The 57,671-nt window shown below is 71.0% G+C and carries 48 protein-coding genes (2 of these 48 running past the window's edge); 22 read left to right on the top strand and 26 right to left on the bottom strand.

Features of this window, described 5'->3' with window-relative positions; translation table 11 throughout:
- The 3 genes in view from OIE67_RS35390 to OIE67_RS35380 are tightly spaced (at most 2 nt apart) and all read right to left on the bottom strand, a layout consistent with a single transcriptional unit that may run on beyond the window.
- A protein-coding gene (locus OIE67_RS35390) for a carbohydrate ABC transporter permease (protein ID WP_326628687.1) crosses the window boundary here: on the bottom strand, positions 1–514 show its 5' portion. 338 nt of this gene lie to the left of the window's left edge; the window shows 514 of its 852 coding nt (coding positions 1–514); it begins with the start codon at positions 512–514; the stop codon falls past the left edge of the window.
- Entirely contained in the window at positions 511–1,518 is a 1,008-nt protein-coding gene (locus tag OIE67_RS35385) for a carbohydrate ABC transporter permease (protein WP_326628685.1), read from the bottom strand. Before OIE67_RS35385 ends, OIE67_RS35390 begins: the two co-directional genes overlap by 4 nt.
- Positions 1,519–1,520: 2 nt before the next feature.
- Positions 1,521–2,837: an extracellular solute-binding protein gene (locus OIE67_RS35380; RefSeq protein WP_106235278.1), complete on the bottom strand. Its 1,317-nt coding sequence runs from the start codon at positions 2,835–2,837 to the stop codon at positions 1,521–1,523.
- A 137-nt stretch (positions 2,838–2,974) separates the two neighbouring features.
- Here OIE67_RS35380 and OIE67_RS35375 point away from each other — a divergent pair, with 137 nt between their 5' ends.
- The 3 genes from OIE67_RS35375 (at position 2,975) to OIE67_RS35365 (ending at position 5,959) form a co-directional block, all read left to right on the top strand.
- A complete protein-coding gene (locus OIE67_RS35375; protein ID WP_326628682.1) occupies positions 2,975–4,123 on the top strand; it encodes an ROK family transcriptional regulator in 1,149 nt (382 codons plus the stop codon).
- A gap of 12 nt (positions 4,124–4,135) precedes the next feature.
- Complete coding sequence (locus OIE67_RS35370; protein WP_326628680.1) at positions 4,136–4,786, top strand: M15 family metallopeptidase; 651 nt, start codon at positions 4,136–4,138, stop codon at positions 4,784–4,786.
- Between the two features lie 87 nt (positions 4,787–4,873).
- A complete protein-coding gene (locus OIE67_RS35365) occupies positions 4,874–5,959 on the top strand; it encodes a carboxylate-amine ligase (RefSeq protein WP_326628678.1) in 1,086 nt (361 codons plus the stop codon).
- A 27-nt stretch (positions 5,960–5,986) separates the two neighbouring features.
- Here the strand turns inward: OIE67_RS35365 and OIE67_RS35360 are convergent, their stop codons facing one another.
- From OIE67_RS35360 to OIE67_RS35305, 12 genes are all read right to left on the bottom strand, one after another.
- On the bottom strand, positions 5,987–6,733 hold the full coding sequence (locus OIE67_RS35360) for a sulfite exporter TauE/SafE family protein (protein ID WP_326628676.1): 747 nt from the start codon (positions 6,731–6,733) through the stop codon (positions 5,987–5,989).
- The gene (locus tag OIE67_RS35355; RefSeq protein ID WP_326645552.1) at positions 6,730–8,484 is read right to left on the bottom strand and encodes a gamma-glutamyltransferase family protein; all 1,755 of its coding nucleotides are present in this window, start codon (positions 8,482–8,484) and stop codon (positions 6,730–6,732) included. Before OIE67_RS35355 ends, OIE67_RS35360 begins: the two co-directional genes overlap by 4 nt.
- Before the next feature lie 50 nt (positions 8,485–8,534).
- Entirely contained in the window at positions 8,535–9,503 is a 969-nt protein-coding gene (locus OIE67_RS35350) for an ABC transporter ATP-binding protein (protein WP_326628674.1), read from the bottom strand.
- On the bottom strand, positions 9,500–10,465 hold the full coding sequence (locus OIE67_RS35345; RefSeq protein WP_326628673.1) for an ABC transporter ATP-binding protein: 966 nt from the start codon (positions 10,463–10,465) through the stop codon (positions 9,500–9,502). Before OIE67_RS35345 ends, OIE67_RS35350 begins: the two co-directional genes overlap by 4 nt.
- On the bottom strand, positions 10,462–11,307 hold the full coding sequence (locus OIE67_RS35340; RefSeq protein ID WP_219911655.1) for an ABC transporter permease: 846 nt from the start codon (positions 11,305–11,307) through the stop codon (positions 10,462–10,464). The genes OIE67_RS35345 and OIE67_RS35340 overlap by 4 nt, the downstream gene beginning before the upstream one ends.
- On the bottom strand, positions 11,300–12,259 hold the full coding sequence (locus tag OIE67_RS35335) for an ABC transporter permease (protein ID WP_326628669.1): 960 nt from the start codon (positions 12,257–12,259) through the stop codon (positions 11,300–11,302). The genes OIE67_RS35340 and OIE67_RS35335 overlap by 8 nt, the downstream gene beginning before the upstream one ends.
- Positions 12,259–13,875 (bottom strand): ABC transporter substrate-binding protein, encoded by a 1,617-nt coding sequence (locus tag OIE67_RS35330; protein WP_106235296.1) that lies wholly within the window; start codon positions 13,873–13,875, stop codon positions 12,259–12,261. The genes OIE67_RS35335 and OIE67_RS35330 overlap by 1 nt, the downstream gene beginning before the upstream one ends.
- Before the next feature lie 92 nt (positions 13,876–13,967).
- Entirely contained in the window at positions 13,968–14,642 is a 675-nt protein-coding gene (locus tag OIE67_RS35325) for a GntR family transcriptional regulator (protein WP_326628666.1), read from the bottom strand.
- A 127-nt stretch (positions 14,643–14,769) separates the two neighbouring features.
- Positions 14,770–16,512 carry a hypothetical protein gene (locus OIE67_RS35320; protein ID WP_326628664.1) on the bottom strand — a complete coding sequence of 581 codons (1,743 nt, stop codon included), beginning with the start codon at positions 16,510–16,512 and terminating at the stop codon, positions 14,770–14,772.
- On the bottom strand, positions 16,503–17,252 hold the full coding sequence (locus OIE67_RS35315; protein WP_326628662.1) for an ABC transporter ATP-binding protein: 750 nt from the start codon (positions 17,250–17,252) through the stop codon (positions 16,503–16,505). The genes OIE67_RS35320 and OIE67_RS35315 overlap by 10 nt, the downstream gene beginning before the upstream one ends.
- Positions 17,249–17,854 carry a TetR/AcrR family transcriptional regulator gene (locus OIE67_RS35310; RefSeq protein ID WP_326628660.1) on the bottom strand — a complete coding sequence of 202 codons (606 nt, stop codon included), beginning with the start codon at positions 17,852–17,854 and terminating at the stop codon, positions 17,249–17,251. The genes OIE67_RS35315 and OIE67_RS35310 overlap by 4 nt, the downstream gene beginning before the upstream one ends.
- Before the next feature lie 277 nt (positions 17,855–18,131).
- Positions 18,132–23,069, bottom strand: coding sequence for an Lhr family helicase (locus OIE67_RS35305; RefSeq protein ID WP_407674920.1), 4,938 nt, complete (start codon positions 23,067–23,069; stop codon positions 18,132–18,134).
- Between the two features lie 87 nt (positions 23,070–23,156).
- Between OIE67_RS35305 and OIE67_RS35300 the strand changes: the two genes are divergently transcribed.
- A complete protein-coding gene (locus OIE67_RS35300) occupies positions 23,157–23,645 on the top strand; it encodes a VOC family protein (protein WP_106235308.1) in 489 nt (162 codons plus the stop codon).
- 240 nt (positions 23,646–23,885) lie between these two features.
- The gene (locus OIE67_RS35295; protein ID WP_106235310.1) at positions 23,886–24,080 is read left to right on the top strand and encodes a DUF3046 domain-containing protein; all 195 of its coding nucleotides are present in this window, start codon (positions 23,886–23,888) and stop codon (positions 24,078–24,080) included.
- 144 nt (positions 24,081–24,224) lie between these two features.
- On the opposite strand, the gene OIE67_RS35290 is transcribed toward OIE67_RS35295, so the two are convergent.
- Complete coding sequence (locus OIE67_RS35290; protein ID WP_326628652.1) at positions 24,225–24,581, bottom strand: hypothetical protein; 357 nt, start codon at positions 24,579–24,581, stop codon at positions 24,225–24,227.
- 741 nt (positions 24,582–25,322) lie between these two features.
- Here OIE67_RS35290 and recA point away from each other — a divergent pair.
- The 3 genes from recA (at position 25,323) to rny (ending at position 31,454) form a co-directional block, all read left to right on the top strand.
- On the top strand, positions 25,323–26,417 hold the full coding sequence (recA, locus tag OIE67_RS35285; protein WP_326628650.1) for a recombinase RecA: 1,095 nt from the start codon (positions 25,323–25,325) through the stop codon (positions 26,415–26,417).
- A 1,261-nt stretch (positions 26,418–27,678) separates the two neighbouring features.
- Positions 27,679–28,398, top strand: a complete 720-nt coding sequence (gene recX, locus OIE67_RS35280; RefSeq protein WP_326645550.1) for a recombination regulator RecX — start codon at positions 27,679–27,681, stop codon at positions 28,396–28,398.
- A 1,439-nt stretch (positions 28,399–29,837) separates the two neighbouring features.
- Positions 29,838–31,454 (top strand): ribonuclease Y, encoded by a 1,617-nt coding sequence (gene rny / locus OIE67_RS35275; protein WP_106235316.1) that lies wholly within the window; start codon positions 29,838–29,840, stop codon positions 31,452–31,454.
- 175 nt (positions 31,455–31,629) lie between these two features.
- Here the strand turns inward: rny and OIE67_RS35270 are convergent, their stop codons facing one another.
- Both OIE67_RS35270 and OIE67_RS35265 read right to left on the bottom strand, forming a co-directional pair.
- Complete coding sequence (locus OIE67_RS35270) at positions 31,630–32,970, bottom strand: PP2C family protein-serine/threonine phosphatase (RefSeq protein WP_326628648.1); 1,341 nt, start codon at positions 32,968–32,970, stop codon at positions 31,630–31,632.
- Between the two features lie 118 nt (positions 32,971–33,088).
- On the bottom strand, positions 33,089–34,093 hold the full coding sequence (locus OIE67_RS35265; protein WP_326628646.1) for a tyrosine-type recombinase/integrase: 1,005 nt from the start codon (positions 34,091–34,093) through the stop codon (positions 33,089–33,091).
- A gap of 155 nt (positions 34,094–34,248) precedes the next feature.
- On the opposite strand from OIE67_RS35265, the gene OIE67_RS35260 reads away from it, so the two are divergent.
- Both OIE67_RS35260 and OIE67_RS35255 read left to right on the top strand, forming a co-directional pair.
- On the top strand, positions 34,249–34,833 hold the full coding sequence (locus OIE67_RS35260) for a DUF5994 family protein (protein WP_326628644.1): 585 nt from the start codon (positions 34,249–34,251) through the stop codon (positions 34,831–34,833).
- A gap of 124 nt (positions 34,834–34,957) precedes the next feature.
- The gene (locus OIE67_RS35255; RefSeq protein ID WP_326628642.1) at positions 34,958–35,281 is read left to right on the top strand and encodes an STAS domain-containing protein; all 324 of its coding nucleotides are present in this window, start codon (positions 34,958–34,960) and stop codon (positions 35,279–35,281) included.
- 45 nt (positions 35,282–35,326) lie between these two features.
- Here OIE67_RS35255 and OIE67_RS35250 read toward each other — a convergent pair whose 3' ends face one another.
- The 6 genes from OIE67_RS35250 to OIE67_RS35225 form a co-directional block, all read right to left on the bottom strand.
- Positions 35,327–37,159 (bottom strand): S9 family peptidase, encoded by a 1,833-nt coding sequence (locus OIE67_RS35250; protein ID WP_326628640.1) that lies wholly within the window; start codon positions 37,157–37,159, stop codon positions 35,327–35,329.
- A gap of 137 nt (positions 37,160–37,296) precedes the next feature.
- Positions 37,297–38,145 carry a glutamate ABC transporter substrate-binding protein gene (locus OIE67_RS35245; protein ID WP_326628638.1) on the bottom strand — a complete coding sequence of 283 codons (849 nt, stop codon included), beginning with the start codon at positions 38,143–38,145 and terminating at the stop codon, positions 37,297–37,299.
- A gap of 278 nt (positions 38,146–38,423) precedes the next feature.
- Positions 38,424–39,341, bottom strand: a complete 918-nt coding sequence (locus OIE67_RS35240; RefSeq protein WP_106235326.1) for an amino acid ABC transporter permease — start codon at positions 39,339–39,341, stop codon at positions 38,424–38,426.
- Positions 39,338–40,006, bottom strand: a complete 669-nt coding sequence (locus OIE67_RS35235; RefSeq protein WP_326628636.1) for an amino acid ABC transporter permease — start codon at positions 40,004–40,006, stop codon at positions 39,338–39,340. The genes OIE67_RS35240 and OIE67_RS35235 overlap by 4 nt, the downstream gene beginning before the upstream one ends.
- Before the next feature lie 58 nt (positions 40,007–40,064).
- Entirely contained in the window at positions 40,065–40,928 is an 864-nt protein-coding gene (locus tag OIE67_RS35230; RefSeq protein WP_106235330.1) for a glutamate ABC transporter substrate-binding protein, read from the bottom strand.
- 18 nt (positions 40,929–40,946) lie between these two features.
- Positions 40,947–41,702 carry an amino acid ABC transporter ATP-binding protein gene (locus OIE67_RS35225; RefSeq protein ID WP_106235332.1) on the bottom strand — a complete coding sequence of 252 codons (756 nt, stop codon included), beginning with the start codon at positions 41,700–41,702 and terminating at the stop codon, positions 40,947–40,949.
- Positions 41,703–41,839: 137 nt separating this feature from the next.
- On the opposite strand from OIE67_RS35225, the gene miaB reads away from it, so the two are divergent.
- From miaB to OIE67_RS35205, 4 genes are all read left to right on the top strand, one after another.
- Complete coding sequence (gene miaB / locus OIE67_RS35220) at positions 41,840–43,339, top strand: tRNA (N6-isopentenyl adenosine(37)-C2)-methylthiotransferase MiaB (RefSeq protein ID WP_106235334.1); 1,500 nt, start codon at positions 41,840–41,842, stop codon at positions 43,337–43,339.
- 993 nt (positions 43,340–44,332) lie between these two features.
- The gene (locus OIE67_RS35215) at positions 44,333–44,914 is read left to right on the top strand and encodes a hypothetical protein (RefSeq protein ID WP_326628632.1); all 582 of its coding nucleotides are present in this window, start codon (positions 44,333–44,335) and stop codon (positions 44,912–44,914) included.
- Positions 44,915–45,084: 170 nt separating this feature from the next.
- A complete protein-coding gene (locus tag OIE67_RS35210; RefSeq protein WP_326628630.1) occupies positions 45,085–45,825 on the top strand; it encodes an isocitrate lyase/PEP mutase family protein in 741 nt (246 codons plus the stop codon).
- A gap of 166 nt (positions 45,826–45,991) precedes the next feature.
- A complete protein-coding gene (locus tag OIE67_RS35205; protein WP_326628628.1) occupies positions 45,992–46,645 on the top strand; it encodes a class III extradiol ring-cleavage dioxygenase family protein in 654 nt (217 codons plus the stop codon).
- Here the strand turns inward: OIE67_RS35205 and OIE67_RS35200 are convergent.
- Positions 46,618–47,535: a ribonuclease Z gene (locus tag OIE67_RS35200; protein ID WP_106235342.1), complete on the bottom strand. Its 918-nt coding sequence runs from the start codon at positions 47,533–47,535 to the stop codon at positions 46,618–46,620. The genes OIE67_RS35205 and OIE67_RS35200 overlap by 28 nt on opposite strands.
- On the opposite strand from OIE67_RS35200, the gene OIE67_RS35195 reads away from it, so the two are divergent.
- From OIE67_RS35195 to OIE67_RS35170, 6 genes are all read left to right on the top strand, one after another.
- Positions 47,534–48,061, top strand: coding sequence for a methylated-DNA--[protein]-cysteine S-methyltransferase (locus OIE67_RS35195; protein WP_326628625.1), 528 nt, complete (start codon positions 47,534–47,536; stop codon positions 48,059–48,061). The two genes, OIE67_RS35200 and OIE67_RS35195, sit on opposite strands and share 2 nt — an antisense overlap.
- A 13-nt stretch (positions 48,062–48,074) precedes the next feature.
- Positions 48,075–48,968, top strand: coding sequence for a tRNA (adenosine(37)-N6)-dimethylallyltransferase MiaA (miaA, locus tag OIE67_RS35190; protein WP_326628623.1), 894 nt, complete (start codon positions 48,075–48,077; stop codon positions 48,966–48,968).
- 1 nt (position 48,969) lies between these two features.
- Positions 48,970–49,782, top strand: coding sequence for a diaminopimelate epimerase (gene dapF / locus OIE67_RS35185; RefSeq protein WP_326628620.1), 813 nt, complete (start codon positions 48,970–48,972; stop codon positions 49,780–49,782).
- Between the two features lie 48 nt (positions 49,783–49,830).
- The gene (locus OIE67_RS35180) at positions 49,831–50,586 is read left to right on the top strand and encodes an SCO6745 family protein (RefSeq protein WP_326628617.1); all 756 of its coding nucleotides are present in this window, start codon (positions 49,831–49,833) and stop codon (positions 50,584–50,586) included.
- Between the two features lie 19 nt (positions 50,587–50,605).
- Positions 50,606–52,882: a tetratricopeptide repeat protein gene (locus OIE67_RS35175; protein ID WP_326628615.1), complete on the top strand. Its 2,277-nt coding sequence runs from the start codon at positions 50,606–50,608 to the stop codon at positions 52,880–52,882.
- Between the two features lie 111 nt (positions 52,883–52,993).
- Positions 52,994–53,752: an SDR family NAD(P)-dependent oxidoreductase gene (locus OIE67_RS35170; RefSeq protein ID WP_106235352.1), complete on the top strand. Its 759-nt coding sequence runs from the start codon at positions 52,994–52,996 to the stop codon at positions 53,750–53,752.
- Between the two features lie 105 nt (positions 53,753–53,857).
- On the opposite strand, the gene OIE67_RS35165 is transcribed toward OIE67_RS35170, so the two are convergent.
- Positions 53,858–54,841 (bottom strand): winged helix-turn-helix transcriptional regulator, encoded by a 984-nt coding sequence (locus OIE67_RS35165; protein ID WP_326628611.1) that lies wholly within the window; start codon positions 54,839–54,841, stop codon positions 53,858–53,860.
- Between the two features lie 150 nt (positions 54,842–54,991).
- Here OIE67_RS35165 and OIE67_RS35160 point away from each other — a divergent pair, with 150 nt between their 5' ends.
- A complete protein-coding gene (locus OIE67_RS35160; RefSeq protein ID WP_326628609.1) occupies positions 54,992–57,442 on the top strand; it encodes a GcvT family protein in 2,451 nt (816 codons plus the stop codon).
- Positions 57,439–57,671 carry the 5' portion of a sarcosine oxidase subunit beta family protein gene (locus OIE67_RS35155; RefSeq protein ID WP_326628608.1) on the top strand. It continues 970 nt past the right edge of the window, so only the first 233 of its 1,203 coding nucleotides appear in the window; it begins with the start codon at positions 57,439–57,441; its stop codon lies off the right edge, out of view. The genes OIE67_RS35160 and OIE67_RS35155 overlap by 4 nt, the downstream gene beginning before the upstream one ends.

Here is a 57,671-nt window from a genome sequence, read left to right as displayed (position 1 = left end):
GCACCGCGGCGACGAACGTGCGCAACATCCAGACACCGAACGGCAGCGTCAGCGCCACCTGCGTGATGATCAGCCCGATCAGCTGGTCGCCCAGCCCGGCCCGCTTGACCATCATGTACAGCGGGATGAGCAGGCCCTCGGCCGGCAGCATCTGCACGATCAGCAGCGTGACCAGGAAGATGCCGCGGCCCTTGAAGCGGAAGCGCGCGATGGCGGTGGCCGACAGCAGCGCGAAGGCCGAGCCGATGAGCACGGTGCCGAGCGCCACGACGGCGCTGTTGCGCATGTAGAGCCAGATGGAGTTGTTCGCGACGCCCTCGGTCAGCACCCGCTCGAAGTGCTCGAAGGTGAAGTGCGTCGGGAACGGGATGAACTCCGTGGTGAAGATCTGGTCGTTGGCCTTGAAGCCGGTGGCGACCATCCAGTAGACGGGGAAGACGGCGTAGAGGAAGACGAGGATCCCGGCCGTGTTCAGGAGGATCTTGCCGAGCCTCTTGCGTGCGAGCGGGGTCACATCTCCTCCTGCTTCACGATCTGCCTCACGTACACGACGGTGATGATGAGCAGGATGATCGTCAGCACCACCGAGATCGCCGCGCCCGTCCCCAGCTTCTGCGGGGGCTTGAACGCCTCGGCGACGGCGTACATGGACAGGTTGAAGCCGTCACGGTTGGTCGGGCCGTTCATCAGCACGTAGAGCTGGCTGAACACCTTGAAGTCCCAGATGATCGACAGGATCGTCAGGACGGCGAAGACCGGCTTGAGCAGCGGCAGGGTGATCTTTCTGAACGTGCGCCAGGCGCCCGAGCCGTCCACCCTGGCCGCCTCGTACAGCTCGGCGGGGATGCCCTTGAGCCCGGCCAGGACCGAGACCGCGATGAACGGGAAGCCGGCCCACACGACGCACACCACGAGCGCGATGTAGAGCGGGATGGTGTCGTTCAGCCAGGGGGTGCCCGACCAGCTCTCCTGGCCGTCCGGCGGGGAGAGCAGCCAGGTGGGCACCAGGTTGAGCGCCCAGTTGACGATGCCGGACTCGGCGTCGAACAGGGAGCGCCAGATGACGCCCTGCGCCACGGGAGGCACGGCCCAGGCGAACATGCAGCCGATGACCACGAACAGCGACATCTTCCTGCCCAGCCGGTGCAGCAGCACGCCGACCGCGGTGCCCACGATCAGGGTGAGGCTGACGGCGACGAAGGCGAAGGCCACGGTGTTGCGCAGGGCCGACCAGAAGATGTCGTTGGACAGGACCTTGTCGAAGTTGTCCAGGCCCACCCACTCGGCGGGCCTGGTGCCGCGGATCTGGGCCAGGCCGACCTTCTGGAAGGCCATGATGCCGAGCTGGACCATCGGGTACAGCAGCAGCCCCGCGATGACCACCAGGCCGGGGATGAGCAGCACGTAGGGGATGCTCCAGACCGGCAGCCCGCTCGCGCGGGCGGCCCGGTCGTTGCGCCGGCGGCCCGGGGAAGGGGAGGAGTCCCTGCCCCGGGCGACCGTTGTCGGGTTCGCCATCGTTACTGGTTCAGGATCTCTTCGAGTTCCTTGTTGGCGTCAGCGAGGGCGGTAGTGGCGTCCTTCTTGCCCTCGATGACCTCGCGCGCCGCGTTCTGCAGCACGGCCTTGGTCGCGTCGGCCTCGGACCAGTTGGGGTCGGCGGGGAAGGCCTTGGCCTTGGCGAAGGCCTGGGCGAAGGCGCCCTGCGCGGGGTCCTCGTTCATCGCGGCCAGGGTGTCGGGGTAGACGGGCAGCAGGCCGCCCTCCTTGGCGTAGCGGTCGGCCCAGGTCTTGCTGGTGGCCAGCTTGATGTACTCCTTGCCGAGCTCTGCCTGCTCGGTGCCGCCCCACAGCGCGATGTCGTTGCCGCCGAAGAAGGACGCGGCCACGCCGCCGGTCTTGGCGGGCAGCGGGAAGAAGCCGAGCTTGTCGCCCTTCAGCTTGCCCTTGGAGTCCTCCTCGATGCCGGGCAGGTCCCAGGCGGCGGTGAGGTACATCGCGACCTTGTCGTTGGCGAAGCGCTTACGGATGTCCGTGGTGTTGAGAGTCAGGTTGGCCTTGCTGGACAGGCCGTCCTGGACCAGCCCTGTGTAGGTGCCGAAGCCGGCCGCGAAGCCGGGCTCGGTCAGCTTGCCGACCCACTTGTCGCCCTCCTTGACGGCGTACTCGCCGCCCTCGGACCAGGCGAAGGCCGCCAGCAGGTGGTTGGCGTCGGAGCCGCCGTTGAAGGCGAAGCCGTCGACGCCCTTCTTCTCGCCCTGGATCTTCTTGGCCGCGGCGACGAGCTCGTCCCAGGTCTTGGGCACCTCGATCTTGAGGTCGTCGAACCAGTCCTTGCGGTAGAGCACCGCGCGGGCCCCCGCGCCCCACGGCACGGCGTAGACCTCGTTGTCGACGGTCTCGTAGCCGTACAGGTTCTGCGGGATCTGCGACCTGTCGCCCTCGCGGGCGATGTCGGTGATCGGCTCCAGCGCGTCCTGGCTCTGCCACATCGGGACCTGGTCGTTGCCGATCTCGGTCACGTCGGGGCCGGTGCCGGTGGCGGCGGCGGCGAACTTGTCGGCGACCTGCGGCCACGGGATCCACTCAAGCTTGACCTCGGCGCCGGTCTGCGTCTTGAACTCGGCGTTGAGCTCCTCCATGTACTTGGCGGCGGCCGGGTTGCTGTCTCCAAGACGCCACACGCTCAAGGTCTTGCCGGCGAACTTGGGGCCGGAGGCGGCCGCGGCGCTGGGTGAGGACGTGGCGGGTTCTTCGCTCGAACCGCCACAGGCGGCCAGGCCCAGGGCCAGCGCGGCCGTGGTGACCGTAGTGGCCGTGATCTTCGCGATCCTCACAGGGTTCTCCCTTCCCGGGTGCTGGCCTACGGTCCGCACCAGGCTGATCGTCATATGCCGAACGATGGTGTTAAACTAACAAGAAACTTTCTTAAAAGAAACGCCCGTTAGCCGATCGTGACGAGAAGGGTGCGCAGATGAGCCGAGACCCGGGAGTCCCCCGTCTGCTGCGCCGGTTGAACGACCGGGCGGCACTCGAGTTGCTCCTCGGCGACGGCCCTCTGACGCGGGCCGAGCTCGGTGCGCGTACCGGGCTCTCCAAGGTAACCGCAGGTCAGCTTCTCGCGCGATTGGAGGAACGGGGCCTGGTCGAGGTGGCGGGAGAGCGGGCGGGAGGCAGGGGGCCGCACGCCGCCCTGTACGCCGTGGTCCCCTCCAGCGCGTACGTCGCCGGCCTCGAGGTCCTGCCGGAAAGTCTCACCGTCGCTGTGGCGGACATCACAGGCCGCGTGGTGGTCGAGGTCACCCTCAACCCGGCCGACGGCAGGGACCCCGTCAAGGCGGTGCACGCGGCCGTCCAGCGGGCCTGCGACACGGCCAACGTCAGCCTGTCGCGGCTGCGCGCGTTCGTCATCGGCACCAGGGGCGTGGTCGATCCGCTCACCGGTGACGTGCGCATCTCGGTGGACCTGCCCTCCTGGCACGTCGGCGTGCTGGCCAGCCTGCGCGAGACCCTCGGCGCCTCGGTGACGATAGAGAACGACGTCAACCTCGTCGCCCTGGCCGAGCACCGGTACGGCGCCGCCACCGGCGTGGACGACTTCGTGCTCGTCTGGGCCGGCGTCGGCCAGGGGCTCGGCGTCATGCTCGGCGGCCGGCTGCACCGGGGCATCAGCGGCGGCGCGGGCGAGATCGGCTGGCTGCCGGTCCCCGGGCAGCCGCTGCCCAGCGACGTCCGCCGGCCGCAGACGGGCTCGTTCCAGCGGCTGGTGGGCCACGACGCCCTGCGCGGCCTGGCCGACGAGCGCGGCGTGGCCGGCGCCACCGTTCCCGACCTGGTCCGCGGCGGTGACGACGACTACCTCGACGCCGTCGCGGCCCGGCTGGCCCTGGGCGTGGCGGCCGTGACCGTCGTGCTCGATCCGGGCCTCATCGTGCTCAGCGGCGACATCGGCCGGGCCGGCGGCGAGCGGCTGGCGGCCAAGGTGGAGGAGGCCGTGGCCCGCATGTGCCCCAGCAGGCCGAGCGTCGTGGTGAGCCGGGTGGCCGGCAACCCCGTGCTGCGCGGCGCCCTGGTGGCGGCCCTTGAGCAGGCCCGGGAGCAGGTCTTCTCCGACACTGTGTGAGAATTCTTGCCCATGTGGCAGTCCTCGAACGACGTCGTGCTGATCTCCGACCCGCGTGTGACCTCGATCCCCGTGCGCGAAAGCGGCGAACCGCTGGCCGACGTGCGCGGGCGGCTGCGGGTGGACTCCCGGCTGGCCGACGAGCGCGGCGCCTACGCCCACCTGCGGGCCGGGGTGCTGACCCGGCTGGAGCACGCCGAGAGCCTGCTGCCCGACGGCTACCACCTGCTGATCGTCGAGGGTTACCGGCCCGTCGCCACGCAGCGCCGGATCTTCGACGAATACCGTGCCACCCTCACCGGGCTGACGCCCGCGGAGTCGTACGTGGCGGCCAGCCGTTACGTCTCCCCGGTCGAGGTCGCCCCGCACACCGCCGGCGCGGCGGTCGACCTGACCCTGTGCTCGCCCGACGGCGTCGAGTACGACATGGGCACCCAGGTCAACGACAACCCCGAGCAGAGCGACGGCGCCTGCTACACCGCCGCCCCCGCCATCTCCGACGACGCCCGCGCCCACCGCAAGCTGCTGGCCGCCGCCCTGGAGCCCGCCGGTCTGGTCAACTACCCCACCGAGTGGTGGCACTGGTCGTACGGGGACCGTTACTGGGCGATGTCCACGCAGGCAGAGCACGCGCTCTACGGCCCCGTGGAATTTACCGTCTGACACCGCTCAGGCGAAAGGTTTTCCGACGGGTGTGGGACGGGCACAACCTGAGGCGGAGACTGTGGACTCCCCCAGTGAGGTGCCGGCATGGTTCCGCTCATCGGGATCGAAGAGGAATACCTCATCGTTGATCCCCGCACCCGCCACGTGGCTCCCCGAGCGGCCGAGGTCTTGGCCGCCGCGACCGACGTGCTGGACGTGGTGCAAGAAATCACCAGATTCCAGGTGGAGGCTCGTACACCGCCCTCCGCCGACCTCAGCGAGCTGGGCTCCCAGCTCCGCGCGGCACGTAAGGAGGTGGCGAGCGCGGCCCGCTCGTGCGGGCTGGCCGTCGTCGCGAGCGGCATCCCGGTCCTGGGCACCGTGATGCCCTCACCGCTCACCGACGACGACCGTTATCTGCAGGGCAGGGCCCTCTACCGGGCCCTCCAGGACGAGATCAGCATCTGCGCCCTGCACGTGCACGTGGACGTGCCCGACCCCGAGCACGCCGTCTACGTGGGCAATCACCTGCGGCCGTGGCTGCCCACGCTGATCGCGCTGGCCGCCAACTCGCCGTTCTTCGTGGGCCGCGACACCGGCTACGCGTCGTGGCGGGTGATCAGCTGGGGCCGCTGGCCGGTCTCCGGCGCGCCGCCCTACTTCGGCTCGTTCGGCGACTACGAGCTCGCCCTCCGGGCGCTGGCGGAGTCGGGCGCGCTGCTCGACGCCAAGACCGTCTACTGGGACGCGCGCCCGTCGCCGCGCCTGCCCACCGTGGAGATCAGGGTGGCCGACGTGCCGCTCGACGTGGCCGACAGCCTCACCCTGATCGGGCTGATCAGGGCGCTCGTCGTCACCGCGCTGACCGCTGTCCGGCGAGGGGACCGTGGTCTGCCGATTCCGGCCGAGGTGCTGCGCGCCGCCTACTGGCGGGCCGCCCGCGACGGGCTGCGCGGCGACAGCCTCGACGTACGGCACGGCACGCTGGTCCCGGCGGCGGTGATGGCCGGGCGGCTGCTGGAGCACGTCCGCCCGGCGCTGGCGCAGGCCGGTGACCTGACCTTCATCCAGGAGGGCCTCGACCGGCTGCTGCGCAAGGGGTCGGGGGCCATGCGCCAGCGCAGGGCGTACGAGAGGGGCAACGACCTGGCCGAGGTGGTGGACGACCTCATCGAGGCCACCGTCGCCTGAACGCGCCCGTGTGGCGGGCGCGCTCGCTCAGCGCAGCGCGAGGGCGGCCGCCACGCCGAGACCGAACGCGACGACCACGCCGCGCAGCACCTTGGGCGGCATGAGCCTGGCCAGGCGGGTGCCGAGCAGCCCGCCCGCCAGGCTGGCCGGCGCGATCACCGCCACGGCCCGCCAGTTCACGGGGCCGAACAGCGAGAAGGCGACGACCGAGACCGAGCTGACGACCAGCGACAGCACGGCCCGCACGGCGTTCACGCGATGCAGGTTGTCGTGCAGGAACATGCCGAGCACGGTCAGCAGCACCACGCCCATCCCGCCGTTGAAGTAGGCGCCGTAGCATCCGCCGAGGAACACCCCGGCGTACACCAGCCGGCTGACCGGCTCGTCGGCCTCGCCCCCGAAGAGCCGGCGCAGCCACGGCTGCGCCAGCAGCGCGAGGCTGGCGAAGGCCACCAGCCACGGCACCATCGACTCGAACAGCTTGCCCGGCGTGAGCAGCAGCAGCGAGCTGCCCACGCACGCCCCCAGCACCGCGGTGACCGACAGGCTCGTCGCCCTGCTCCGCTGGCCGCGCAGCTCCTTGCGGTAGCCCACCGCGCCGCCCACGTAGCCCGGCCAGAGCGCCACCGCGTTGGTCACGGTGGCGGTCAGGCCGGGCAGTCCCAGGGCCAGCAGGGCGGGGAAGGAGACGAGCGTTCCTCCCCCCGCCAGGGCGTTCACCACGCCGGCCAGCAGACCGGCTCCTACCAGGAAGAGCAGATCGGTGGCCGTCATCGGCCGGCTGCGTAGCCCTGGGCGCCACGCGGGTTGGCGGCGGCCTTGAGGAAGGCGCCGTCACGCGCGACCGCGCTGAGCCGGCCGAGCGCCCACGCGCCCGCCGTCTCGACCTCGTGCCCGCGCCGCCGCAGCTCCGCGATGACGCCCGCGTCCACCCGGTCCTCGACGTGCATGACGCCGGGACGGGACGCGCGCGGGAAGAACGAGCTGGGGAAGTGCTCGGAGTGGAACATGGGGGCGTCGATGGCCTCCTGGAGGTTCAGCCCGCCGTGGACGATCGACAGGAAGAAGTTCACGCTCCACTGGTCCTGCTGGTCGCCGCCGGGGGTGCCGAACGCCAGCCACGGCCTGCCATCCCGCAGCGCGAACGACGGCGAAAGCGTGGTGCGCGGGCGCGTGCCCGGCCGCAGCGCCGTGGCCACGCCCTCCTGCAGCCAGAACATCTGGGCCCGCGTGCCCAGGCAGAAGCCCAGCGCGGGAATGGTCGGCGAGCTCTGCAGCCAGCCGCCGCTGGGCGTGGCCGACACCATGTTGCCCCACCGGTCCACGACGTCGATGTGACACGTGTCACCCTTGACCATGCCGTCACGCGCCACGGTCGGCTCGCCCACGCCCTGCGGCTTGCGCGAGCCCGACAGGCCGGGCGCGTCGCTCGCCGTGCCCGGCTCGGGGAAGACGGGCAGCCGGGGCGTGCGCCCGCCGGGCGCGCCCGGCCGCAGCTCCAGGCTGGCCCGCGCGCCGATCAGCCGCCGCCGCTCGGCGTTGTACGCCGGGCTCAGCAGGTCGTCCATGGGCACCTCGGTGTCGCCGTACCAGGCCTCGCGGTCGGCGAAGGCCAGCTTGGCGGCCTCGGTCACCGTGTGCAGGTAGTCGGCGCCGAGGAAGTCCATCGCGTCCAGGTCGAATCCGTCGAGCAGGGCCAGCTGCTGCAGGAAGACCGGCCCCTGGCCCCACGGCCCCGTCTTGGCCACGGTGTGACCGCGGTAGTCGAAGGTGGCCGGCTCCTCCACCGAGGCCGCCCAGCCGGCCAGGTCGTCGCCGGTCAGCAGGCCGCCGTGCACCTCGCCCGAGCTGTCCCGCCAGGCCGTGGTGGCGCTGAAGTCGGCGATCGCCTCGGCGACGAAGCCCTCGTACCAGGTCTTCCTGGCGGCCTCGATCTGGCCCTCACGGGTGCCGGAGGCCGACTCGGCCTCGGCGATCACCCGCCGGTAGGTGGCGGCCAGCACCGGGTTGGCCAGCTTGGCGCCGGGCTCCGGCACGTTTCCGCCGGGCAGCCAGGTCGCCGCCGACGTCGGCCAGTCCTCCTCGAACAGGGTGCGCACCGACTCGATCGTGGCCGCGATACGCTCCAGCACCGGCACGCCGTGCTCGGCGTAGTGGATCGCCGGGGCCAGCACGTCGGCCAGCGACCAGGTGCCCCAGCGCTCCAGCATCAGCATCCAGCCGCCGAACGCCCCCGGCACCGTCGCCGCCAGCAGCCCGGTGCCGGGCACGACGTCCAGGCCGAGCTCGGTGAAGCGCTCGATGGTGGCCGCCGCTGGGGCCACGCCCTGCCCGCACACGACCGACACCTTCTGCTCGGCCTCGTTCCACAGCAGGATCGGCACCTCGCCGCCGGGGCCGTTCAGATGCGGCTCGGCGACCTGCAGCACGAACCCGGCGGCCACCGCGGCGTCGAAGGCGTTGCCGCCGCGTTCCAGCACACCCATGCCGGTGGCCGAGGCCAGCCAGTGCGTACCGGCGACCATGCCGAAGTCGCCCTTCAGCTCGGGCCTGGTGGTGAACAAACTCGCTCCTTCTATAGGGGTGCGGCCGCGTCGGGGACGCGGTCCGCCGTTACCAGGTGGCAGGCGGCCGGATGGCCCGCGCCACGTGGGTCGGTCAGGGCAGGTTCGGTGCTGCGGCACTCGTCGTACGCCAGCGGGCAGCGCGTGTGGAAGCGGCAGCCGGCCGGCGGGTCCACCGGGCTCGGCACGTCGCCGCCGAGCACGATCCTGCGCCGCTCCCGCTGCCTGGCCGGATCGGCCACGGGCGCGGCCGACAGCAGGGCCTGCGTGTACGGATGCCGCGGCTGCGCGAAGATCTCGGCCGTCGGCCCCGACTCGACGATCCGGCCCAGGTACATGACCGCGATCCGGTCGGCCAGGAACTCCACGACCGACAGGTCATGGGTGATGAACAGGCACGAGAAGCCCATGTCCCGCTGCAGGTCGGTGATCAGGTTGAGCACCGAGGCCTGCACGGAGACGTCCAGCGCCGACACCGGCTCGTCCGCCACGACCAGTTTGGGCTCCAGGATCAGGGCCCTGGCCAGGCCGACCCGCTGCCGCTGCCCGCCGGACAGCTCGTGCGGGTAGCGCTTGCGCATCTCCTGCCGCAGCCCGACCTTCTCCAGCATGGCCGCCACGCGCCCGGCCGTCTCGCGCCGGTCGCACACCTTGTGCCGCAGCAGCGGCTCGCCGACGATCTGCTCGATCGAGAAGCGCGGGTTGAGCGAGGAGAACGGGTCCTGGAAGACCATGTGGACGTCGCGGCGCAGCGGGCGCATGGCCCGGCGCGACAGGTGGGTGATGTCCGTGCCGTTCAGCTCGATCGAGCCCGAGGTGGGCTCGGTCAGCCGCAGCACGCACTTGCCCACCGTGGACTTGCCGCTGCCCGACTCGCCGACCAGGCCGAGCACCTCGCCCTGGCCGATCTCCAGCGACAGGCCGTCCACGGCGCGTACCGGGCCGTAGTGCTTGACCAGGTTGTCGATCCGCAGGATCACTTCCCGCCTCCCGGGTGGAAACAGGCCGCCAGGTGACGGTCGGCCTGGCGTTCGAGCGGTGGCCTGGACAGCCGGCAGTCGTCCTGGGCGCGCGGGCAGCGGTCATGGAAGGCGCACTCGTCGGGGTCCGACATCGGCGAGGGCACCATGCCGGGGATCTCCGCCAGCCGCCCGTTCACCGCCGCCGACGGCAGCGCCTTCATCAGCCCCAGCGTGTACGGGTGCCGCGGCTCGGCGAACAACTGCGCCACCGGCGCCTGCTCGACCGCGCGGCCCGCGTACATGACCACGGCGCGGTCGGCGATGTCGGCCACCACGCCCAGGTCGTGCGTGATGAGGATGATCGCGGTGCCCAGCCGGTCCCGCAGGTCGCGGAAGACGTCCAGCACCCCGGCCTGGATCGTCACGTCGAGCGCCGTGGTGGGCTCGTCGGCGATCAGCACCCGCGGCGAGCAGGCCACCGCGATGGCGATCATCACCCGCTGCCGCATGCCGCCGGAGAGCTGGTGCGGGTACTCCTTCATCCTGCGCCCCGGCGCCGGGATGCCGACCAGCTCCAGCAGCTCCTCCGCCCGCTTGGCGGCGGCCTGCCGGGACAGGCCCTCGTGCCGGCGCAGCACCTCGGCGATCTGGTAGCCGACGGTGAACGACGGGTTCAGCGAGGTCATCGGCTCCTGGAAGACGACCGAGACCGTCTTACCGCGTACCCGCCGCAGCTCCGACTCGGGCAGCGTGGTCAGCTCGCGGCCGTCCAGCTTGATCGAGCCGCTCAGCTCGGTCGTGTCCGGCGGCAGCAGCCTGGGCACCGACATCGCGGTGACCGACTTGCCGCAGCCCGACTCGCCGCACAGCGCGAGGATCTCGCCCTCGTCCAGGGTGAGCGAGATGTCCCGGACCGCCTGGACGAGCCCGTCCTCGGTCCGGAAACCGACACGGAGGTCGGTGATCTCCAGCAGGCTCATCGGGCGCTCCTCGGATCCAGTACGTCGCGCAGCCCGTCGCCGAGCAGGTTGAAGCCCAGGGTGGCCAGCGCGATCATCAGCCCGGGCCAGATGGCCAGCCAGGGCGCGTCGCTCAGGTACTGCTGCGCGGTCGTCAGCATCACGCCCCACGACGGGGTCGGCGGCTGCACGCCCAGGCCCAGGAACGACAGCGTGGACTCGCCGATGATCGCCGCCGGGATCGCCACCGTGGCCTGCACGATGAGGGGGCTGGCGCAGTTCGGCAGCACGTACCTGAAGATGATGTGCCCGTCGCCCGCGCCGTCGGCGATGGCCGCGGCCACGTAGTCCATCTCCCTGACCGCCAGCACCTCGCCGCGGGTGATCCGGATGACGGCGGGCAGCTGGGCGAAGCCCAGTGCCAGCACCACGCCCTTCAGCGAGGGCCCGATGATCGCCGCCAGGCCGACCGCGAACACCAGGAACGGGAAGGCCAGCGTCACGTCCACCAGCCGCATCACGATCGGGTCCAGCCAGCGCCGGTAGAACCCGGCGACCAGCCCGATCGGGATACCGATGGCCATCGCCAGCAGCGTGGACAGCACGCCCGCCTGCAGCGAGACCTGCGCGCCGTGCGCGATCCTGGCCAGGGCGTCCCGGCCCAGGTCGTCGGTGCCCATCGGGTGCGCGCCCGACGGGGGAGCGAGGGTGGCCATGTAGTCCTGCGCGGCCGGGTCGCCGGTGACCAGGGGGCCCGCCAGCGCCAGCAGCACGAACGCGATCACCAGCACCAGGCCGGCCATCGGCATGGGCCTGCGCCGGAAGCGCCGCCACAGCCGCGTCCTTCTCATCACCTCAGTCATGGCCGCCTCCCGAGAGCCGGATCCGCGGGTTGAGGAAGGCGTAGGCGATGTCGACCAGCAGGTTGACCACCACGTAGCCGACCACCGTGACCAGCACGACCGCCTGGATGACGGGGTAGTTCCTGGTCAGGACCGCGTCCACGGTGAGCTTGCCGAACCCCGGGATGACGAAGATCTGCTCGGTCACCACCGCGCCGCTGATCAGCGCGCCCAGTTGCAGGCCCAGCACGGTCACCACGGTCGTCAGGCTGTTGCGCAGCGCGTGCGCGCCGACGACCTTGACCTCCGGCAGGCCCTTGGACCTGGCGGTCCTGACATAGTCGGCCGACAGCGCGCCCAGCATGGCCGAGCGGGTCTGCCGCATGAGGATCGCCGCGAAGCCGGTGCCGAGCACGAGCGCGGGCAGGATCATGCGCTGCAGGTTCTGGCCGGGGTTCTCGGTGAAGGGGACGTAGCCGGAGGCGGGCAGGACCTGCCAGGTCACCGCGAACAGCAGGATGCCGAGCAGGCCCAGCCAGAAGTGCGGCACCGACAGCCCCGCCAGGCCGAAGCCGGTGGCCACGTAGTCGGCGAACCTGCCGCGCCGCACGGCAGCGACGATGCCCGCGCCCACGCCGACGATGATCGCGACCAGCATGGCCAGCGCCGACAGCTCCAGCGTCACGGGGATCCGCTCGGCCAGGATGTCGATCACCGGGAGCTGGTCCTGCGTCGAGCGGCCGAAGTTGCCGGTGACGGTCTGGACGACGTAGTCCACGTACTGCGCGGGCAGCGGCTTGTCCAGGCCGAACTCGTGCCGGATGGCCTCGATCGCGGCGGGCGAGGCCTCCTGGCCCGCCATGACCGTGGCCGGGTCCCCTGGCAGCGCCCTGATCCCCAGGAAGATCAGGACGCTGGACAGGAACAGCACGATCACCGCCGACCCGCAGCGCCGGAGGATGAACCAGAGCATTACGCGGCGAACCCGGCGGTGACGAAGCGCGGCAGGCCGTCCTTGAAGTACTGGACGCCGGCGACCGTCTTGTGCATGCCGAGGTAGTACTTGTTGTGGTACAGGTACACGACGCCCCGCAGCTCGGCGGCCTTCTTCATGGCGGCGCCGTACAACTCGGCGCGCTTGGCCGGGTCGGTCTCGGCGGCGGCCTGCTTGATCGGGTCGTCGATGCCCGGGTCGGACATGCCGGCGTAGTTGTTGCTGCCCTGGGTGGTGACCAGGTTCGTCAGGTTGCCGTCCGCGTCCACCCGGCCCGACCAGCCGCTCAGCAGGGTGTCGAACTTGCCCGCCTTGCCCTGCTCCAGCACGCTGACGAACTCGGCCGTCTGCACGCTCACGTTGAAGCCGGCCTCCTTGACCATCGACTGGATGACCTGCGCCAGGCGCTGGTTGACGGCGTCGTTCGGCGTGGCCATGGAGACCGGGATCGGCGTCGGCACGCCAGAGGCCTGCACGAGCTGCTTGGCCTTGGCCAGGTCACGCTTGGGGCAGGTCAGATCCTTCGGCCGGAACGGGCTGTCGTTCGGCACCGGGAAGCAGTCGACCTCGTGCAGGCCGTTGTACACGGTCTTGTTGATCGCGTCCCGGTCGAGCGCCAGCTCGAACGCCTCACGCAGCTGCGGGCTCTTGCCCAGCGCCGTGTCCACCGGGCCCGGCTTCTTGGTCGAGCCACTGGCGTTGCCGATGTTGATCTGGAAGCCGTAGTAACCCAGCCCGCCGCCGGAGACCACGGTCAGGTTGGGGTCGGCCTGCACGCCCTTGACGGTGTTGGTGGCGAGCTGGTCGCCCACCTGCACGTCGCCGGACTTGAGGTTCGCGGCCCGCACGTTGGGGTCGACGATGATTTTGTATACGAGCTTGTCCAGCTTCACCTTGGCCGCGTCGTAGTAGTCCGGCGCCTTCTCCAGGGTGATCTGGCTGCCGGAGGTCCGGCCGGCGAACTTGAACGGCCCCACGCACACCGGGCTCGCGCCGAAGTTGTCGCCGTCGGCGTCCAGGGCCTTCGGTGACATGATCATCCCGGCGCGGTCCGCGAGCTGCGCGGTCAGCGGCGTGAACGCCTGTGTCAGCGTGAGCTTCACCGTCGCGGGGTCGACGACGTCCACCTTGGTGACCGCGGCCAGGTCGGCCTGGCGGGCCGACTTCTCCCACGTACGGTGCCGGTCCAGCGACTTCTTCACCGCGTCGGCGTCGAGGGCCGTGCCGTCGTTGAACTTCACGCCTTCACGCAGCTTGATCGTCACCTCCTTGCCGTCGTCGGAGAGCTCGGGCAGGGCCGAGGCGAGCTGCGGCACGAGAGCGGAGGAGGCGTCGATGTCGTAGAGCTTCTCGCACATGTTCGCGAAGACCTCACGGCCCACGAGCGTGGTGGAGATGCTCGGGTCCAGCGCGTCGGGGTCGGCGTTGAGCGCGATGTTGAGCGTGCCGCCGCTCTTGACCGCCCGGTGGTCGGCCGAGGCGCTGGCTATGGAACTAGGTGCCGCGGGTGTGGTGCTCGATCCGCCGCCGCCGCAAGCCGTCAGGGCGAGGGGGAGTGTCACGAGCGCCGCGACGACCTTGGGTGACGGTCGCATGGGGGCCTCCGTTGAAAACGTTTAGGAGACTGTATACAAGATCTGACATTTCAGGGATGTTTCGTAACCCTATGTCGTTATATGAGTGTTTCCTAATCGTTTGCCGGTTTTGGCCCGCGGGTCGCGGTCAGGAACGACCGCCGGGCCGCCGCGACGTGCGCGACCGCCCTGGCCTGCGCTTCGTCCTCGTCGCCCGCCTCGATCGCCTCCCACAGGCTCAGGTGCTCCTGCCAGGAGTGCGGGCCCCGGACGGCGGCCGTCTGACTGAAGATCCACTGCGCGCGCTGGAGCATCGGCTTCATCATCAGGGCGAGGTACGAGTTCCCCGCCGCCTCACCCACCGCCAGGTGGAACGCGGTGTTCAAGTCGGCCACCTCTTCCAGCCGGCCGCTCTCCACCGCCTCCTTGGCCTGGTCGAGCACCTGCCGCAGCCGTACGGCCGAGGCCGACCCCCGCTTGCGCGCTGCCAGCCGGGCCGCCAGCCCCTCGACCGCCATGCGCACGTCGAAGAGCTCCTCACCCTCCTCCGCCGACAGCCGCGCGACCGTGGCGCCGATCCGGGGGACGACCTGGATGAAACCCTCGGCGGCCAGCACCCTGATGGACTCGCGCACCGGGTTGCGGGAGACGCCGAGCGCGGCGGCCAGCCGATCCTCGACCAGCCTCTCACCCTGGGCGAGCTCGCCGGCGAGAATGCGGCGGCGCAGCTCCGCGGTGACCTCGTCGCGCAAGGTCCGGTGGGCCGCGCCCAGCGTGAAATCAGTCATATCGGCCTCATCGTATACAGGAGGTCGGCCGCGCTGCGCCGGGGTGCCGGTCGGCGTCCGTCACCTCCCTGGCCGCCTCCCCGAGACCGTCGAACTCCCCGATTCCCGTAGCCGCATGCGCTGGTCCTTACCCGGCCGCCGCCTTCTTCTTCGCCCGGTGCGGGAGCCACAGGCCCGTGCCGTACATGGTCAGGCCGAGCAGGACGAAACCGAGCGCCACCGGCCAGCGCAACCCGGGCTCCATGTACGTGGCCAGGAACCAGGAATGCCGGAGCTGCCCGTTGGAGACCATGACCGCCGCCACGACGCCCTGCGGGAACAGCGGGATCGCGCCCAGGACCCAGCAGATCATCACGATCGTCCGATGCGACGCCGGCATGTCGGGCAGCTTGAACGCGGACGGCTTGGGGCTCTCCGGCCTGCGTCCCGTACGCATGAGGTGCAGCAGCTCCGGCCCCCGGGCCGTCAGCCGCCGATCCGCCAGCAGGCCCAGGCCCCAGTAGCACAGCGCGCCGGTGGCCAGCCCGGCCGCGACACCCCACCAGCCGTACAGTGTCGCGACGGCGATGGCCGGCGCGCCGGTCAGGGCCACGAGCACCATCGCCAGGTACGCCAGCCCGGTCAGGGCGCCGTCCTCCTCGCTCGTGCGCAGCGGGTTGCCGCCCCGTTTCTGCGGGTCGGTGCTGGGCACCAGCGCGTACACCGAGATGAGCGGCACCAGCCCCGCGCCGCCGCCGAGCAGCGCGGCCGTGGCCGTCAGGATCACCGCCCACGGGCCACCGGTGATCAGCGTGCACGCCACCGCCACCAGCACCGCCACCGGGCCCACCGTCACCAGCCAGGCCAGTTGCCTGCCTCGCACGTCGGACGAACCCGGCGTCATCAGGGCGAGCCAGAGGGAGGTGCCGTCGGTGCCGTACAGGTTGGAGGTCATCGCGGCCGCCATGACGATGAAGATCGGGGCCGCCCACGGCAGCATGTCCGTCCAGCCCAGCACGAGCGGCGCGCTCGCGAAGAACACCCCGTAGGCGAGCGCGAACGTGAGCTGGTGGTTGCGCACCAGGTCCCGCGACCAGGTGCGCAGCTCCTTGGCCACCACCGCCTCCCGGCCGTTGCGGGCCCGCATCGGCCGCCGGCCGCGGGTCGAGGGCCGGTTCGCGCCCGCCCGGCGGGTCAGCAGCCCCGCCCACGTCGCCAGCAGCAGCGCGATGAGCACGACCATCGCGGCCAGCCCCAGATAGTCGCCCTGGACGGCGAGCAGCCCCCAGCCGGACGGCAGGTAGCGGACGAACTCCGGGATCTGCGCGCCCTGCCCGAACGCCACCGCGAACACCCACGCCTGGCCCAGGAAGGCCAGCACCACACCGTTGAGCAGGCCCGCGCCGATCGCCCCCGCCCGCGAACGCAGCGCGATGCCCAGCAGCGCCACCGCCACCTTCGATAGCAGCACGAACACCGCCAGCTGCAACACCATCGCCGGCACCGCCACGAGCGCGTTCACCGGTGACGTGGCCGCGACGACAAGACCGGCCAGCGCGATCAGGCCGACCACCGGGGCCACGCCCACGAACGCCGACACCAGCAGCGCGGCCGCCAGCCGCCACGGAGGCAGCCCCATCAGGGAGAAGAACTCCGGGCGCAGCGTCTCGTCACCGCCGCCGGAGAAGACAGGGCCGATGATCCAGCCCAGCATCCACACCGCGAGCGCGGCGGCCAGCCAGTCGCCCTCCAGGAAGGCCAGGTAGATCGTGCCCGCCGCGAGCACCAGGCCGAGCGTGCCGCCCGAGGCCATCATGGTGCCCTTGTCGCCCTTCAGCGAATGGCGCAGGATCGCGAGCTTCATCCGGGCCATGGTGACGGCTACAGCCATGACAGCCCCTTGGTCGCGGTGGTGCCGGAGCCGACCAGTTCCACGAACCTGTCCTCGAGCGTGGCCGTGCCGCGTACCTCGTCCAGCGGGCCGGCCGCCGCCACCCGGCCCTTGTCGATCACGCCCACGTGGTCGCAGAGCTGCTCCACCAGCGCCATCACGTGGCTGGACAGCACGATCGAGCCGCCGCCTGCCACGAAGCCGCGCAGGATCGTCTTGATCGTCGCCGCCGAGACCGGGTCCACCGCCTCGAACGGCTCGTCCAGCACCAGCAACTTCGGCGCGTGCAACAGTGCCGTGGCCAGAGCGATCTTCTTGCGCATACCCGTGGAGTACTCGATGACGAGCGTCTTCTCCGCGCTGTCCAGCTCCAGCACCGACAGCAGCTCCTCGACCCGCTCGGCCACCACCTCCTTGCTCAGCCCGCGCAGCAGGCCGAGATAGGTGAGCACCTCACGCCCGGTGAGCCGCTCCGGCATCGCCAGGCCGTCCGGCAGCACGCCGACGAGCTGCTTGGCCTTCCCCGGGTTGGACCAGACGTCCGAGCCGAAGATCCACGCCGCTCCCGAGTCGGGCCGCAGCAGGCCGACCGCCATGGACAGCGTGGTCGTCTTGCCCGCGCCGTTCTGCCCGACCAGGCCGTAGAAGGAACCCTGAGGGACGGTCAGATCGACGTGGTCCACGGCGGTTTTGTCGCCGAAGGTCTTGGCTAAGCCCTTGATCTCCAAGGCCGCTGTCATGGTTGTCTCCTGGTCGCGATGGTGAAGGTGGCGACCAGCTCACGGGTGAGCAGGTCGAGGTCGAAGTCGGGGTCGTGAAAGAGACGCCCCGGCACGGCGTCGATGGCTCCCCGGATGGCGATGGCCATGGTCCGCTGGTGGAAGTCGCGGAACTCGCCGGCCTGCCGGCCCCAGTCCAGGATCTTCTCCAGGTCGGTGATGGCCACCTCGGCCTGCTCGGCGTACGGCCCCGGGTCGCTCTCCCCGCCTTGGGCGTGCGTGACGATCTCCACCAGCGCCAGGAGGGGCTTGCGGTGCAGCCGCATGAACTCGAGGTTGCCCTCGATGTACGCGCGCAGCGCCTCCGTCGCGGAGGGCTGTGCCAGGATGCGCGGGAGCATCAGGTCGGTGGCCAGCTTGGCCACCTCCGCGACGACGGCCTGGATGAGCGGGTCCTTCCCGCCGAAGTGGTACGAGATCACGCCGCTGCTGATCTTCGCCTGCTTGGCGATCCTGGCCATGGTGGCGTTGGCGTAGCCGTGCTCGGCGATCACCTCGATGGCACACGCGATGATCTGGGCCCGGCGGGCCTCTTCAATGAATGTGCGACTTTCTGGCTGCACATCCAAAACTTTAAACGGTCATTCAAATTTTTGGAAGAGCAATCAACCATCGAGACGATCAGGTCCGAGAAGTCACGCCGTCGAGGCGGATACGCGCTGGTCCGCAGGTTCGGCGGCGAATGCCTCAGCCAGGGCGAGCGCGGCACTGGACGCCGCCCACCGCCACTGGACGGCGCCCACCGCCACTGGACGGCGCCCACCGCCACTGGACGGCGCCCACCACCACTGGCGCCGCCCACCACCCTGCGCCGCCCACCACCCTGCGCCGCCCCTTCGCTCAGGCCCGCAGCCGCAGCCCGCGTGGCGTCGGATGGAAGCCGGCCGCCTCCAGTGCCGCTGCAAGGGGTGAGTCGACGATGGAGCCGCCGTCGGCCCGCTCCACCGTCAGCTTGCCCAGCGCCCCGTCACGTACGGCCAGGGCCAGCGCGTCCACCGCCGGCTGCAACCGGTCACCATCGGTGAACGACAGCAGGGTTTTGCCGCCGCGTTCCACGTAGAGCACCAGATGACCGTCCACCAGCACGACGAGCGCGCCCGCCTTTCTGCCCGGTTTGTGCCCGGCGTCGCCGGGACGCTGCGGCCAGGGAAGCGCGGCCCCGTACGGGCTGGCCGGATCCGCGGACGCCAGCACCACGGCCCGCCGCCCGCCGTCGGACCGCCCAGCCCCAGGCCGCCCTCCACCCACGTCCCCCCGACCAGCACGCGGACCACCGAACACCGCCTCACCAGGGGCCTGACCAGTCATCCCACCGGTCGCCTCGCCCGCAACCTCACCGGCTCCCCAGCCGGCCGCTCCGCTGGCGGGTCCGCCCGCAGTCCCCCCAGTCGTCTCGCCCCCAGCCTCACCCGCTCCCCAGCCAGTCGATCCGCCCGGTGGAGAGCCTGGGGCGATGCCGGGGGCCATGGCGCGCATACGGTCGACCGCTCCCGGCAACGCGAACTGCGCGCCGCCGAGCCCCTCGACGAAGTAGCCCCGCCGGCACCGCCCGCTCTCCTCGTACGCCCGCAGCACCTGGTAGACGGGCGTGAACCCGCCGGGCAGCCGCTCCGACGCCACCGAGCCCCGCGTCACCACGCCGTGCCGTTCGAGCAGCACCTCGGCCTGGGCGTGGGCGCGCTGGGTGGCGTCGTCGGCGGGGGAGGGCAGCAACCACCAGCGGCCGGCCACCGTGGGCGGGCCGCTCCGGCTGGGCAGCACGGCCCGGCGCCGCCGCGTCGTGGCCGGTCGGTGCGCGGGACGCCCGGTGCCGAGCGTGGCGCGCAGCGGTGCGAGGGTGTCGCCGGAGATCCGCCCGGCCCACACCAGGTCCCACAGCGCGGACACCAGCGTCGTGTCGTCCAGCGAGCCGAGCTGGTCGGAGATCCCGCGGAAGAACAGCGCCCCACCCCCGCCGAGCAGCTCCAGCACCTGCTCGTGCACCGGCGTCATGGTGATCTCGGCGGGTTCGGGCATCAGCAGCGGCGCCGTGTCGGCGAAGTAGAGCGACACCCATCCGTCACCGCCGGGCAGCGAGCCCTGACCCGTCCACATCACGTCGCCCGCCGAGGTCAGCTCGTCGAGCAGGGCCGGATGGTAGCCGGGCACCCGGGACGGCAGCACCAGGGTCTCCAGCGCCGAGGCGGGGACGGCCGCTCCCTGGAGTTGTTCGACGGCGCGGACGAGCGCGTCCATGGCCCGGGCCGCGCCGATCGCCGCACCGCGCGGCCCGCCGCCACCGCTCCCCGTGCCGGAGCCGGTGACGCCGTGCCAGGCGGGCAGGAACAGCGCGAGCGTCTCGGGGGCGACTGGCTCGACCTCCTTGCGCAGCCTGGCCAGCGACCTGCGGCGCAACATCCGCAGCACGCCCGCGTCGCACCACTCCTCGCCGCGCCCGCCAGGCCGGAACTCGCCATTGACGACCCGCCCCGTCGCGGCCAGCCGCCGCAGCGCGTCGCTCACCACAGCCACGCCGAGCCCGAACCTGGCGGCCGCCGTGTCGGCGTGGAAGGGCCCGCGCGTACGGGCGTGCCGGGCGACGAGGTCGGCCAGCGGATCGGGCACCGGCTCCAGGAAGGCGTGCGGCACCCCCACGGGCGGCGGCACGCCCAGCGCGTCACGCATGCGCGCCGTGTCCTCGATGGCCGCCCACTGCTCCTCGCCCGCGATGCGCACCCTGATCGCCCGCCGGGCCCGTTCGAGCTGCTCCAGCCAGGCCGGATCGCCGCCGCGCACGCTCACGTCGGGCGCGAGCAGCGGCCCGTGCGAGCGCAGCAGGTCGGCGAGATCCTCCAGGTCGCGCAGCGGCCGGTCGAGCCTGGCCAGCTCGCGTTCGCTGTCGGAGATCACGTCGGGGTCGAGCAGCTCGCGCAGGTCGGCCTGGCCGAGCAGCTCGGCCAGCAGCGTGGTGTCCAGCGCCAGGGCCTGCGCCCGGCGTTCGGCCAGGGGCGCGTCTCCCTCGTACATGAACGCGCCTACGTAGTGGAACAGCAGCGAGGCGGCGAACGGCGAGGCCTGCGAGGTCTCCACCTCCACCAGCCGCACCCGGCGGGCGGCGATGTCGCGCATGAGCCGCACCAGACCAGGCACGTCGAAGACGTCCTGCAGGCACTCGCGCATCGTCTCCAGCACGATCGGGAACGAGGCGTACTGAGAGGCCACGCCCAGCAGGTGGGCGGCCCGCTGCCGCTGCTGCCACAGCGGGCTGCGCCGGCCCGGGGTGCGGCGCGGCAGCAGCAGCGCCCGGCCCGCGCACTCCCTGAACCGGGAGGCGAACATGGCCGATCCGCCCAGCTCCTCGGTGACGATCTGCTCGATCTCCTCGGCGTCGAACGCCGCCACGTCGGTCGGCGGCTCGGCCAGCGTGTCGGGGATGCGCAGCACGATGCCGTCGTCGGAGTGGACGGCCTGCACGTCGATGCCGTAGCGCTCGCGCAGCCGCCGGTTGATCGCCAGCGCCCACGGGGCGTGCACCCGCGCGCCGTAGGGGGAGTGGATCACCACCCGCCAGTCGCCGAGCTCGTCGTGGAAGCGTTCGACCAGCAGGGTGCGGTCGTCGGGCACGTAGCCGGTCGCCTCGCGCTGCTCCTTGAGGTAGGACAGCAGGTTGCCCGAGGCGAACTCGTCGAGCCCCGCGGCGCGCATCCGTTCGGTGGAATCCTGTTTGGCCTGCTCGCGCAGGAACTGCCCGATCGCCCGCCCCAGCTCGGCCGGCCGGCCCGGCGCGTCGCCGTGCCAGAACGGCAGCTTGCCCGGCTGGCCCGGCGCGGGGGAGACCAGCACCCGGTCGGCCGTGATGTCCTCGATCCGCCAGGAGGTCGCGCCCAGCACGAACACGTCGCCGACGCGCGACTCGTAGACCATCTCCTCGTCCAGCTCGCCCACCCTGGAGGCCCGCTCGCCCACCAGGAAGACGCCGAACAGGCCGCGGTCGGGGATCGTGCCGCCGTTGGTGACCGCCAGCCGCTGCGCGCCCGGCCGGCCCTGCAGGGTGCCGGTCACCCGGTCCCACACGATGCGCGGGCGCAGCTCGGCGAACTCCTCGCTCGGGTAACGCCCGGCCAGCATGTCGAGGGTGGCCTCAAGCGCGCTCCTCGGCAGTGTCGCGTAGGGGGCGGCCCGCTTGACCACCTCTTCGAGCTCGTCGACCGTCCACTCGTCGAGCGCGGTCATCGCCACGATCTGCTGGGCCAGCACGTCGAGCGGATTACGCGGATAGCGCAGCTCCTCGATCAGCCCGCTCTTCATCCGTTCGGCCACCACGGCCGTCTGCACCAGGTCGCCGCGGTATTTCGGGAAGATGACCCCCCTGGACACCGCGCCCACCTGGTGACCCGCCCGCCCGATGCGCTGCAGCCCGCTGGCCACGCTCGGAGGCGCCTCCACGCAGGCGACCAGGTCGACCGCGCCCATGTCGATGCCCAGCTCCAGGCTGGAGGTGGCGACCACGGCCGGCAGCCGGCCCGACTTCAGCGCCTCCTCGATCTGCGCCCGCTCCTCCTTGGAGACCGAGCCGTGGTGAGCGCGTACGATCTCCGTCACGACGCCGCCGCCGGAGCCGGCCTGCGCCATCATGTCGGCGGGCATGCGCCTGACCGGCCCCGGCCCCGGCTCCCGCGGCCCTCGGTCTCCCGCGTTCGCGGCCCCGCTCCCAGCCCTCGATCCGGCCCCGCTTTCAGCGTCCGGTCCGGCCCCGTCCTTCGGGTCGGTGCCCGTCGGGCCCGCGTCCAGGCCCGGTCCGGCGGAGGGGTCCGTCTCCCAGATCGACAGGTCGACGGCCTCGGTGGCGGCGCCGTGCGCGCGTTCGTAGGCCAGCTCGTTGAGCCGGGTGCACAGCCGTTCGGCGAGCCGCCGCGAGTTGGCGAACACGATCGTGGAGCTGTGCGCCTCGATCAGGTCGAACAGCCGCTCCTCGACGTGCGGCCAGATCGATCGGTTGGCCGGCTCGGGCGCGAACTCCTCCTCCGCCGGCTCCGCGCGCGGCCGCCCCTCCATCTCCGTCATGTCCTCGACGGGTACGACGACCTCGACCTCGATCCGCTTGTCCGACGGCGGCTGCACCACGGTGGCCGGTCGCGTGCCGCCCAGGAACGCGGCCACCTCGCTCACCGGCCGCACGGTCGCCGACAGCCCGATCCGCTGCGCCGGGCTGTCGAGCAGGGCGTCGAGCCGTTCGAGAGTGACGGCCAGGTGAGCGCCGCGCTTGGTGCCCGCGACCGCGTGCACCTCGTCCACGATCACCGTCCGCACACCCCGCAGCGCCTCCCGCGCCTGGCTGGTGAGCAGCAGGAACAGCGACTCCGGCGTGGTGATCAGGATGTCGGACGGCCTGGCCGCGAACCGTCTGCGGTCTTCGGCCGGAGTGTCGCCCGACCTGATCGCCACCGAGATCTCCGGCACCGGCAGCCCCAGCCTGCGCGCCGTCTGCTTCAACCCGGCCAGCGGCGCGCGCAGGTTACGCTCGACGTCGACGGCCAGCGCCTTGAGCGGCGACACGTAGAGCACCCGCGTGCCCGCCCGCCCCGCCTGGTCGCCCGGATCAGGCTCGGCGGCCAGCCGGTCGAGCGACCACAGGAAGGCGGCCAGCGTCTTGCCCGACCCGGTGGGCGCGACGACGAGGGTGTTGTCGCCACGCGAGATCGACTCCCACGCCCCCTCCTGGGCGGCGGTGGGAGCTTGGAAGGCTCCGGCGAACCATTGCCTGGTCACCTGGCTGAACTGGGCTAGCGAGCTCACCAGCTCATCCTGCCTCGCGCCACCGACAGAAAACCCATTTGGCCCGGCGCCGGGCGATTGAGGGGCCGCCCGCGTGGACATACAGCGACCGTGACCATCGATTACGCGGCCATCGAAGCCCGCCGTACGGACATACGAGAGCGCTACGTGTTACCGCACCGGCCCTCGAGCAGCGCGCGTGGTCTGCACCACATGGCCCTGCTCTCCTCCGACGTCGAACGGACCATCAAGTTCTACCAGGAACTCCTGGAGTTCCCGCTCACGGAGATCATCGAAAACCGCGACTACGAGGGCTCTAACCACTTCTTCTTCGACATCGGCAACGGCAACCTGCTCGCCTTCTTCGACTTCCCCGGCCTCGACCTCGGGCCGTACCAGGAAGTGCTCGGCGGGCTCCACCACATCGCGATCTCCGTCGACCCCGCCACGTGGGAGCGGTTGCGCGGGAAGCTGGAGATGGCCGGCGTGCCGCACCAGATAGAGAGCGGCGCCTCCATCTACTTCAAGGACCCCGACGGCGCCCGCCTGGAGCTGCTCGCCGACCATCTCGGTGAGATGTACGGCGCGCGGGTGATGTGACCTAACGCCGCGACGCCCTGCGCGTACGCGGTGTGCCCGCACGCGGTGCCTGTCTGATGCCCGCGTGCCGCTCGGCGCGCTCCGCCTTCTCCTCACGTACGGTCTGGCGCAGCGCGCGCAGTAACCGGCGGCGTCTGGCTCTGTTGGCCTTGGTTCTGGCTGTCTTCGGGGGTGAAGACTTGGGGGTCTTTGGCATGAGGATGTCCTACCCACACCTCCCGGGATTCCATACTTGAGTTCATGCGCCTGACCGAGTTCTGGAGACGGATGAACGCCCACTTCGGCGAGACGTACGCCGAGTCGTGGGCCCGCGACTATGTCATCGCGCCGCTGGGCGGACGGACCGTGGTGCAGGCGCTGGCCGACGGGGAGAGCGCGAAGACGGTGTGGCGTGCGGTCTGCCAGGTGGAGGACGTGTCGTCCAAGCTGCGGTGATCGTGTCGGTGCTGTAGTCGCTCCAGGGTGGTTGCGCAGACTGTGGGTGGCGTCGCGCCGATCGGATGATTGAACGGATGCGGGTGATTGCCCTGATTCAGCGGACATATCGGTCGAGCCGCGTACCGGCAGGGCTGCGACGCTCTAGCCGGAGCGGCCCGGATGGTCTGGATGATCCGAGTTGTCTGGGTTGTCTGAGTGGTCCGGCTCGTCCACCGCGAGTGTCCGGCGAAGGGCGATGGCCGCACGCTCCAGATCGTCCGCGGCGCCCTGCCCGCCCGGCGACCACAACAGCTGCCATCCGTCGTTCGACGGGGTGGCGAAGACGATCGTCTGGCGGCTGGTGCGGGGGTGCCACACCCACAACACCGGATCCTCGGCGCCGACCATCCGGCTGACCAGGCCGTAGGCGGGCAGCAGTTCGGCGAGAGCCTCAAGATGGACACGTCGTTCCCCGGTGAAGCCGCTCGCCACGTGCCGCCTCCAACTGTCGCCCTGCACTGAGTCTCCCCAGCTCATCGCGCCTGACAACACGCGGTGTCCAACCGTCCGCGTACATCATCGGAGTGCCGTTCCTCCACGGACACGCACCCGCCCTCACCCCGCTTTCCGTCCCTTGCGCTCCCTGTCATCCGCAGCCGGCCGCCCTTCGCTCTGAGCTCAACTCCGAACGCGGCTCCGGTCTCGCTCTGAACCTGTGCCTCGGCTTCATCACACCTCAGGACCCCTTCACGCCCAGCTCAGCCCTGAGCCCTCAGCCTCAGCCCGGCCGCCGCCAGCAGGCCGCAGCCCTCGGCCCCCAGCCCTCAACCCCCCAGCTCTCGGCCCGATCCCCGCTTCAGCTCCGACCCAAGCCCCGGACTCGTGCAGTCCCGTTCCACACGACCTGTTTGCGCCCCACAGCCCGAGCCACAGATTCACCCCCGTCCCATCCCGGACCTATGTCCAAGCCCTGGCCCTCGACAGTTCCTCGACCGGTTCCTCCGGCAGATTCCCCAGCAGACTCCCCGGCAGATTCCCCAGCTGGCTTCTCAGCGGGAGGCGGAATCATGCGTAGGGGCCGAAGGGGTTCCAGGGGCCTGATGATCAATGACGACCTGCGTGTTTCTGCTGAGATCGAACAGCCGTTCGGCTACGATAGGAAAGCCGGGCCACGTCTTCCCCGACTGCGGCAGAAATTGTCGGTGGCAGGCCGTAGCTTTCACTCGACTGATCGGACCACGACCCTCCAGGGGGAGTTCCATGGCTATCAACGACCGCGAGAAGGCCCTCGAGACCGCGCTCGCTCAGATCGAGCGGCAGTTCGGCAAGGGCTCCGTCATGAGACTGGGCGACGACGCCCGAGCTCCCATCGAGGTGATCCCCACGGGGTCGATCTCCCTTGACGTCGCCCTCGGCATCGGCGGCCTGCCGCGCGGCCGCATCGTGGAGATCTACGGTCCTGAGTCCTCGGGTAAGACCACGATCGCCCTCCACGCGGTGGCCAACGCCCAGCGGGCCGGCGGCATCGCGGCGTTCATCGACGCCGAGCACGCCCTCGACCCCGAATACGCCAAGAAGCTCGGGGTCGACACCGACGCTCTGCTGGTCTCCCAGCCCGACACGGGTGAGCAGGCGCTCGAGATCGCCGACATGCTGATCAGGTCCGGCGCCGTCGACATCATCGTCATCGACTCGGTGGCGGCCCTGGTGCCCAAGGCCGAGATCGAGGGCGAGATGGGCGACAGCCACGTCGGTCTCCAGGCCCGTCTCATGTCCCAGGCGCTGCGTAAGATCGCAGGCGCCCTCAGCAGCACCGGCACCACCGCCATCTTCATCAACCAGCTCCGCGAGAAGATCGGCGTCATGTTCGGCAGCCCTGAGACGACGACCGGCGGTAAGGCGCTGAAGTTCTACGCCTCGGTCCGGATGGACATCCGCCGCATCGAGACCCTCAAGGACGGCACGGAGGCGGTCGGCAACCGCACCAGGATCAAGGTCGTCAAGAACAAGATGGCCCCGCCCTTCCGCGTCGCCGACTTCGACATCCTCTATGGGGTGGGCATCTCCCGCGAGGGCGGCCTCATCGACATGGGTGTGGAGCACGGCTTCGTCCGCAAGTCCGGCGCCTGGTACACCTACGAGGGCGACCAGCTCGGCCAGGGCAAGGAGAACGCCCGCAACTTCCTGAAGAACCACCCCGACATGGCCAACGAGATCGAGAAGAAGATCAAGGACAAGCTGGGCGTGGGCCCGCGTCTCGACGCCCCCGCCGAGGCCGCCGCCGCTCCGGCTCCGGCCGCAGCCGCTCCTTCGGGTCGGGGCTCGAAGTCCACCCCGAAGCCGGGTGACGTCTGATCGATCACGCATGAGCAGCACGGATCGCTCGCAAGCGCCCCCTCCACCAGACCGGGGCGCCCCGCCCGAGCCCACTTCGTCACACAGGCGCGACCTGGCCCGTTCGGCCACGGACGGCTGGCCGTCGGTGGACGAGTGGCGCGAGCAACGCATCCGCCTGCGCGCCGCCGAGGCGGCGGAACCCTCCGCCGCCGCCCCGCCGGACCCGGCCGCCCCGCCGGACGCGGTAGCTCCGCCAGACCCAGACCTTCCGTCGGATACGGACCTTTCGTCGGCGACGGACCTCACTCGATCGGGGGCGTCACGACCACAGCCCGACGATCCCATCGAAGAACCCCCAACCCGGCAGGCCACCCCGCCCAACGCTCCTGAGAGCACGCCCTCGGCGTCCAGCACATCCGTGGAGGCCGACGGCGACGGAGCGGGCGGTCAGGACGGTCCGCCGCATCCGGACGCCTCACCGACCGCACGCGGCGATAAGCCGTCCGCCGAAGCCCGCTCCAAGGTAGGAACCGCCGACGACTGGCACTCCGAGGTGCTGGCCGGAAGCAGCTGGTTCGCGCCCGAACAGAGCGACGGCGGTACGGGGTGGCCGGCCAAGGGACGCCGCTCCGGCGGATCCGCCAGGAAGCCCGGACGTTCCGGAAAAAGGTCCCGCTGGCCTGATCGCGTACCTGACGATGCCGAGAACACGGCCGGATGGTCTGGCGAAGAGACTGGACGCTGGGGCGGCAGCTCCGGAGAGCCCGATCCCGATGAGGGGACAGAGCAGCTCGGCGACGCTTACGAAAGACGCGCCAAGTCGAGCCGCTCCCGCGGCCGCCCCGGCAGATCAAGTAACGCGGAAGCCGAACCGCACGCTGACGAAGCCGGCTTCCACGATGGCGAAACCGGGCCGCGTAGGGGCCGAGCCAGCACGGTCGGCGCTGATGCCTGGCCCAATGGCGGCGGGGGCGGATTCCGTGACGGTGACGGCGGTCCGTACGGCGGCGTAGGCGGTCCGCGCGGAGATCAAGCTGGTCCGTACGGTGATGGCGATGGTGCTGTCGGTCCGTACGGCGGTGAAAGCGGGCTATCTGGTGGCACTGCGCGGCCGTCTGCCGGTGGAAGCGGGTTCAGCAGCGGTGACGCCGGCCCGGATGCCCGTGTAGGTGGACCGGGTGATGGCGAAGCCGGGCCGTATGGCAGTGAAAGCGGTCCACCCGGGAGCGATGCTCGGCCGTACGGCGGTGGGAGCGCGTTTTTCGGCGGTGACGTCGGCCTGGATGCCCAAGAGGGTGGGCCAGGTGATGGTGGAGCTGGGCGGCGCGGCGGTGCAGGCGGATCGTCCGGTGGTGAGGGTTGGCCGTATGACGGTGGGGATGAACAGCGGGCTCGTGGAGGCGGGCGTCGGAGCAGCAGACGGAAGGGGAAAGGTGGCCGGAATCGGGGGTGGTTGCCTGATGGGCCGGATGAGGGGAGTGCGGCCGGGACACAGGCGCATGCCGATCCGGAGTCCGTTGCCCGGGCCATCTGCCTGCGACTGCTCACCATGGCCCCCAAGACCCGTGCCCAGCTAGCCGAGGCGTTGCGTAAGCGGGACGTGCCGGAGGAGGCCGCTGAGGCGGTGCTGAGCCGGTTCTCCGAGCTGGGACTGATCAACGATGAGGCCTTCGCCGAGGCTTGGGTTGATTCGCGGCATCACGGCCGCGGGCTGGCCAAGCGCGCGCTGGCGGCCGAGCTGCGCCATCGGGGTGTCGACAGCGACACGGTGAACGAAGCCGTCGAGCGGCTGGACCCCGACCAGGAGGCGGAGACGGCCCGGAGGCTGGTCGAACGCAAGCTCGCCTCCACCCGATCCCTCGACCCGCAGGTACGCACGCGACGGCTGGCCGGCATGCTCGCACGCAAGGGCTATCCCTCAGGACTGGCCTTCCGCGTCATCCGGGAGGCGCTTGAGCAGGAAGGCATCGAGATGGAGGAAGACTTCCCTGACTCCTGAGTCTTCCGGCTGTCCACTGCTTCCGCTTCCACGGTGGGTTTCTTCCGGCTTCGGGCGTCCGGCTTCCCACTTATCTCGGTATTCCTGCTTCCTGGTTTCCCGACTCGAGCTTCCGGCTTCTCCTCGCGAGCCGTCCCACGTCCCCGCTTCCGCCTTCGGGGTCCCGCTTCTGGCTTTCGGTGTTCCCGCGTCCGGGTCCGGCTTCTCGTGTTCGCCGTCCGGCGTCCCGGGGGTCGGCGTTCCGCGTCCGGTCCCGGGTCCGAGGTCCGGCTTCCCGGCTCGGGGTCCGGCGCTCCGCGTCTCATGTCCGGCGTCTCGTGTCCGGGTCAAGCATCTCGTGTTCGGCGTTCCACGTCCGGGCCCGGCGTCGGGCGTCCGGGGCAGGGGTCCGGTGTCCCGTGTCAGGCGTGTCGCGTCGGGGGTCTGGCGGGGTCCAGTTTCTCGTATTCGGCGTCCGGCGTCCGGCGTCCGGCGTTCCGCGTCCGGAGACCGGCGTTCGACGTTCTGCGTCCGGGGCCTGGCGTCGGGCGTCCGGGGCCGGGTCCGGCTTCCCACGTCGGAGGTCCGGCATTCGGCGTCTGGCGTTCCACGTCCGGTGTCTGGGGTTCCGTGTCCGGGGCCCGGCGTCTGGGTTCGAGGTCCGGCTTTCCGCGTCGGGGCTCCGCTTCCCGCTTCCCGCTTCCCGCGGGTCACGTCCCGCTTCCCGCTGTGAGCTTTTGGCTTCTCCCAGTCTTCTGCTTGCCCGCTTCCGGCTTTCGGTGGCCCGCCCGCTGCTCGGTTGTTCGGTGTAGCGGTTCGAGTGCTGAGCGGGCCCTCTGCAGGCCCGTACAGGCGGCTCCGAGGGGTTGCCTCCCGACGGTGGTGGAGTAGCGATCGCGTCGGGCATGCCGAGGTGGGCCATTCAGGTGGAGCGGATGGAGAGGCGGTGTTCTGCGGGAGGTGACCTGTCGCCTCGGTGGTCGTCGTTCTTTCAGCGGTTCGGGGGCGTACGGCGGTGGCTGGAGGCCCCGTACCGGAAAATGGGAGTGCCTTGGGCGGTGGGGGTGGTGGGGTTTGGGTGAGGGCGGGTGGGAGGGGGTGGGCATAGGGGGCTATTCGGGCGGCAATGGGGGATATCGGGCTGGATGTGGAGATGCGGGCCTGTAAGACACGCTTGATGACGCGTTTGCTTGCTCGTGACCTGTTCGACGCATAACCTCGACGGCAGTGAGGAGTTACTCCGCGCAGCGCGGATTGCCATACCGGTGAACGACGGACGAACGAGCTTGGATGATCGAGGCGGACGAGGTGTCGGCTGGAGCAGTCGACGCCCGGTCAGTCTTGGATTGACATCGATACTGGTGACGACGCCGACCGGGCTCTGCGCAGCGCGCCTGTGACCCCTCCCGTTTTGTGGCCGCGTTATGAGTTCTTGACGACGCGAGGAGGGCGGGGCGTACATGGGGCCGCTGGTCGTGGTGCTGATGGTGGCGGTGCTCGTGCTCGCGTTCGGGATGATCGCGGCGCTCCTCGTCGTCATAAGGCGCACTTCGGACGGTCAGCCCCGCGCCGGCAAGCCGAGTGCCGAGCAGGTGCAGGTCGTACACGAGGAGCTTGAACAGGCGCGTGAAGAGGCGCAGGAGATCCGGCACAAGGCGGAGACCGACGCCGAGGAGATCCTGCGCAGGTCGGAGGCGGCGGCCGAGAGCGCCGCGCAGATGCGGCGGGAGGTCGAGGAGGAGAGCCGGATCCTCAAGTCCGAGCTCAAGGAGCTCCGCTCCGACCTCGAACGTCGTGAGGCCAGGCTGGCCGAGCGGGAGCAGCGGCTGGACGAGGAGGCCAGGCGGCAGTCCGAGCGGGACAGGAAGCTGGCCGAGACCGAGGTCGAGCTGGCCGACCGCAGGGAAGAGCTGCTCCAGGTCGAGGACGAGCGGCGGGTCATCCTGGAACGGGTGGCCGGGCTCACCGGCGAGCAGGCCAAGAACGAGCTGGTCAAGGAGATCGAGAACCAGGCCAAGCGCGAGGCCGCGCTGATCATCAGGGAGATCGAGGGCACCGCCCGCAAAGAGGGCGAGAAGCGGGCCACGAAGATCGTGACGCTGGCGGTGCAGCGGCTGGCGGCGGAGCAGACGGCCGAGTCGGTCGTCAGCGTGCTGCACCTGCCCGGTGACGAGATGAAGGGCCGGATCATCGGGCGCGAAGGGCGCAACATCCGCGCGTTCGAGTCCACGACCGGGGTCAATCTGATCATCGACGACACACCGGAGGCGGTGCTGCTGTCGTGCTTCGACCCGGTCAGACGGGAGACGGCGCGGCTGACGCTGGAGAAGCTGGTGCTGGACGGCCGCATCCATCCGCAGCGCATCGAGGAGGCGCACGACCGCAGCCGCCAGGAAGTGCAGGACCTGTGCGCGCGGGCCGGTGAGGACGCCCTCGTCGAGCTGGGGATCACCGAGATGCATCCCGAGCTGACGCTGCTGCTCGGGCAGTTGCGTTACCGCACCTCGTACGGGCAGAACGTGCTCAAGCACCTCATCGAGTCCGCGCACATCGCCGGGATCATGGCCGCCGAGCTGAAGATGAACCAGACCTTGATGAAGCGCTGCGCGCTGCTCCACGACATCGGCAAGGCCCTCACGCACGAGGTCGAAGGCAGTCACGCGCTGATCGGTGCGGAGATCGCCCGCCGGTACGGCGAGGAGGAGGACGTGGTGCACGCCATCGAGGCGCACCACAACGAGGTCGAGGTGCGTACCGTCGAAGCGGTTCTCACGCAGGCCGCCGACGCGATCAGCGGTAGCCGTCCCGGCGCGCGGCGGGAGTCCCTGGAGGCTTACGTCAAGCGGCTGGAGCGGCTGGAGGAGATCGCGCAGTCGTACGAGGGCGTGGAGAAGGTGTTCGCCATGCAGGCGGGCCGGGAGATCCGGGTCATGGTCAAGCCCGACGCGATCGACGACATCCAGGCCCAGGTGATCGCGCGGGATGTGGCCAAGCAGGTGGAGGAGGAGCTCACCTACCCCGGGCAGATCCGCATCACGGTGGTCCGGGAGTCACGGGCGACCGAGTTCGCCCGCTGAGCCCGCGTGCGTTCGGGTACGCGAGAGGTTCGGTCCGCGGGTGTTCCGCGGGTCCGAGTTCGGAGGGATTCCAGAGGGAACTCGGTGCTCATCGCCTCTCTCTGGTCAGCGGGGTCCCGTTCCCTCGCGCATCCGGAGGTGATGAGCACCGGATCCGGTTCGGTGCGGCCGGTCGTCATGGTGGCCGCTCACCGTGGTGGGGGACGCGCAGGAGCAGCAGGGCGGTGTCGTCGCTGTGGTAGTCGCCGGCGTGCCCGCTCAGAGCGGTGATGATGCGCTCCAGCGTCTGCTCGGCGTTCAAGCCGTCACAGCCCGCCAGGAGCGTGCTGAGCGCGGGTAGCCCCCAGAGGGCGTGCCCGCTGCGGCTGCGTGCTTCGGTCACCCCGTCGGTGTAGAGCAGCAGTGCGTCGCCCGGCGCCAGCTCCACCGGTTCGGCGTGCAGGCGGGCGTCGGCGAAGATGCCGAGCAGCAGGCCGGGCCGGCCCGCTTCTTCCACGGTCGCGTCGGCGCGCCGGATCAGGGCGGGCGCGTGGCCGCCCAGGCTGATCAGCCCGCGTACGCCGCCGTCAGGACCGGGGCGCAGCATCACGCAGACCGCGGTCAGGAAGCGGTCGTTGACGTGCTGACGGATCAGTGCGTCGTTCAGCCGGGTCAGCACGGTGGCCGGCGAGGAGTGCTGGGTGGCTTCGGTACGTACGGTGTAGCGGGCCAGCGCGGTCACCTTGGCCGCCTCCAGTCCCTTGCCGCACACGTCGCCCAGCGCCGCGCACCACCACGGCTGCCGGGTGGGGAACAGGTCGTAGAAGTCGCCGACCACCGTCTCGCCGTCGCCGGCGGGCAGATACAGCGCGGCCGCGTCGAGCCAGGGCGGCCGGGTGATCATCGGCGGTAGCAGGTTGTCCTGCAGCGACCGGGCCAGCCGGTCGGCTTCAGCTCCGGAGCTTCGCAGGGCGTCGATGCGTTCCTGAGCCTGGTGCATCCGCCGGCGCAACTCGATCAGGTCGCTGGCCGCGGCGGCCAGCCTGGTCAGTGTGCCGAGCTGGCGGCCGGTCCAGGGATGTGGCTGCTCGTCGAGCACGCACAGGCCGCCCAGCACCAGCCCGTCGGCCGAATACAGGGGGAAACCCGCCCAGGCGCCCATCGTCCCGTCCCGTACGTCCGGGAGGTGGACCAGGCGGGCGTCGCGGGCGGTGTCGGCGGCGACCAGCGGGCCGGAGGCGCCGGCCAGCAGCGGGCAGGCGTCGGCATGCAGGGGGATGCTGCGCCGGCCGAGTGTCAGCGGGCCGCGGCCGGCCGCGGCCTTGTAGAACGCGTGGCGGGCGTCGAACAGCACCACCAGAGCCTGCTGGGTGCCGGCCGCAGAGGCCGCCAGCTCGCACAGGTTGTCCAGGTCCGGCGCCGGTTCGGTGTTCATCAGCGCGGTGGCGGCCAGTGCCGCCAGCCGGGCTGGGTTGTACACCTGCACCGGCATCGGCGGCACATCCGGCAGCACCAGCGGCTTCAGCGGACCCTTCATCGCGTACCCGCCTTCCGCTGCGGAAGAGGCGCCCCAGGGGCCCCGGTCACAGTCCGCGGCCATGTGGTCGTGGCCGCATGGGTCGACACCGTTGACGCCCTTTCAAGGTTGATCTCGGCTAATGGTCGGTGATCAGGGCGTCCAAGGCGGCTGCCTTGTCGCCATCGGCGGGCTGGGCGTAGCGACGGGTGGTGTCCAGCGAGCCGTGGCCGAGGAGTTCGGCCACCAGGATGGGGTCCTTGCCGTCGCGGATGAGCTGGGTGGCGAAGGTGTGCCGCAGGACATGCGGGCTGAAGGGCTCGGTGGGGTCGTCGTTCAGGTCGGCGGCAGCGCCGAACCCGGTGATGATGTCGCGGGCGGCGCGGTCGCTCAGGCGGCCGCCGCGATGGTTGAGGAACACCGCGCTGTGGGCGTCGGCGCCCTTCCAGCCGGGGCGAGCCGTCAGCCAGCCGGCTAGTGCCTGGCGCAAGTCCGCGTGGACGGGCACCAGACGGACCTTGCCGGCGTCGCGGCCCTCGCCGCGGATGCGTAGTTCGCCCTTTCGGGCCGACAGACGTACGTCGGCCAGGTCGAGTCCGACGACTTCGGAGATGCGCAGGCCGGCGAGGTAGGGCAGCAGGGCGATGGCCTTGTCGCGCGGCGGCGCGGTGAGCTGGACGTGGCGGATGTAGCGGTGCGCCCGCCGGGCGTCCAGGGCGCGGGGTGCGGTGCGGCGGGTGTCGCGTTCGCGGCGGGCCTGGGGCTTGCCGAGGCCGCGGCGGGCGTAGAAGTCGTCGATGGCCGATAGGTAGGTGTCGATGGTATTGGGAGCGCGGCGGCTGCTCTTGAGATGGCGGCGGAAGTCACGCACCGCGCCGGCGGCCGCGACGGCGTCGGTGAGCGGGTCGCCGTCCAGGGCGCCGTCGCCGGCCTGGCCGGACAGCCAGGCGAGGTAGCCGCGCAGGCGGGAGGCGTATTTGGCCTTGGTCGAGCCGGCCAGTGGGGAGTGCTCCAGCTCGGCGGTGTAGTCGGCCAGGACGGCGGCATGAGGGGCGGACAGCGGAAGAGCCCGCGACCGGCGCGTGTTTCCAGCAGCCGCTCCGGCCGGTTCGGCGAACTCTGCAGGCCTGTTTCCGGAAGTCACCGTAACAGTTTACTTCCGGAATTGAACGTTTCCGGAAGTCGTGAGGTAGAATCAAGACACCGAGGACTTTCCGAGCGTCGGCATTCAGGTCAGCGTCGCCCCCGGCGAACCACCATCGGCCCCACTCGACCAGGGCCAGGACAGGTCAGCCAGCCATGATGCCGACGCAACTTCTTTCTCCACCCGTGCCCCTCAGCCCCGCGTCCCATGGGGTTCCGCGATGCGATTCCGCGCTACGGCTCAGCCTGCACCCGGTGCCAAATCGGCGAGCGGTGGTGGACGGAGCCTGGTGGCCCTACTCCCGTGACGCCGCTGTCGAGTTGCCGCGTCTCATCGCCGCCGTCGACCGGTTGCTTGATCGGGTCACGCTCCGGATCGGCGTGTACGGCGATGCGTGGCGGAACATCCCGCGCCGTGTCCCGGCGCGCGGGCGTCAGGTTCGCGTCGGCTGGTTCCGGCACACCGACCCGCGTGTGCTCACTCTCGTCTTCGCGTCCGGGGAGCCGGTCGTCCTGCTGGTCATCCCGGCGGAGACCGCCGCCGACGCCGCCGAGGCCACGCTCAAGCGCACCGTCCAGGACGCCGCCGGCTTGACGATCGACGCCATCCTCACTCTCGCCCAGCCGCCGTCCGGCCGTGCTCCGCGTGCCACGGCTGATGACCCGGCCCGCTGGGAGAACGAGGGTGGAGCGGTCGCCGGGCAGGCGCAGCCGCATCGACCGCACGGCCGTCGGCCCTGACGTGACCGTGGTGTGCCGCCTGCCGGCCGGATCGAGCGGTCCGGGCACCGCCCGTTCTGGCGGTCGGCCGATCTCCGGCCGGCAGGCTTCTCATCGCCTTTCAGCTGCTCCGAAAGGAGACGCCATGACCGCCATCCACAACGCCCCGCTCGGCGGGGCGAGCGCCTCGGCGCCGACCCTCGTGCACCTGTCGGGCGACATCGACATCTTCACCACGGGGCAGTTGCGGCGGCGGCTGCTGAACTCCCTGGCCGGCAGCAGCGACCTGCTCGTCCTGGATCTGTCCGAGGTCACCTTCTGCGGCGCCGGCGGGCTGGGCATGATGGTCGGCCTGCAGAGCCGGGCCAAGGCCCAAGGCATCACGCTGGCCCTGACCGGTGTCTCGCCACGCATAGCCCGGCTGCTCCACATCACCGGCCTGGACCACCGATTCCCGATCATGGCGTGAGGCCCGGCCTGGTGCGCCGCCGGCCGCGGCTCGCGGTTCGCTGGTTCAGATGAAGATCTGCTGATAGAAGGCCAGCTCCGCGGCCAGCGCCGCGGCCCGGGTCTCGGTGCGGCGGAAGCCGTGCGACTCGCCCTCGAAGGCCAGGTACGTGCACGGCACGCCACGTTCGGACAGTGCGTCGGCGAAGGCGGCCGATTGTTCGGGGGGCACCACCGGGTCGTCGAGGCCTTGGAGGAGGAGCATGGGGCGGGTGGCCCCGTCCACGAGGGCCAGGGGTTCTCTGGCGGCGTAGACCTGCGGATCCTCCGGCCCCACCAGCCACTCCACGTAGCGTGACTCGAAGTCGTGGGTGTGGGCGGCCAGCGGGGCGAGCGCGCTGACCCCGTAGTAGGACACGCCGCCGGCGAACACGTCGGAGGTGCAGCAGGCCGCCATCACGGTCCAGCCGCCCGCGCTGCCCCCGCGTACGGCGATCCTGGCGGGGTCGGCCAGGCCCTGCTCGGCCAGCCACCGCGCGGCGGCGATCGTGTCGTGGACGTCCACAAGCCCCCACCGGCCCTTGAGCCGGTCGCGGTAAGCCCTGCCGTAACCGGTCGAGCCGCCGTAGTTGAGGTCGAGGACGCCGATGCCGCGCGAGGTCAGGAACGCCTTCTCCAGGTCGAGCGCGGTGTCGGCGTGCGCGGTCGGTCCGCCGTGCACGAAGACGACGTAAGGAGGCGGGGTGGGCTGCTGCGCGGCCTCGGCGTGGGGTGGGTAGAGGAAGGCGTGCACGTCCTGGTCGGGGGCGCCGCCGATCCGTACCGGCCGGGGGACAGGCAGGTAGGCGGGGTCGGGCAGGGCGGCGGGGGTGGGGGTGAGGGGGTGGTGCGCGCCCGACGCCGGGTCCACGCTCACGATCGAGCGGGGCGTGGTGGGGGCGTACGCGATGCCGGTCACGGAGGTGCCGTCGGTGGCCAGGTCCGCGTCCCAGCCGCTGTAGGGGGCCTCGACGTCGGTGAGTGCGCCGGAGACGGGGTCGAGCAGGCCGAGCCGCAGGTCGCCGCGCCCGTGCAGGACCGCGAGCCGGCCGTCGGTGAGGAGCGCGTACGGCATTCCGCCCAGTCGCCACGGCGGCAGTGTGAACTCCTCCTCGGCCGGGTGGAGCGCTCGCGCCCCGTCGCCGTGCAGGCCGATCTCGTAGAGGTTCCACCAGCCGGAGGAGTCGGAGACCAGGTAGAGCCGGGTGTCGTCCTTCCAGGCGGGAGCCAGGACGGATTCGGTGACACCGCCCTTCACCTTCCAGGAGTCGCCGTCGGAGAGGCGGACGACGCGGAGTTCGGTGCCGTCCCAGGGCATGCGGGGGTGGTCCCAGCAGACATAGGCCAGATGTCGCCCGTCGGGGGAGATGGTGGGAGAGGCGTAGAAGTCGCAGCCGGTGGCCCATTCGCGGATCTCGCCGCCGTCGAGCGGGACGGAGACGACGGCCCTGGTGACCTTGCCGTCCTCCGCGTGGTGCTCGCGTACGCACCACACCTGTCCCTCGCGCACCAGCGGATCCGCGTAGCGGCAACCCGGGGGAGTGACGGGTTTCGGTTCGCCGTTTTCCGGCAGCAGGTAGAGGCGCTGATCTTGCAGGTTGGCGAAGACCACCTCCCCCTCGGGGGTCACGGCGTAGGGACGGCCGCCGTACTCGTGCACGCGGGTGCGCGCGCACCAGGGAGCGGGCAGCAGGTCACGACGGGTGCCATCGGCGGCGCGGCACACGATCGCCGTACGCCCGCCGTCGTCGGGACGGTCCTCGGTCCACCACGTCCGGCCGTCCATGAGCGTGGGCCAGCCGGGACGTACGGCGGAGCCGGCCACGTCTCTGGTCGAAATGGGGGAGGGCCAGAAAGGCATACCCCGCATCCTGCCGGAAGATCGCCGGGCGTGCGGTGCTGTCCCCACAGTTCAGCCCGCCTGAGCGGCCGCGGGGTGGCTGGGCAGCGTTCAGCCGGTTCGGGGGGCGCCGGCACGGTTCAGCCCGTGTGAGCGGTTCAGGGGCAGCCGACGGGGTGGGGCAGGGAGGAGGGGAGTGCGACGCCCGCCCGGCCGAACCACTTGTTCAGCAGTCGCGTCGTCGTCCCGTCCCGCCACATCGACGCGATGGCGCGATTGACCGCCTCGCACGTCTCGGTATCGCCCTTCTTCAGGCCGACGCCCCACTTCTCCCAGCTGATCGGCTGATTGAGCAGCCGGAACATGCCGGGGTCGTGCTCGGCGTACCCGGCCAGGGCCAGGTTCTCGGTGCTGACCGCGTCGAGGCGGTCCTCGACGAGCTTGAGCACACACTCGGAGTAGTTGTGGGCCGGCACCAGCTCGGCCGGCAGGTCGAGCATGCCGTCGGGTGGCGGGTCGACGATCCGCCGGTACGAGTTCGAGCCCTCGGCCAGGCAGATCCGCTTGCCGCGCAGGTCTTCCACGTTCTTGATGGTCATGTCGCCGGCTCTGACCATGGTGTCCTGGGGCACGATCACGTACGGGCCGCCGAAGGTGACCTTGGGCCTGCGGGACTGCGTGATGGAGTAGGAGGCGACGATCATGTCGACGGTGCCGTTCTGGAGCAGCGCCTCGCGGGTGGAGGACGGCGACTCGCGCCAGGTGATCTTGACCTTGGCACCGCCGGCGAGGTTGCCGACGATGTAGCGGGCGACGTCCACGTCGAACCCCTCGGGATCACCCGAGCCGGTACGCATTCCCAGGCCCGGCTGGTCCCACTTGGTGCCGACGACGACGGTGCGGGCGTTCTTGATCTTGTCCGCGACGGTCGTGTACGACCCTCCGCCGCCGCATCCGGCCAGCCCCGCCGCCACGGCCACGGCTGAGGTCAGTGCCGTCCCACGCATGGTCACCCTGAACTTCCCCACGACTATGGGTAACCCGTCGCGACCCGTGCGGGACACGGATTCGACGCAGTCGTGGGTCTTTCTTGGCGATCTGTGGGGAGAAAGGCGACAAACTCAAGGGCTGGCCGGGGCGATGGGCATGAGAACCGGTCAGGGCGACAGGCGTCCGAGTGACAAACCTGAGCGCCAGTCCGGGCGACGAACCTGAGCATTCGTCAGGGCGAGGGGCAGGGGAACCCGTCGGGGCGGCGAGCGCCAGCACGCCCGCCGCCCCGCGGTCATTCGAGGGGTTCGTCCGGCCCCAGGCCACCGCCCGCGGTGCCCTGGCCGGCGCCGATGCCGACCTCGGCCGATCCGGGCGCCGCGATCGGGGCGGCCGCCGTCTTGCGGCTGCGCCTGCTGCGCCGTTCCAGCTTGGTGGCCAGGTAACTCAGCGCCATGTTGAGCGCCACGTAGATGATGCCGATGACGATCGCCGCCGGGATCAGCGAGCCGAAGAAGCGGGCCGGCAGGATCTTGAAGCCGGTGTTGAGCAGGTCGACGTACGCGATGATGTAGCCGAGCGCGGTGTCCTTCAGCAGCACCACGAGCTGGCTGACGATCGCCGGCATCATCGCCGTGACGGCCTGCGGCAGCAGCACCAGCCGCAGCACCTGGTTCTTGCGCATGCCGACCGCGTAGGCGGCCTCCGACTGCCCCTTCGGCACGGCGTACACGCCGGCTCTGACGACCTCGGCCAGCACGGAGCCGTTGTAGAGGGTCAGGCCGAGCACGACCGCGAAGAAGGCGTAGTCGCCGCCGCCCAGGAGCATGGGCGCCAGGTAGAAGATGAAGAAGATCAGCAGCAGCAGCGGGATGGCCCGGAACACCTCGACCACCGCGCCGGCCGGGATCCGGACCCACGCGTGGTCGGAGAGCCTGGCCAGGCCGAAGATCGCGCCGAAGGCCAGCGCCAGCACCGCCGAGACGGCCGCCGCCTCCAGGGTGCCGATCAGACCGGGGATGATGTAGAACTCCCAGGTCTCCCACTGCAGGAACGGCTGCCAGATCTTGCCTTCGAACTGGCCCTTGGCGTCGAAGCCGCGGTAGACGCCGTACAGGACGGCGATGACGGCGACGACGCTGATCACCGTGAGCGCGTGGTTGCGGATCCGCCCGCGCGGGCCGGGAGCGTCGAACAGTACGGACGTGCTCATCGGGCCACCGCCAGACGTCGCGACAACCAGCCGGTGAAGAATCCGATGGGCATGGTCAGCACCATGAAGGCGACGACGATGCCGAGGAAGATCGGGATCGACGCGCCGGTCGTGTCGAAGGTGATCTTCATGACCGCCGCGGAGTCGGCGAGGAACCCGCCCGCGGTGGCCACCGTGGTGTTCTTGATCATGGCGATCATGACGCTGCCCAGCGGCGCGACGACCGCCCGGAACGCCTGGGGCAGGACGATCAGCGTCAGCGACTGCATGAACGTGAGCCCGATCGCCCTGGCCGCCTCCGCCTGGCCCATGTTCACGGTGTTGATGCCGGCGCGCAGCGCCTCGCACACGAAGGCCGCGGTGTAGACCGACAGGCCCATCGCCACGATCCAGAACGAGTTGGTCAGCGGCACGTCCGAGAACACCAGGCCGAGCTGGTCGCTCAAACCCAGCGCGGAGAACGCCAGCACCAGCGTGAGCGGGGTGTTACGCACCACGTTGACGTATATGGTGCCGGCCGCGCGAAGGACCGGCGTGGGTGAGACCCGCATCGCCACCAGAACCGTGCCGAGGATCAGGGAGACGACGGCCGCCACGAGGGACAGCTTGACGTTCTCCAGGAATCCCAGCCCGAGGTCAGGGGCGTATTTGATTAGTTCGTCCATCGTGCTCCACCGCATAGGACGGCGGCGGCCGGGTCACCGGCCGCCGCCTCTGGTGTGATCAGGCGCAACCCTCGGCCGGCGGCGCGGTCTCGGACAGCTTCAGCCCCTGGATGCCGCCGAACCACTTGTCCAGCAGCTGCTTCATGGTGCCGTTGTCCCACAGCTTCTTCACCGCGGTGTTGAGGGCCTCACACGTCTTGGTGTCGCCCTTCTTCAGGCCGATGCCGTACTTCTCGTCCGTGAAGCCCTGGCCCAGCACCTTGAAGTTGCCGCCCGCCTGCTTGGCGAAGCCCGCCAGGATCAGGTCGTCGGTGGTGACGGCGTCGAGGTTGCTGCCGGTCAGCTTCTGCACGCACTCGGAGTAGTTGCCGGCGTCGACGGTCGTCGCGTCGATGTCGAGCTCACCGTCCGGGGGCGGGTCGGTGATGCGCTTGTAGGAGTTGGAGCCCGCGGCCTTGCAGATCTTCTTGCCCTTGAGGTCCTGAGGGCTGTTGATCGAGGCGTCGTCCTTGCGGACCATCACGTCCTGGTGCGCCACGACGTAGGGGCCGCCGAAGGTCACCTTGCCCTTGCGCTCCTCCGTGATGGAGTAGGTGGCGAAGATGATGTCGACCGTGCCGTTCTGGAGGAACGGCTCGCGGTTGGACGAGGCCGACTCCTTCCACTCGATCTTCACGTCCTTGCCGCCGGCCACTTCCTTCAGCACGGCTTTGGCCACGTCGACGTCGAAGCCCTCAGGCTCGTTGCCCATCTTCAGGCCCAGGCTGGGCTGGTCCCACTTGGTGCCGACCACGATCGAGCCACCGCCCGCGATCTTGTCGGCCACGGTGGCGTACGACTCCCCGCCACCCCCGCCACAGGCGGTCAGGCCCGCGGCCAGAGCCGCCATGGAGAGCACTGCTCCCGTTCGACGCATGTGCATGTGTACCTGCCTCATTAGTCAGTGCGTGAGGATCTTCGAAAGGAAGTCTCGCGCCCGGTCCGTCTGCGCGTTGGTGAAGAACTCGTCAGGAGTGTTCTCCTCGACGATCTGCCCTTCGGCCATGAACACCACCCGGTTCGCGGCCCGGCGGGCGAACCCCATCTCGTGCGTGACGACCATCATGGTCATCCCGTCACGTGCCAGCCCGATCATGACATCGAGGACCTCTTGCACCATCTCGGGGTCGAGGGCGGAGGTCGGCTCGTCGAACAGGATCATTTTCGGGTCCATGGCCAGTGCTCTGGCGATCGCCACACGTTGTTGCTGACCGCCGGAGAGCTGGGCCGGATATTTGTCCGCCTGCGCGGCGATGCCCACTCTTTCGAGCAGTTCCATCGCCCGCTGGTTGGCGGCGTCCCTGGCCTTGCCGCGCACCTTCATCGGGCCGAGCGTGACGTTTTCCCTGATGGTCTTGTGGGCGAACAAGTTGAACGACTGGAAGACCATTCCGACGTCGGAACGCAGCCTGGCCAACGCCTTGCCCTCGTCGGGCAGAACCTGGCCGTCAAATATGATCTTTCCGTCGTTGATCGTCTCCAGCCGGTTGATCGTGCGGCAGAGCGTCGACTTCCCGCCGCCCGAGGGGCCGATGACGACCAGGACCTCGCCACGAGAGACGGTCAAGTTGATGTTCTTCAGGACATGCAGCGTCCCGAAGTGCTTGTTGACGTTCTCCAACTGCACAAGTGGAGTGGCGTCGCCGTTCTCCGTCATGGAGTAAAACGTAGAGGGCGTTAGAACGCTGTGCACTAACCGAGCGGTACCGATCCGATCACATCATGCCATCAAGCTGGCCTTTTAGATCGGTACGGACAGTCCCAAGGCCGATACCGACTACCCTTGAACATGCCATGACTGTGACTCAGGAGGGCGCCCGCACCTACGAAGTGCGCACATACGGGTGCCAGATGAACGTCCACGACTCCGAGCGGCTGTCAGGCCTGCTGGAGGACGCCGGCTACGTGGCCGCTCCCGACGGGGAGGCGGCCGACGTGGTCGTGTTCAACACGTGCGCCGTGCGGGAGAACGCCGACAACCGCCTCTACGGCAACCTCGGCCACCTCAGACCGGCCAAGGTGAGCAATCCGCGCATGCAGATCGCCGTCGGCGGCTGCCTGGCGCAGAAGGACCAGGGCGAGATCGTCCGCAAGGCGCCGTGGGTCGACGTCGTGTTCGGCACGCACAACATCGGCTCGCTGCCGGTGCTGCTGGAGCGGGCCCGCGTCGAGGGCGAGGCGCAGGTCGAGCTGAAGGAGTCGCTCGAGGTCTTCCCCTCGACGCTGCCCACCAAGCGTGAGTCCGCCTACGCCGCCTGGGTGTCGGTCTCGGTCGGCTGCAACAACACCTGCACGTTCTGCATCGTGCCGTCGCTGCGCGGCAAGGAGAAGGACCGCCGCCCCGGCGACGTCCTCGCCGAGGTCAGGACGCTGGTGGAGCAGGGCGTGCTGGAGGTCACCCTGCTGGGCCAGAACGTCAACACCTACGGCGTGGAGTTCGGCGACCGGCTGGCCTTCGGCAAGCTGCTGCGCGCCTGCGGCGACATCGACGGGCTCGAACGGGTCCGCTTCACCTCGCCGCACCCCGCCGCGTTCACCGACGACGTGATCGCCGCGATGGCGGAGACGCCCAACGTCATGCACCAGCTGCACATGCCGCTGCAGTCGGGCTCCGACCGGGTGCTGCGGGCGATGCGGCGCTCCTACCGGGCCGAGCGCTACCTCGGCATCATCGAGCGTGTACGCGCCGCGATGCCCGACGCGGCCATCTCCACCGACATCATCGTCGGCTTCCCCGGCGAGACCGAGGAGGACTTCCAGGCGACCCTCGACGTCGTCCGGCAGAGCCGCTTCGCCAACGCCTTCACCTTCCAGTACTCCATCCGCCCCGGCACTCCGGCGGCCACGATGGCGGACCAGGTGCCCAAGGAGGTCGTCCAGGAGCGCTACGAGCGGCTGGTGGCGCTGCAGGAGGAGATCTCTTGGGAGGAGAACAAGAAGCAGGTCGGGCGGACGCTCGAGGTGCTGGTGGCCGAGGGCGAGGGGCGTAAGGACGAAGTCACCCGCCGGCTGTCGGGGCGCGCGGCGGACAACCGGCTCGTGCACTTCGCGGTGGGTGAGGAGACGCCGCGGCCCGGTGACATGGTGACGGTCGAGGTGACGTACGCGGCGCCGCACCACCTGGTGGCCGACGGGGCCGTGTTGGGGCTGCGGCGGACCAGGGCGGGCGACGCCTGGGAGGCCCGCCAGGGCGGCGGGAGCGCCGCGGGCGGCTCGGGAGTGCTGCTCGGCATGCCCACCGTCGGCCGCCCCGCACCGCTGCCGACCTCGTCAGGTGCCTGCTCGGCGCACTGACGACGGCCGGGCGGCCCGTGCTGTCGCGCGTCTTGTTCGGGCCTGTTCGATGCGCTGACCTTACTGCTGTTCGGAGGGCGGCCCCGGTTCATCCGGGGCCGCCCTCCGTCGTGCCGGGGTCATCGGGTGAGGCGGTTGAGCATGTCGTAGCAGGGGCGGCGGCGGAAGTCGTGCATGGTGGCGCAGGGGTCGGGGCCCGCGCGGCCCGGCGGCGCCGGCCGGGACGGCGGACGGGACGGTGGCGGTGCGAGCGGCCGTGATGACGGGGGCGGAGCCGGGCTGGTCGCCAGGGGTGGCGTGGCAGGGCTGCCGGGTGCCGGATGTTCCTCAGGAGGCACCTGTGGGGTGGCGCGCGGGGCGGGGCGTCCTCCCGGGGGCCGTTCACCGTCGCGTCCCGGCCGGTGCGGGCGGGTGTCCCCGGCTGTGGGCGAGGCCGGCGGGCCGGCCGTCGCCGAGGGGAGGAGCGGCAGGTCCGTGCCCACGGGCGGCAGGTTCACACCCACAGGTGGGAGATTCGTCCCCCAGGGCGGCAGGCTCGCGTAAGGGGGCGGGACGGTCTCGATCCACGGAGGCGTCAGCGGGCCGAGCATGACGTCGGCGGGCTGGGCCGTGGGGAATTGGAGCGTTCCAGTCATGGGCGCCACCGACGGTGGAATGACGGTCGCCGTGGGTGGCGTGTTCGATGCCGAGAGTGGTGTCGATCTTGGGGAAAGCGGGGTTTCCTGATCCATTTCCTGAGGTGTTTGCGGTGACGGTTCCTTACTGTTAGTGAATGCCAGGAATATCCCCAGCGCCGCTGTGACGAGTACCCCCGCGGCTCCGGCCACGGGTGCCAGGTTGGCGCGGCTACCTGGGCTAATGGATCTAAGGGGGGACAAGTCGTGATTCCTTTGTGATTGTTGTGCGAGCATTCCGTCGTTGCGGCTAGTGTGGTCCATCACCCGCGGAAGCCGGCGAGCTTTCCCCGATACGACCGCAGGGAGCTGTAACGCCATGCAAGATCCGATCGAGGCGGATCGCCAGGAGATCCTCGCCGGGCCGGGAGACACCCGCCTGGAAAACAGGGCCTCGGGAAACAGACGACCGAAGCAGAAGAGCAACAAGACCCTTCTCATCGCCGGTTCGGCGCTCATCGCCGTGCTCGTGGCCGGTGGCGCCGGCTACATGCTGGCCTCGAACCCCGGCGGGAGCGCCCAGCAGGGCGGCGGCAACCCCGCGACCTCTCAGAGTGCTGAGGCGAACGAGGATCCCGCCGGCGACGACGACGCCACGGCGGGCGACGTCACCGCCGACTCTCCCGAGGACGACCGTACCGGCGACGCTCCCGAGGACGACGGCAGCATGGGCGACGTCGCGGCCGGGGTCCCGGACGGCGGCGACCAGGCCGATACGGGCGACACGACGGGCGGCACGGGCAGCGACTCCGCCAAGACCGGTACCAGCAAGAAGCCCGCGACGACGGCTCCCACCAAGTCGCCGCAGTCCTCGGGCCGCGGCACCCCCTCCGACGCCGACAGCCCGGCGGACGGCCCCGGCGGCCTCGTCCCCGGCCAGTGCTCGAAGAGCGGCTGCTGAGCACGTCCTGACGACGGGCTCGACGTTGCACGGCAGGGTGGGCTCATGACGACAGGGCCCTGACGGCGGGTGGCAAGGAACCCTTCGTGACGGCGGGGTCCGAAGTGGCTTGCCGATTATGAGGTGTACTGGTACTTCGGAGAAGCCACCGTTGTCCGTAGGGTCGGAGTATGACGACTGACGACGCGTCCGAGCTGCGTGCCCTGCACGTGCCCGGAGACCCTTTGGTGCTGCCCAACGTCTGGGACGCCGCCTCCGCCCGCGCCGTGCAGGCGGCCGGGTTCCCCGCGGTCGCCACCGGCAGCGCCGCGGTCGCGCGGGTGCTCGGTTACGAGGACGGTGAACGTACGCCCGTCGGGGAGATGATGGCGGCCATCGCCCGGGTGGTCAGGGCCGTGGACCGGCCCGTCACGGCGGACGTCGAGCGCGGGTACGGACTCAAGCCCGCCGAGCTGGCCGAGCGGCTGCTCGCGACCGGGGCGGTGGGCTGCAACCTGGAGGACTCCCGGCCGGGCGGCGGCGAGATGGTGGATCCGGACGAGCAGGCCGCGTTCCTGGCCGAGGTGCGGGCGGCGGCCGGCGACGGGCTGGTGATCAACGCGCGGGTGGACCTCTACCTGCGCAGACGGGCGACGCGCGAGGAGGCGCTGGAACGCGGACGGCGCTACCTGGAGGCGGGGGCCGACTGCGTGTACCCGATCGGGCTGACCGACGCGGACGAGATCCGAGCCCTGGTCGACGGTCTGGGCGGGCCGGTCAACGTGCTGTTCAGGCCGGGGGTCATCGGGCTGGGCGCGCTGGCCGGGCTGGGGGTGGCCAGGATCAGCTTCGGCAGCGGTCTGCACCAGGCCTCCCAGACGTACACCGAGAGCCTGCTCACCGAGATACACGCGGGCCGCGACCCCTTCTGACGGCGGGGACCGCGACCGTACGACGCCAGGCGTCGCGCCCGAGGGCCGCGGCCCGTACTGACGGCAGGGCCGCGACCGTACGACGCCAGGCGTCGCGCCCCAGGGCCACGTACTGACGGCAGGGGCCGTGCCGGGTGACAGAGGGGGCGGACGTACGCTTGCGCTCGTGCTTGTCGCCGCGGCCGTGTGCCCGCTCACCCCGCTGGTCGTCCTGGGGATGCCCGACCTCCGCTCCGCCTGCCACACCGCGATCGCCACACTGCGCGACGCGCGGCCCGACGCGCTGATCGTGGTGGGCGGCGCGCCGGCCACCGGCGCGTACGACGGCGACGCCGTGGGCAGCCTGCGCCCCTGGGGCCCGGACCTCGCGGCGGGCCGGGGCGAGCCGGTGCTGCCGCTGTCGCTGACCGTCGCCCGCCTGCTGCTGGGGGAGCACGCCCCCGACTCCTTCCAGTCGGTGGCCTGGGACGCCCCTGGCGAGGACTGCGCGAAGCTCGGCGCGCAACTGGCCGATCGCGCGGGCAGGGTGGCGCTGCTGGTCATGGCCGACGGCTCGGCCTGCCTCAGCCCGAAGGCCCCGGGCAGGTACGACGAGGCGGCCGGCCCCTGTAACGACCGCATCGCCCAGGCCATCGACGCCGGCGACCCCGCCCCCTTGGCCGCCCTCGATCCCGAGGAGGCCGACAGGCTGTGGGTGAGCGGCCGGGCCGCCTTCCAGGTGCTGGCGGGCGCGGCGGACGGGCGGGAGTTCGCGGGCCGGCTGCTGATGGCGACGGCCCCGTACGGGGTCGGCTATCTCGTCGGGACGTGGACGGCCTGACGCTTCGGTACCGGGATCCGCATCAGGTCGCGGGCCGTCACCACCTCGCCGTCGAAGTTGCGCCGCACCTCCGCGACGAAGCGGGGTTCGTCGTCGAAGCCGTACCGTTCGGAGAAGTGCGTGAGCACCAGCCTGCGCGCCCCCGCGTCCGCCGCCACCACCCCGGCCTCGAACGCCGTCAGGTGCCCGTACTCCTTGGCCAGCGCGCTCTCCGCCGACAGGAACGTGGACTCGATCACCAGCAGGTCGACCCCGTAGGCCAGCTCGAAGACCGCGTCGCAGAGCCGGGTGTCCATGATGAACGCCACGCTCTGCCCCGGTTTGGGGACGCTGCACTCGGCCAGGGTGACGCCGCGCACGGAGCCGGTGCGCTGGAGCTCGCCGATGTCGGGGCCGCGGATGCCGTGGGCGGCCAGCTTGTCGGGCAGCATGCGGCGGCCGGGCGGCTCCTGGACGCGGTAGCCGTACGACTCGACGGGGTGGGACAGGCGGCGCGCGATGAGCGGGCCGACGCCGGAGAGGTCGCCGGTGAGCGGATGTTCGGCGATGACCGGGGTGTCGGCGAACGCGGCGGCGTGGCGGAGCCGGCGCCAGTAGGTCTGGCCGGAGGCGGGGAAGACGGCGCGCACCGGATGGCGTACTTTGTCGCGTGCGATGCGCTGGACGACGCCGGGGACGCCCAGGCAGTGGTCGCCGTGGAAGTGGGTCACGCAGAGCCAGTGGACGTCGTTGGCGCTCAGGCCGGCGTGCACCATCTGCCGCTGCGTGCCCTCGCCCGGGTCGAACAGGAAACCCTGGCCGTCCCAGCGCAGCAGGTAGCCGTTGTGGTTACGGTGTCGGGTAGGAACGGCGCTGGACGTGCCCAGCACCACGAGCTCACGTGAGGACATGATGACCGCCAACGAGGAGACGGTCGCCTTCGCCGAGGTGGAGACGCCGGTGGGGCCCTTTGTGCTGGCCGTCACCGAGACCGGGCTCGTCGCGTCGGGCTGGGGCTCCCGTGCCCTGGTGGCCGGCCGGCTCGCCCTGGCTGAGGTTCATGATGCGGATCGTACGGCCTTCGCCGTCGCCGAGCTGAATGCTTATTTCGCCGGTGAGCTGAAGCGGTTCGAGACGCCGATCGACTGGCGGCTGATGTCCGGCTCGCGGCTGCGGGTGCTGCGCGCCCTGCACGGGATCCCGTACGGGAGCGCCGTCACCTACGGCGAGCTGGCCACGCTCAGCGGCTCCAGCGTGCCCGCCCGCGGCATCGGCTCGATCATGGGCTCCAACCCGATCCCCATCGTGGTGCCCTGCCACCGGGTCGTCGCGGCGGGCAACGGGCTGGGCGGCTTCAGCGGCGGCGAGGGCGTGGAGACCAAGCGGTGGCTGCTGACCCACGAGGGTTATCTGCAGCCGACGCTGCTCGATCTCTAGCAGACTTGTCGCCGTGCGCCAGCAGCCAGTCATCGCCGTCGTGGGTCCCACGGCCGCAGGAAAGTCCGATCTCGCCGTCGACCTCGCCCTCCGGCTGGGCGGCGAGTGCGTCAACGCCGACTCCATGCAGCTCTACCGGGGCATGGACATCGGCACGGCCAAGCTCACCGAGGCCGAGCGGCGGGGGGTCCCGCACCATCTGCTGGACATCTGGGACGTGACGGTCACGGCCAGCGTGGCCGAATACCAGGAGCTGGCCAGGGCCGTCTTCGACGCCGTCGAGGTGCCGGTGCTGGTCGGCGGAAGCGGCCTGTACGTACGCGCCGCCATCGACGAGCTGGAGTTCCCCGGCACCGACCCGCAGATCAGGGCCCGGCTGGAGGAGGAGCTGGCCGAGCGCGGCCCCGCCCCCCTCTACGAGCGCCTGCGCGAGCGTGACCCGGCCGCCGCGGCGGCCATCCTGGCCAGCAACGGCCGGCGCATCGTGCGTGCGCTGGAGGTGATCGAGCTGTCCGGCCGCCCGTTCTCGGCCACCATGCCGTCCTACGACGCGGTCTACCCGAGCGTGCAGATCGGGCTGGAGGTGCCCAGGCCGGTGCTGGACGAGCGGATCGAGCTCAGGGTCGCCCGGATGTGGCAGGCGGGGCTGGTCGACGAGGTGCGAGCGCTGCTCGGCCAGGGGCTGGCCGAAGGGCGCACGGCCGGGCGGGCGCTCGGTTACGCGCAGGTCATCCGCTTTCTCACCGGCGAGTGGAGCGAGGAGCAGGCGATGACCGAGACGGTCAGGCTGACCAGGCGCTTCGCCCGGCGGCAGGAGTCGTGGTTCCGCAGGGACCCGCGGGTGCGCTGGCTGCCGTACGACGCCCCCGACATCCTTGAGCGATCTCTGGCGCTAATAAACTCCTAGCATGCGCTTTCTCAAGGGGCACGGCACCGAGAACGATTTCGTCATCCTGCCTGATCCCGACGGGGTGGTCGACGTGTCGGCCACACTCGTCGCCAGGATCTGCGACAGGAGAGCCGGCCTCGGCGCCGACGGGGTGCTCCGGGTGGTGCGCACGAAGCAGAGCGACGAGGTCGCCGACCAGGCCGCGGCCGCCGAGTGGTTCATGGACTACCGCAACGCCGACGGCAGCATGGCGGAGATGTGCGGCAACGGCGTGCGGGTGTTCGCCCGCTACCTGGTCGACACCGGCGCCGTGAGCGCCCAGGAGTTCGAGATCGCGACGCGGGGCGGCCTGCGGCGGGTCCGCGTCGAGCCGAACGGCGACATCACGGTCGACATGGGCAAGCCCGTGGTCTCCGGCGAGAGCGTGGCCTCCGTGGGCGGCCAGGAATACACCGGGCTCCGCGTCGACATGGGCAACCCCCACCTGGCCTGCGCCATCGGCGACCCCGTCGTCCAGCTCGACCTCACCCACCAGCCGGGCTTCGACACCGGCGTCTTCCCCGCCGGGGTCAACATCGAGCTGTTCAACCCGGTCGGCACCAGCCGCGCGGTCATGCGCGTCTTCGAGCGCGGCTCCGGCGAGACCCGCTCCTGCGGCACCGGCGCGGTGGCCACCGCCGTGGCCGCGGCCAACCTGTCGGGCGACACGACCGGCACGTGGACGATCGAGGTGCTGGGCGGCACGCTGACGGTGACCCTCGACGAGGAGACCAGTTATCTGTCCGGTCCCGCGGCCATCGTCGCCAGCGGCGAACTCATGCTTGCAGAATGATGTTCTGGTAGGGGATGCTGGGTTCACTTCACGGACTGAGGGGTGGACATGGCTGACCCACGCACCACCGCGGCAGAGGTCAAGACGCCGATCGGCCGGCTCGGCGGCGGTTTCATGATCTCCAGAGAGGCCAAGGCGCTCTGCGAGGAGCACGGCCTCGCCCCGCGCGAGCTGTACTTCAGGGGCCGCTGCGGCGTCCTCGGCGAGTGCGAGGCCGACGTCGTCACCTCGGTCGCCGTCTTCTTCCCCTCCCAGCACGTCGAGCCGAACTGGAACGGCGGCCGCAAGCTCGCGGCCGAGCACGCCGTCGAGCTCTACGCGCAGGCGTGCCAGGCCTGGGGCCGGCGCAACCTGGGCGGTTACGGCGGCTGCGCCAGGATCGCCGAGCTGCTGCAGCCGGTCGTCGAGCAGGCCTCGTCCGTGGGCGCGCCGCTGTTCGCGGGGTGGCGGGCCGTCCCGCTGCCCGGCGACCCGCCGGCCAGGGCCGCCCAGCTCATGCACGTCGTACGCGAGCTGCGCGGCGGTCTGCACGCCAACGCCGTGATCGCGGCAGGGCTGCACCCGCTGGACGCCACCCTGGCCGCCGACCACCGCGGCGCCCCGCTCGGGAAGTCGGCCGGCGAGGCGATCGCCAGGTTCTTCGAGTGGCCGGAGCCGTACGCCACGCCCGGCCCGGAACTCGTCGCCCGCCGCGCCGCCGTCGAGGAGAAGACGGACGAACTCATGGCGCCCGCGTTTTCGGTCCTCACCGACGGCGAATCGGACGAGCTGATCGAGCTTCTGCGTTTTGGGGACGCTCGTTGACCTGGCAGACTGACTCCCCATGGACGTGGACATCTGGGCCTGGGTCGGCGATACCCAGCAGCAGCTTTCCGAGGCGGGCAACGTTGGCCTCGCCATGGCGCTGGGAGACCTCCCCGCACAGGCCTATGAGGGCCGATATCCGCAGCTCGACGTGATGGCCCCGGCCATCGCGCAGCAGGCCGAGACCCTGGAGCTGCCCTGGCTCGAGTTCTACGCCCGCTACTGGCACCTGGTCGGCCGGATCGGCGACCGGGCCCAGGGGGCGGTGGCCCTGGCCGACGTGGAGCAGCTGCTCGCGTTCGCCCAGCGCGAAGACGTGCGTGACTGCCCCGCCACCCCGGCCGCCGTCGAGGCGCTGGCCATCGTGTGGGCCAACACCGACGGCCCCGGCTACGCGGCCCAGCGCCTGGAGACGCTGGCCGCCGCGCTCGAGGGCATGAGCCCCGAGCGGCCCGGCTTCACCGGCCTGATCACCCAGTACGTCGCCGCGCTGGTCGACGCGGGCAAGCCGGGCGAGGCCGTCACCTACGCCGAGTCCGCCGTCGAGCGGCTGGGGACGGCCGGGCGTGAGGCCAGCTGGGAGCTGGGCGCGGAGAGCGCCCGCGCGCTGCTGGCCGCCGGCCGCGCGGAGGACGCGCTGACCGCGCTCCAGGCCGCGGCCGGGTTCCAGGCCGACGACCCGGTGGCCAAGGAGCACCGCGACGGCGTGCGCCGGGCGCTCATCCTGGCCACCCTCGGCCGCACCGCCGAGGCCGTCGACGCCCTGCCCGACCTCGACGTGGTGGGCGACCACCCGCGCGTGTGGGTCGAGTGGGCCCACGCCGTCAACAAGCTGGCGAGCTCCGCGCAGATCACCAACACCTGGCAGCTCGGCCGCGTCCTGCGCCAGTGGACCGACTACTTCGGCATGATGGGCGGCTACCGCGCCCGGGTCGATCTGGCCCTGGTCGCGGGCGAGCTGGCCATCGCCAGGCAGGGCGTCTGGCAGGCCAGGCTGCTGGCCGACGTGGCCGAGTCCGGCACCGCCGAGCTGCGCGAGACCGGCGACCTGGCCGAGCGGATCGCCGCGCTGCGGACCGCCGCCGAGGCCGCCACCGAGCCCACGCCGCCGGGTCCGCCGGCCGAGCGGGTCGGCCTGTTCGACGCCGCCGACGGCTTCAACGCCGACCCGGAGAAGTGGGTGGGCTGGCTCGCGCCGCTGTCCGGCGAGGACATCGAGGCGACCCGCCGCCACACCACCACCCTGGGCTTCCTCGGCTACCCCGCCACCGGCGCCGACATCTACTGGAAGCTGCTCGTCGACACCGGCGACATCTCCACCGCCGACCCCGAGGACGTGGCCTACCTGACCACGCTGCTCATCGAGGCCCGCCAGGACGAGCGGCTGGAGCAGATGGCCGGGCTGCTGCCCCACGCGGCGCAATACCTCGCGCTGGCCCGGCTGCACAGCGCCCGCGAGCGCTGGCAGGAGACGGTCGAGGCGGGCGAGCACGCCCTCGCGGCCGGGGCTGGGCTCGACGCCCGCCGCCTGCTGTCCGGCGCGGCCCAGCAGCTCGACCAGAACGCCAGGGCCGCCGAGGTGCTGCTGGAGGTGCTCGACGAGCTGGCCGAGGAGGACGTCTGGCGCATGATCGTCATGGCCACCTCGGCCGAGGACTGGGAGACCGTGCGCAAGGGCGCGGCCAAGATCGGCATGCCGGTCAAGTCCAAGGAGGGCCCGATCGAGGAGGAGATGGGCCTCATCAGGCTCATCCTGCCCGCCCCCGACGGCGGCCAGCGCCAGGTGCTGTCCATCCGCACCGGCCCCGCCACCGCCAGGCTGGCCCTGCCGCAGCCGCGCGGCATGGACTACAACGCCGGCGACCTGGTCGTGTTCGACCCGCAGCTGCTGGAGCCCGTCCCCGACGACCCGGAGGAGCAGCAGAACTTCGTGCCGCCGTTCGGCGCGGTGCGCATCCTGCGGCCCGGTGGCTACACCAGCTACTTCTTCGACGGCGCCGCGCCGAGCGAGGAGGACTGGGCCGAGTTCACCGAGGTCATGGCCGAGCGCGGCTGGCCGATGTGGGTCTACAGCGACGAAAACTACACCGTCACCCACCCGACCAGCAGCGAGTCGCTGCCGGGCGTCTTCGGCTGGGTCGCGGTGCCGCCCGACGTGTCGCCCAACGAGGTCGACGCGCTGCTCGACGACGCCACCGAGCGGTGGGTGCATCCGCTGGCCTGGCTCGACCTGGCCCGCGAGATCGACGTCGAGGTCGAGCGGCACGAGCGCATCGTCAAGGAATACGGCCTGTAACAACCGCTGCCGCCGGGCCGGCCGGGGGTTCGTTCGGCGACGGCCGGGTCACCGGTCTCGTCGGACGACCGCCCGCCGGGCGGGGTTTCGTTCCGAGAGGCGAGGTGTGACGTGCTGGAGCGCTTCCGGCTCGACGGCAAGGTGGCGATCGTCACCGGGGCCTCCTCCGGCCTCGGCGTGGCCTTCGCCCGGGGCCTGGCGGAGGCGGGCGCCGACGTGGTGATCGGCGCCCGGCGGGCGGAGCGGCTGGAGGAGACGCGCAAGCTGGTCGAGGAGACCGGCCGCGCGTGCCTGGCCGTCCAGACCGACGTGGCCCGGCCGGAAGACTGCGACCGGCTGGTGGCCGCGGCCGTCGAGGGCCTGGGCCGGGTCGACGTGCTGATCAACAACGCCGGCGTCGGCACGGCCGTGCCCGCGCTGCGCGAGACGCCCGAGGAGTTCCGCCAGGTCGTCGACGTCAACCTGCACGGCACCTACTGGATGGCGCAGGCGTGCGCGCGGGTCATGCGGCCCGGCTCGTCGATCGTCAACATCGGCAGCGTGCTCGGTGAGACCACCGCCGGGCTGCCGCAGGCCGCCTACAGTGCCTCCAAGGCGGCGGTCAACGGGCTCACCCGCGACCTGGCCCAGCAGTGGACCGGGCGGCGCGGCATCCGGGTCAACTGCCTGGAGCCGGGCTTCTTCGCCTCGGAGATGACCGAGCAGTACCCGCCCGGCTACCTGGAGCGGATGACGGAGCAACGGGTGGTCATGGGGCGGCCGGGGGATCCGGCCGAGTTGGTGGCGGCCGCGGTGTTCCTGGCCGGTGACGCGGCCTCGTACATCACCGGGGTGACGCTGGCGGTGGACGGCGGGATCCTGATCACCTAGCCCGGCAGGTCGGGCTGGGCGGCGGGACGCTGATCGCTCAGTCGAGCAGGTTGCGGTGGGCGGCGGATCGCTCAGTCGAGCAGGTTGCGGTGGGCGGCGGATCGCTCAGTCGAGCAGGTCCTGCTGGGCGGCCAGGAAGCCGGCGTGGAAGCGGGTCCTGGCGCCCAGGCGTTCGCACAGCACCTGGACGCGGCGCTGGACCGTGCGCGGGCTCAGCCCGAGCTGCCTGGCGATGGCGTCGTCCTTCATGCCGGCGGCCAGCAGGGTGAGCACCTCGGCGTCGGACGCCTGCGGCCACGCCTCCGGTTCGAGGGTCTCGGCCGACAGGCGCAGCGGCACGGCGGCCCGCCACAGCGTCTCGAACAGCCCCACCAGGGCGTCGAGCAGCGCCGACGGGTGCACCACGAGCGCGCTCTCCACGGCCCGGTCCTCGTCGGAGACCAGCGGCAGGATGGCGGTGCGGGCGTCGGCGATGGCCAGCTTGACCGGGACCTGCCCGAGTCTGGCCTGCTCGCCGTCGGCGATGGCGCGGCGGGTGTGGGCCAGCATGCCGGGGTGCTCGAAGGCCAGCGGGCTGTAGATGCCGCGGGTGGGCGCGCCCTGGCGGGCCGCGCGGCGGCGGTTCTCCCTGTCGTCGCTGACGTCCACCGCGTACGGCGGATGCACCAGCACCAGCATCTCCCGCGTGGCGTTGCGTTCGAGCTGGAGGTAGCGCCTGGCCACGGCGTCGCGCCCGCTGACCACCTCCAGCACCTCCTCGGGGTGCGGCCCGCCGCGGTCGGCGACCTCGGTGGCCAGCAGCGCGGCGGCGGCACGGCTGTGGGTGAGCTCCTCCTGGCGGCGCGCGACGAGGATGTCGATGGCGACGTTCGGGGGCGTGGAGACCAGCCGCAGCGGCCGTCCGGCGACCCGGGAGATCAGCCCGAGGTCTTCGAGCCGGGGCAGCATGCGGCGGATGGCGGCGGCGGAGGTGCCGGTCTCGGCGGCGAGCTCGCTCAGCGTGGCGGGCCCGTGCCTGAGCAGGGCCCGGTACGAGTTCTCCTCGGCGACGGTGACGCCGAGCCCTTCGAGTAAGCGCCGCTGCGCCATGTCACCTCTTTCCTGACCTGCCATGATCCGAATAAAGAGTATGGGGGTCGTCCCCGGCGGTGAAGGGGCCCTTGTTCGCGAGGACGCTGGGATCTATGTTCGTTGCGTAGTCCGGGACATGTTGCGCATTAAGGAACAACCGGAGGCGTCATGAGTCGGCCCCGTCTGGTGATCGTGGGGGCGGGCATCGTCGGCTGCGCTCTCGCCGACGAGCTCACCGAGCGGGGGTGGACCGACGTCACCGTGCTCGAACAGGGCCCCCTCTTCGCCGCCGGCGGCTCCAGCTCCCACGCGCCCGGCCTGGTCTTCCAGACCAACCCGTCGAAGACCATGACCGAGTTCGCCGCCTACACCGTGCGCAAGTACACCGAACTCGGCGAGCACTGCTTCCGCCAGGTCGGCGGCCTGGAGGTGGCCACCACCCCGGAACGCCGGCACGACCTGCACCGCAAGCACGGCTGGGCCGAGTCGTGGGGCGTGGAGGCGCGCCTGCTCGACACCGCCGAGTGCCTGGAGCTGTGGCCGTCGCTCGATCCCGGCAAGGTGCTCGGCGGGTTCCACGTGCCGGGCGACGGGCTCGCGGCGGCGGTCGCGTGCGGGCAGACGCAGGCGGAACGGGCCATGGAACGCGGGGCCAGGTTCCTGCCCGGGCACACCGTGGTCGGCGTCGAGCAGCGCGGCGGCCGGGTCACCGGGGTCGCGGTGGCGAGCGGTGGCGAGTACCGTACGATCCCGGCCGACGTGGTGGTGTGCGCGGCCGGCTTCTGGGGCCCCTCGATCGGGAAGATGGCCGGGCTGAGCGTGCCGCTGCTGCCCCTGGCCCACCAGTACGCCAAGTCGGGCCCGCTGAAACTGGGCGAGGAGGGCCCGATCCTGCGGCACCAGGACCGCGACCTGTACTTCCGCCGGCACGGCGACCGCATCGGCATCGGCTCCTACGCCCACCGCCCCATGCCGGTCACCCAGGACGAGATCGGCTCCAGGTCCACCACGATGCCGTCGGTGCAGGCGTTCACCGAGGAGGACTTCGACCCCGCCTGGCGCGACGCGGTCGAGCTGCTGCCCGTGCTGGCCGAGTCCAAGTACGAGGACGGCATCAACGGGATCTTCTCCTTCACCCCCGACGGCTTCCCGCTGATCGGCGAGGCGCCGCACCTCGACGGGTTCTGGCTGGCCGAGGCGGTCTGGGTGACGCACTCGGCCGGGGTGGCGCGGGCGCTGGCCGAGGTGCTGGTGGACGGGCACTCCCGGATCGACCTGCACGAGTGCGAGCTCAACCGGTTCGAGCAGGTCCAGCTCTCGCCCGCGTTCGTCGAGGAGCGCGGCAGGCAGAACTTCGTCGAGGTCTACGACATCATCCATCCGCTGCAGCCGATGGAGTCGCCCCGGCCGCTGCGGACCAGCCCGTTCCATCCGCGGCAGCGGGAGCTCGGCGCCTTCTTCCTGGAGGGGGCGGGGTGGGAGCGGCCGCACTGGTTCGAGGCGAACGTGCCGCTGCTGGAGGACCTGGTCCGCCGGCGCCGGGAGGAGTACGCCGAGGTGCCGGAGGAGTCGCGGAGTGCGGCCGTCGAGCCGGTGCTGGGGGCGGCGCAGCGGGACGAGTGGGCGAGCCGTTACTGGTCGCCGATCGCCGCGGCGGAGTCGTACGCCACCCGGGAGTCCGTCGCGCTCTACGACATGACCCCGCTCAAGCGGCTTGAGGTGAGCGGGCCGGGCGCGGCGGCGTTCCTGCAGCGGATGACCACCAACAACGTGGACAAGAAGCCCGGCTCCGTCACCTACACGCTGCTGCTGGACGTCAAGGGCGGCATCCGGTCCGACCTCACCGTGGCCCGGCTGGACGAGGACACGTTCCAGGTCGGCGCGAACGGCAACCTCGACCTCGACTGGCTGTCCGGGCACGCGCCGGGCGGCGTGCGGGTGCGCGACCTGACGCCCGGCACCTGCTGTGTCGGCGTGTGGGGGCCGCGGGCCAGGGAGCTGGTGCAGGGCCTGACCGACATGGACCTGTCGCACAAGGGCTTTCGCTACTTCGGCTGCAAGTCCGGATATGTCGGGCAGGTGCCGGTGCTCGCGCTGCGCGTCTCGTACGTGGGCGAGCTGGGCTGGGAGCTCTACACCACGGCCGACATGGGGCTCAAGCTCTGGGACACGCTGTGGGCGCCGGGGCTGGCCGTCGCCGCCGGCCGGGCCGCGTTCAACAGCCTGCGGCTGGAGAAGGGATACCGGCTCTGGGGCGTCGACATGACGACCGAGCACAACCCGTACGAGGCGGGGCTGGCCTTCGCGGTCAAGGACGACAAGGACTTCGTCGGCCGCGACGCCCTCACCAAGGACGTGAGCCGCAAGCTGGTGCCGCTGCTCTGCACCGAGGTCGTCCTGGGCAAGGAGCCGGTGAAGCATGCCGGACGCACGGTCGGCCATGTCACCAGCGCCGCCTACGGGCACACCGTCCAGCGCCCCATCGCCTACGCCTGGCTGCCGATCGACCTGACCGAGCCGGGGACCCACGTGGACATCTCCTACTTCGGCCGCCGCGTGCCCGCGGTGGTCGCCGCCGAGCCGCTGTACGACCCCGGGATGGAGAAGATCAGGCGTTGACCCACCCCGACTTCCTCTGGCGCAACCCCGACCCGAAGCCCGCCTACGACGTGGTGATCGTGGGCGGCGGCGGGCACGGCCTGGCCACCGCCTACTACCTGGCCAGGAACCACGGCATCACGAACGTCGCCGTCCTGGAGCGCGGCTGGCTGGCCGGCGGGAACATGGCCCGCAACACCACGATCATCCGCTCCAACTACCTGTGGGACGAGAGCGCCGCGATCTACGA

Origin of the sequence: Nonomuraea fuscirosea, assembly GCF_035917475.1 — a bacterium.
GTDB classification, from domain to species: domain Bacteria; phylum Actinomycetota; class Actinomycetes; order Streptosporangiales; family Streptosporangiaceae; genus Nonomuraea; species Nonomuraea fuscirosea.
Note: the sequence above shows the minus strand (reverse complement) of the source record. Positions and strands in the feature narration are given on the sequence as shown.

Bases quoted from the DNA above. Each gene is read 5' to 3' on its own strand.
- OIE67_RS35385 (WP_326628685.1), bottom strand. From the start codon at position 1,518: ATGGCGAACCCGACAACGGTCGCCCGGGGCAGGGACTCCTCCCCTTCC.
- OIE67_RS35375 (WP_326628682.1), top strand. From the start codon at position 2,975: ATGAGCCGAGACCCGGGAGTCCCCCGTCTGCTGCGCCGGTTGAACGAC.
- OIE67_RS35370 (WP_326628680.1), top strand. From the start codon at position 4,136: ATGTGGCAGTCCTCGAACGACGTCGTGCTGATCTCCGACCCGCGTGTG.
- OIE67_RS35365 (WP_326628678.1), top strand. From the start codon at position 4,874: ATGGTTCCGCTCATCGGGATCGAAGAGGAATACCTCATCGTTGATCCC.
- OIE67_RS35360 (WP_326628676.1), bottom strand. From the start codon at position 6,733: ATGACGGCCACCGATCTGCTCTTCCTGGTAGGAGCCGGTCTGCTGGCC.
- OIE67_RS35355 (WP_326645552.1), bottom strand. From the start codon at position 8,484: ATGGTCGCCGGTACGCACTGGCTGGCCTCGGCCACCGGCATGGGTGTG.
- OIE67_RS35345 (WP_326628673.1), bottom strand. From the start codon at position 10,465: ATGAGCCTGCTGGAGATCACCGACCTCCGTGTCGGTTTCCGGACCGAG.
- OIE67_RS35340 (WP_219911655.1), bottom strand. From the start codon at position 11,307: ATGACTGAGGTGATGAGAAGGACGCGGCTGTGGCGGCGCTTCCGGCGC.
- OIE67_RS35335 (WP_326628669.1), bottom strand. From the start codon at position 12,259: ATGCTCTGGTTCATCCTCCGGCGCTGCGGGTCGGCGGTGATCGTGCTG.
- OIE67_RS35330 (WP_106235296.1), bottom strand. From the start codon at position 13,875: ATGCGACCGTCACCCAAGGTCGTCGCGGCGCTCGTGACACTCCCCCTC.
- OIE67_RS35325 (WP_326628666.1), bottom strand. From the start codon at position 14,642: ATGACTGATTTCACGCTGGGCGCGGCCCACCGGACCTTGCGCGACGAG.
- OIE67_RS35320 (WP_326628664.1), bottom strand. From the start codon at position 16,512: ATGGCTGTAGCCGTCACCATGGCCCGGATGAAGCTCGCGATCCTGCGC.
- OIE67_RS35315 (WP_326628662.1), bottom strand. From the start codon at position 17,252: ATGACAGCGGCCTTGGAGATCAAGGGCTTAGCCAAGACCTTCGGCGAC.
- OIE67_RS35295 (WP_106235310.1), top strand. From the start codon at position 23,886: ATGCGCCTGACCGAGTTCTGGAGACGGATGAACGCCCACTTCGGCGAG.
- recA (WP_326628650.1), top strand. From the start codon at position 25,323: ATGGCTATCAACGACCGCGAGAAGGCCCTCGAGACCGCGCTCGCTCAG.
- rny (WP_106235316.1), top strand. From the start codon at position 29,838: ATGGGGCCGCTGGTCGTGGTGCTGATGGTGGCGGTGCTCGTGCTCGCG.
- OIE67_RS35270 (WP_326628648.1), bottom strand. From the start codon at position 32,970: ATGAAGGGTCCGCTGAAGCCGCTGGTGCTGCCGGATGTGCCGCCGATG.
- OIE67_RS35260 (WP_326628644.1), top strand. From the start codon at position 34,249: ATGATGCCGACGCAACTTCTTTCTCCACCCGTGCCCCTCAGCCCCGCG.
- OIE67_RS35255 (WP_326628642.1), top strand. From the start codon at position 34,958: ATGACCGCCATCCACAACGCCCCGCTCGGCGGGGCGAGCGCCTCGGCG.
- OIE67_RS35250 (WP_326628640.1), bottom strand. From the start codon at position 37,159: ATGCCTTTCTGGCCCTCCCCCATTTCGACCAGAGACGTGGCCGGCTCC.
- OIE67_RS35245 (WP_326628638.1), bottom strand. From the start codon at position 38,145: ATGCGTGGGACGGCACTGACCTCAGCCGTGGCCGTGGCGGCGGGGCTG.
- OIE67_RS35240 (WP_106235326.1), bottom strand. From the start codon at position 39,341: ATGAGCACGTCCGTACTGTTCGACGCTCCCGGCCCGCGCGGGCGGATC.
- OIE67_RS35235 (WP_326628636.1), bottom strand. From the start codon at position 40,006: ATGGACGAACTAATCAAATACGCCCCTGACCTCGGGCTGGGATTCCTG.
- OIE67_RS35230 (WP_106235330.1), bottom strand. From the start codon at position 40,928: ATGCACATGCGTCGAACGGGAGCAGTGCTCTCCATGGCGGCTCTGGCC.
- OIE67_RS35225 (WP_106235332.1), bottom strand. From the start codon at position 41,702: ATGACGGAGAACGGCGACGCCACTCCACTTGTGCAGTTGGAGAACGTC.
- miaB (WP_106235334.1), top strand. From the start codon at position 41,840: ATGACTGTGACTCAGGAGGGCGCCCGCACCTACGAAGTGCGCACATAC.
- OIE67_RS35215 (WP_326628632.1), top strand. From the start codon at position 44,333: ATGCAAGATCCGATCGAGGCGGATCGCCAGGAGATCCTCGCCGGGCCG.
- OIE67_RS35210 (WP_326628630.1), top strand. From the start codon at position 45,085: ATGACGACTGACGACGCGTCCGAGCTGCGTGCCCTGCACGTGCCCGGA.
- OIE67_RS35195 (WP_326628625.1), top strand. From the start codon at position 47,534: ATGATGACCGCCAACGAGGAGACGGTCGCCTTCGCCGAGGTGGAGACG.
- OIE67_RS35200 (WP_106235342.1), bottom strand. From the start codon at position 47,535: ATGTCCTCACGTGAGCTCGTGGTGCTGGGCACGTCCAGCGCCGTTCCT.
- dapF (WP_326628620.1), top strand. From the start codon at position 48,970: ATGCGCTTTCTCAAGGGGCACGGCACCGAGAACGATTTCGTCATCCTG.
- OIE67_RS35180 (WP_326628617.1), top strand. From the start codon at position 49,831: ATGGCTGACCCACGCACCACCGCGGCAGAGGTCAAGACGCCGATCGGC.
- OIE67_RS35175 (WP_326628615.1), top strand. From the start codon at position 50,606: ATGGACGTGGACATCTGGGCCTGGGTCGGCGATACCCAGCAGCAGCTT.
- OIE67_RS35165 (WP_326628611.1), bottom strand. From the start codon at position 54,841: ATGGCGCAGCGGCGCTTACTCGAAGGGCTCGGCGTCACCGTCGCCGAG.
- OIE67_RS35160 (WP_326628609.1), top strand. From the start codon at position 54,992: ATGAGTCGGCCCCGTCTGGTGATCGTGGGGGCGGGCATCGTCGGCTGC.